This is a genomic window from Bacteroides sp. AR29 (assembly GCF_900217715.1).
GTDB lineage: Bacteria > Bacteroidota > Bacteroidia > Bacteroidales > Bacteroidaceae > Bacteroides > Bacteroides uniformis.
The window spans coordinates 1-57,671 of record NZ_OBMS01000014.1 but is presented as its reverse complement, the minus strand read 5'-3'; the positions used below and the strand labels follow the sequence as shown (position 1 = coordinate 57,671).

The window sequence follows — 57,671 nt, the reverse complement described above, 5'->3', positions numbered from 1 at the left end:
GATTTCTTCTTGACAACGAAATCAAGTCCTGGTTATAGCTTCCATCTTCATTGTAAACCGGATCTGAAGGCGTCAATTTGCTTACGCTGGAGTAGAAAGGAGCAGTATAACCGGTTCCTTCACTATATACATCCTGATTCAGATTGGTAAACATGATGTTGGCACCGAATTTCAATTTATCCGTAGCCTGAAAATCAACATTCAAACGTCCGGTAATTCTTTCCAGCCCCGATGTTTTTACAATACCTTCTTGGTTGAGATAGGACAATGAAGAATAGTATTTGAATTTGTCGGTTCCTCCGGATATGGAAGCCTCATAACTGGAATGGCTTCCTTTCTTGAACAGATAATCTCCCCAATCCGTATAGCCGCACCAGGGAACCGGAGCATATTTGTCGATATTCTTATCAGCATAAGCTATGGCATCCGCATCCGATTTGCCGCTGCGCTGTTGTCCAAGCACCATACCATTGTATATGTATTCGCGACGTTCTGCTCCGCTTAAAGTAGGACGATAATCCATAGCAAAGTCACTGAATCCCCAATCGGCTTTCAAACTGATAGAAGCCTTACCGGTTTTACCTTTCTTCGTCGTAATCAGAACCACACCATTCGCAGCGCGCGAACCGTAGAGTGATGCAGCAGCGGCATCCTTGATAATCGTAATATTCTCAATATCCGAAGTGTTGACGGTTGACATGGCATCCAGACCACCATCCGAACTGATGGAGTTTATCGAACCGGAAGTAACGGGCACTCCATCAATAACATACAGCGGAGAGTTGGAGGCATTGAAAGAGCCCATACCACGAATACTCAAAGAAGCTGAAGAACCCGGCTGGCCGGAAGCAGAAGTAAACTGTACACCCGTAGCATTTCCCTGCAACAAATCCTGGAAAGAAACGGAAGGCACATCGGCAATCTTTTCATTCTTCACACTGGCAGCCGAACCCGCATAAGCAGATTTCTTGAATGTACCGTAACCAGTTACAACCACCTCTTCCATCATATTTGCATCCGGCACCAATACAATCTTCAATATCTTACCCGAAGTAGCTTTCACTTCCTGACGAACATAGCCGACATAAGAGACAAGCAAGGTAGCCGATGCATGCTCCACCTTGATAGAGAAACCTCCATTCAAATCGGTAATCTGACCGTTTGTAGTACCTTTGACCAAAACATTGGCTCCAATGACGGGCTCACCGGTCTCATCCACCACTGTTCCGGAAATAACATTAGCTTGTTCTACTGCCTTCACAGCATTCACTTCATTGGCTGGACGGATAGCAATGGCCCCGTCTTTTACGACATAAGCCAATCCGCTATTCTTAAGACATTCATCCAGCACTGCTGCGATTTTTCCATTCGTGACCCTCAAATTACGTACCTTGACATTCTTTACGTCATTTGTACTATAAATGAAAGTAAAATCCGTCTGGCGTTGAATTTCCCATAACACGTCACTTAAAGTGGCGTCCTGCACATTTACAGTAACTGTTGTCTGGGCAAACGCCGTATTGGCAGCCTGCACAAAGCCAATCATAATAAAACTGAAAAACAGGAATGTAATCCACATACGTTTACTACCTTCCCAAAACCTGGTGTAGCTCTGTTCCTTAGTCATAATTAAATTATTAAATGGTTATTTATAGAATATAATAGTTTTACCGTTGATTTTGACATGTATGTTTTCCGTCGCTTCCAGTAGCTCAAGGAAAGGAGCTATTTCCTCATAACGGTTCACATAGCAACCGAAACGCAGGTTCTTTAACGCTTCGTCTGAATAGTCCACTTCAATATTATACCACCTTGAAAGGATTCTCATAATATCTTCCAGCCGTTGATCTTTAAAATTGATTTTTCCCTTCACCCATGATGTATAGAAGGCAGTATCTACTGTACGCACTTGTATATTCCCGCTCCCGGGAATTAATGATGCCTGCTGTGAAGGTTTTAAGACAAGACTCTGTCCCTCCCCGGTGTCCACCTTAACAGAACCACTGACAAGAGTCGCCTGATATTCTTCACCCGGATAGGCCGAAATATTGAAAGTTGTTCCCAACACCTCAATCTGCATACCTTGAGTCGATACAGTGAAGGGATGACCGGTCTTATTTACTTCAAAATAAGCTTCTCCCGCCAATTCCACTTCCCGCTTCCCAGCTTCGAAAGTAAGCGGAAAACGTAGACTGCTCATTGAATTCAGATGTACTTTTGTACCATCATTCAGAACAAGTGTATACTCACCGCCTTGAGGCACTTCAACTTTATTATATACCAAAGCTGACTGCACAACCTGCCCGTCTGCAGCGCTGTAGTTCAAGGTCGTTGAATCTATCTGTATTTGTTTACCAGCCAACTGCAACTGCCGCCCATCGGCATTCTCATCCAGATAAACCGTTTCCCCATTATCCAATGTAAGAATAGCTTTGGCTCCACCCGGCAGTATTTGCTGGGCAGCCAATAATTGATTGCCATCCATGACATGGGGTACAGAAATATCCTGAAGTGCAAAAACCAATATCAGCACTGGTGCAATAAAAAGAGCAACGTACCGTAACAGTTTCAAATGTCTCCTTCTGAGCTCCATCCTCTTGATACGTGTTTCGACACCTTTCCATCCAGCCTGCGAATCAAACTCCATTTTACGAATTTCGTGCTGTACATAATGTTCATCACTACAAATCTTTTGGAAAAGCTGCTCATGGCTTTTGCTCTCTTTGCGCCATTTATCCAAAAAACGGCTTTCTTCCGGTGTTACTTCACCGGATAGGTGCCTGGAAATAAGATGAGCTATATGAAAGTACTCTTTTATCATAATTTGGCATGTTTTAGTCTATCTTTAATGATAATACAAGCCAAAATGAAAACATGGTGAATCGATAAAGACTTTTTTTTGAAAAAATAGAAAAAAATGTGCTTTTAGATAAATAACAGAAGGCAATAATAATAATCGGTAAGGAATGCACGAAGCTTTTTATAAGCCACTTTTTTAAGAGTATGTACCGTTTCGGGAGAGACATTGAGACGCTCTGCTATTTCTGCATTCTTTTTGCCTTCCAAAGCCAACTGCATGATGGCTCTCATTTGGGTAGGAAGTTTCTCTATAGCTTCTGACAGAATCCGGAAAGTCTCTTCTTCCACAATCGCATCACGAAAAAAAGCATCTGCTTTTTTGGCTATAATCTTTTGCTCGTATTCATGAGCTACCTTCGAATGCTCAAGTTCGTTCAAGGCATGGTTACGTACGGCCGTATAAAGAAAAGCTTTCACCTGATGAAGATAAAAGAAATCGTCTCTTATCTGCCACAACTTGGCAAATACGTCTTGTACTATATCTGCTGACATATCCGCATCCTCCATGTATTGGAACGCGAAAGAACAAAGCGCCGCATAATATTCCTTAAAAATATTATGAAACTCTTGCTCATCCAGCTTAATGCTTACAACAGAGTGGGATTTATCCTTTTTTATCAGATTTAGCGCCATATTTATGCTTTTCGGGCGCTAATATAGTTAAATTTTCAGAATATAACCAATATAACTATCAATCCTCTAAATCTTTTCCCCATAAATCAATATCGGATGGAGCTTTCCATAAGCTCCATCCGACCAATAGTCCTATTGCCAATAAAAAAATCAAATATATCATTATAGTCCGGTTTGTTTCAATGTCTTATAATAACACAGTAAACTGGATTAAAGTTCACTCCACCCAAAATTGTTGTTTTTCCTATGTATACTTTTCAATGCAGAGAGTGTATTATTTGGTTTTCGTGTACGAAAACGAGCAATTTTGTGCACGATAACGACCAATTTCGTCCAAAATTGTCCCATTTACTAAATAATTATGCTTTTCGAGTTTGATTAATTGAGAAAAGGTCTTATTTTTGACCCGGTTTTTAATTCATACTATTGCAAAAACAAACTCAATTACCTAATTAAATCACAAGAGAATGGAACAAGTTTTCGGCTATATCATCGGCTTAGGAGCAGCAGTGATGATGCCTATAATCTTTACAATTTTGGGAGTATGCATCGGCATCAAATTCAGTAAGGCGCTAAAGAGTGGTCTGCTGGTAGGTGTCGGTTTCGTAGGTCTGTCAGTTGTCACTGCGCTGTTGACCAGCAGCCTCGGTCCTGCTCTGAGCCAAGTCGTTGAAATTTACGGTCTTCAGTTGAAAGTATTCGATATGGGATGGCCTGCAGCTGCGGCTGTAGCCTATAACACATCGGTGGGTGCATTCATCATTCCGGTATGTTTGGGAGTAAATCTTCTGATGTTATTAACGAAAACGACCCGTACGGTCAATATCGACCTTTGGAACTACTGGCATTTCGCATTTATCGGCGCAGTCGTTTATTTTGCCAGCGACAATATCTGGTGGGGTTTCTTCGCCGCTATTATCTGCTACATCATTACCCTGATTATGGCCGACTATACCGCCGACAAATTCCAGGGATTCTACGACAAGATGGAGGGTATCTCCATTCCCCAGCCTTTCTGCGCAGGTTTCGTTCCATTTGCCGTAGTCATCAATAAAGCATTGGACAAAATCCCCGGTTTTGACAAATTGAACATTGATGCGGAAGGCATGAAGAAGAAATTCGGTTTGCTGGGTGAGCCTCTGTTCCTGGGTATTCTGGTCGGTTGCGGTATCGGTGCTTTGTCTTGCAAGAACGGTCAGGAACTGGTAGACAAGATACCTTATATATTAGGTTTGGGTATCAAGATGGGCGCCGTAATGGAGCTGATTCCGCGTATCACCGCTTTGTTCATCGAAGGCTTGAAGCCTATTTCTGATGCTACCCGCGAGCTGATTGCCAAGAAGTTCAAAGGTGCTGTCGGCCTGAACATCGGTATGAGCCCCGCATTGGTTATCGGCCATCCTGCAACGCTGGTGGTTTCCCTGCTGCTGATTCCCGTAACCATACTGCTGGCTGTCATCCTGCCGGGTAACCAGTTCCTGCCTCTGGCGTCGCTGGCCGGAATGTTCTACCTCTTCCCGCTGGTACTGCCCATCACGAAAGGAAATGTAGTAAAGACGTTCATCATCGGACTCGTTGTACTGACCATCGGTCTTTATTTCGTAACAGACCTCGCCCCCTATTTCACACAAGCAGCCCACGATGTATACGAGAAGACACAAGATGCTGCCGTGAATATCCCCGCCGGCTTTGAAGGCGGTGCACTGGACTTTGCATCCAGCCCCTTTGCTTGGGTCATTTTCCACCTGACCTACTCGTTGAAATGGATAGGCTCCGGTATCCTTGTATTATGCACATTGTTCCTGATGATTATGAACCGTCGTGCCATTATCAAATACCAGAAATCAATCAAAAATTAAAAGTTAAAAATTAAATAGTAACAAATTATGAAAAAGTTAGTACTTGCATTTATGATGGGAGCAGTTGCCATGGCAGCCAATGCCCAAGTGAATTACAAAGTGCAGACCGCCTGCCATCCGCAGGACGTGAAGCATTATGACACGGAACTTCTACGCAGCAGATTCATGATGGACAAAGTCATGGCTCCGGATGAAATCAACGTAACCTACACCCTCTACGACCGATTGATTTACGGTGGCGCCATGCCGGTGAACAAGACATTGAAGTTGGAAGTGTTCCGTGAACTGGGTCCGGAAATCACTTACTTCCTCGAACGCCGCGAACTGGGTGTCATCAATACCGGCGGTGACGGAGTGGTTACTGTAGACGGTAAGGAATACCCCATGAAGTATAAGGAAGCCCTTTACGTAGGCTGCGGAAATAAGGAAGTAACTTTCAAGAGCAACGACGCTACCAATCCCGCCAAGTTCTACATCAACTCGGCTCCGGCCTACAAGCCCTATGTTACTCAGCTGATTACCACCGATGCCAAGCTTCAGAAAGCCAACCCCAAGAAATATGCACTGGGCATCTCCGACCATTATGGAAAAATGGAAGACAGCAACGACCGTATCGTAAACCAGCTGATTGTGAAAGATGTACTGGAAAGAGTGAAAGACGGCGGTACCAACCAGTTGCAGATGGGACTCACGGAACTGGCTCCCGGCTCTGTATGGAATACCATGCCTGCCCACACGCACACTCGCCGCATGGAAGCTTACTACTACTTCAACCTGAAACCCGGCAACGCTATCTGTCACCTGATGGGCGAACCGCAGGAAGAACGTTTGATATGGCTGCACAACGAACAAGCCATCACTTCTCCCGAATGGTCCATCCACGCTGCTGCCGGAACCAGCAACTATACTTTCATCTGGGGTATGGGCGGTGAAAACCTGAAATACAGCGACAAAGACGAAATCAAATACATCGATATGAAATAAAGTTGCCCTGCAACGTCCGATAGGCATGGACTTAAATAATCCATGCCTATTTTTGTCATTTTCTACATCCTTTTTACTCAATATTACACCTCGAACAACACACAAACCCCTACATTTGCATCAAAATATAAATCTATTATCATGAGTACATTTCAAAACACCGCAGGGCGGATGACCAATTACCGTTGGATTATCTGCGCCATGCTATTCTTCGCGACAACCGTCAACTACCTCGACCGCCAGGTTCTTTCATTGACCTGGAAAGATTTCATCTCCCCCGAATTCCACTGGACCGATACACACTACGGCTACATCACAGCTATCTTTTCCATTGTCTATGCCTTAGGCAATCTGTTTGCCGGACGTTTCATCGACTGGATGGGAACGAAAAAAGGGTATTTATGGGCCATTGCCGTATGGTCTATCGGCGCTTGTATGCACGCCCTCTGCGGACTTGCCACAGAAATGACCCTCGGCATTGAAAATGCCGCCAACATGATTAGCGCTACCGGTGCATTGGCCTCTACCATAGCCATCACCAGCGTTTACTACTTCATTGCCGCCCGTATCATACTGGGCATCGGTGAAGTAGGAAACTTTCCTGCCGCCATCAAGGTGACTGCCGAATATTTTCCAAAGAAAGACCGTGCCTTCTCCACTTCCATATTCAATGCCGGCTCTACCATCGGAGCACTGATAGCCCCATTGTGTATCCCCACCCTGGCCCGCTACTTCCAACGCATGGGCGTGGGCAACGGCTGGGAAATGGCTTTTATCGTTATCGGCGGATTGGGTTTCATCTGGATGGGACTGTGGATATTCATGTACAAGAAACCTGATGAAAATCCACACGTAAACGCAGCTGAGCTGGCATATATAGAACAAGACAAAGACAATGAGGAGGATAAAAAGGCGACTACTCCGACAACCAAGGATGAAAAGAGCATTTCTTTCCTGCAATGTTTCAAATATCCGCAAACCTGGGCTGTATTTTTCGGCAAATTCATGACTGACGGTGTATGGTGGTTCTTCCTCTTCTGGGCACCCGCATACATTTCGGACGTTTACGGATTCTCCTCAGATACTCCCACGGCACAGATGCTTATCTTTGTGCTCTATGCCATCACGATGTTGTCCGTCTATGGCGGGAAATTGCCCACCATCATTATCAACAAAACCGGTAAGAACCCCTACGCCGCACGCATGCAGGCCATGTTCATCTTTGCACTGTTCCCGCTATTGGCATTGTTTGCACAGCCATTGGGCAACAAGGAAGTATTTGGCGAACAAGCCTATTGGTTCCCGATTATCATCATAGGTATTGCAGGCGCTGCCCATCAGTCCTGGTCGGCCAACATCTATTCTGTGGTAGGTGATATGTTTCCCAAGAGCACCATTGCCACCATTGTGGGAATCGGAGGTATGGCGGGCGGTATCAGCTCATTCCTTATCAACATGAGTTCCGGTTTGCTGTTCGACTATGCCGACAAGACACAAATGGTATTTCTTGGATTCCAGGGCAAGCCTGCCGGATATTTCATCATCTTCTGTGTATGTGCAGTGTCCTACCTGATAGGCTGGTGCATCATGAAGGCACTGGTTCCGAAGTACAAACCGATTATAGTGGACTAATCAGAAGTCTCTATATAGATATTCAGAATCATGCGGAGTTTGCAAACTGCATTACATGCCTTGCAAACTCCGCACAAAAAAAGCCTTTTCTCACGAAATGGCTTTTCTTCGTTCAATTACAGTCAAAAACAAAAAACTGTAAATGGAACACAATTTAAGATGAAAAAAAGGGAAGTCTCACGACTTCCACAATTCTTCTAACCTTAAATCTAAATCTCTATGAAAAAAACGTGATGCAAAGATAATGGTTTATCTCACACAGCGTTATTAATAAACTCTATAAAGAAGCAGAAAATATTTAAGATTTACTAAATAAGACGGTTACGAATGGCAAACTACAGACAAGAGCTCGGCATAAATAGGATTAAGTTTCAATAGTTGCGGCACTCCTGTCATAAACATCTGCCTGCGGGCACGAGTAAGGGCAACATTCAATTTCCGGTCAATCCGAGTACCGTTTTCCTCCGTCATATTTGCCAGAAACTTCAACTGATAAGCCCGGTTCACACAGAAAGAGTAGATAATAACATCCCGTTCGCTACCTTGGAAGCGTTCCACGGTGTCTACCAATATATCCTCCAAAGGAGCAATACCCAAAGCAGCAATCTCTTTCTTAATCAAGGCTATCTGACTGCGATAAGGAGTGATGACACCTAAAGTGACAGCCGGGTTGAAACCGGAAACAGCTGCATACTGCCGATAGATAGCCGCTGCCAACCGTGCCACAATCCGCGCCTCCGAATGGTTCATCTTGGCCGACTGTGCCGGCGGTTCGACTGCGGCAGGCAGAAAAGCGACACGACGAGTCAGCAAGCCGGCAAACTCACAATCACACAGCTCAGGAGCAAGAATCAGCTCTCCCTGCTGGTGCGGCAGACCAACCGGTTCCAACAGACCACCGTAAAAAGCCCGGTTAGGAAACAAAGCTACCTCGATATTCATACGACCCTGACGGCAGAGCATGTCGTAGGAGGGATGAGGGATAAAAGATGAAGAATGAGAGGTTGATGCCTGGCGATTGGCACTTTCCTTGGAGAGATTCCTATAAAGGCGTTCGAAAAGGGAATCTTTCAAATTATACAATCCGATAGCCTGCAAAGCTTCGTCACACACTTCCGACTGCTCGGACGACTGCAAGACCACTGCGGGTAGCTGCTTATGGTCACCTATCAAAATAAATTTGCCGATGGCATCCGCGCCTGCGGGATTGCGGGTACAGAGTAACCCCAGCAGTTGTGGTTCCAAAATTTGGGTAGCCTCATCCACAATCGCTACATCAAAAGTCTTCAACCGGAAAAGTTCGGTCTTGGAAGAAAGCGTGGCAACCGTACCGACAAAAACACGGCAACGGGCAATGCGCTCCTGCACCTGCCGCCGAGTGGCACAAGGTTCCAACACATTCTCAATCAGATACGGGCGGAATGAGTCATCGCAAGACAACTCACTGCCTAAACGGATAAAGTCTATTTCAGGCTCAATGGAAGCCAGCGCCTTACTGATTTCATCTACAGCACGATTGGTATACGAAAGCAGTAGAATCTGTTTCCCCTCCCGGTAAAAGGCTTCTACCATGCCCCGCAGCGCGCGAGAGGTCTTGCCGGTACCCGGCGGACCGATTAAAAGGAAATAGTCGCGGGCAGCCTGCGCTTTTAGAATAATCCGCGAAAAATCATCCGGAGCGGTCGCAATACCAGTATCCAAAGAAGCATCGAACTCGGGAGGGCGCTGCCCCAACAACAAATCACGCCGTCTTTGAGTGGCAGAAAGGAAAGCGGAAAGTCCCAGATACATGCTACGAAAGGAGGTGTCCATATAGTCGTGCTCTATGGCATAAAGGCTAGCAGCAGGCAATACACCCGCATTCTGCTGAGTGGCACGAAGACGGATACAGACCTCGTTATCGGATATGCGCTCTATATTACCTTTAAACACCATCTTGTTGGTAACGTTGTCGGTATCCGTATTCCGTTCGTAAAGAACCACCGCATCACCCTGACGGAAATTGGGCAGAACCCGCTCCTGCCGGGAAGCAACCATTTGCTTCGTTCTGAGTGACAAATACGGTTTATGCGCATCTGCCGCATGATTCTCGCAAATAGCCAAATCGTACAGAATTTCACCTGCCTCACATTTCTCAGCCAGTGTGGAAAGCCAGAGGGCGGCAGCACCGGTACGTCCTTCATAATCCACATCTCCAGATTTGGAGGTATAGAGTTCCTTGGTTATAAAGTTATAGAGCGTATAAAAATAGCTTTGTTCCAACGACGAAAGCGAACGGATGCGTTGCGCTACGGCATCGATGGAGGGGCAAAGGAAGCGTTTCCACAAGGTATTGTCCAAACCGCGCTCATTCAAGGTATCAGGATGGATGTCTTTCAAGCGCTCTGCCGTATACTGTGGGCTATTCCGTAACTGGATGCCATATTCATTGGCTACAATCCGGTTACGCACATCCATCACACGGCGCACCATTGCCCACGAAGGACGCGCCGGATAAAGCAACGGATAACGGGTATAGAGCAGGTAGGCCTTTACACGTCGATGGTCCATTCCCATAGAATACTCCAACACAGCCTGATAGAGCAACATCTGTACCTTATTGTTTTCTTTAGGCTCCACCTTACCACGGATGGAATACTCGTCCGCCTTACCGGACTTCATTTCAATGAACGAGGTCATATCCCGCTGCATGTAGTCCAGACGCCCTTGCAAACCCAATGCTTCACAGATGTAAGAGGGTTCCAGCACGGCATCAGTCCTATCGAGCTCATAGCCGGATGCACGGAATGTTTCTGTCACCGTCCGGTGGATATTGTCGAAATGGCGCTTGCAATCGGAAAAGAATTCGGCTTCCTTCTCCCGGTCGCGCAGGTCGGCACATGCTGCCAGCTCGATGGGATAAGAACGGAAGGCCTTCTTCATGCATGCCAAATAATCGGGTGCCTCCTTGGCATGAATCCATTCGTCCAGAAAGAGGTTGGCAATATTACCCAACAGTAACGGACGGGTATTGTCTGGCGACTGGAGCCGTGCCAGGATATAGTTGGCAGGATGATGCCCGTAATCCTTGAAGCATTCGGCAAGCGAACTGATGTCTATCAAGTAATCGGGCTCAAGTATAATAAAGGAAGGGGTGAGTATGCCGACTTCGTCCACCGTAACATCCAGCAGATTGACCTGGGCATGCCGCCACAGAATCCGGCAAGTTTCTGCAAACTCTTCATTAATCTGAGGTACATTATAACGGACACGCAACGGCTCATCGGCTACAGTGTCTACGGGCAGTACATATAAATAAGTATCATCGGCATACTGAAAACAGACGCGCGTGCGCTTTATCCGTTCTTTGGCGGGCGGCGCCACTATATAGGTGGCATCCGCACGGGGTAGCAGGCGATAAAGTTCGGCAGGTATCTCCTCCCCCGTCAAGCGCTTGACAAAGAATGCCAGTGTCTTGGCATCACGCAACAACTGTTCACGTTGCGGTTCCGCCTGGCGGTTCAGAATAGCATTGGAGGTCAGCCGGAAGGTATGCAGACGGTTCTGTTCCACGGTGGAAAGTCCGGCCTTCGAAGCCACGAAACTGATACGTGCAGAAAGGTCCGTCATCTGCAAGCTGCCGTCGGGCATCTGTGTACGGCACAAACGCTCCAGCAACTCGCGCAATTGCCGATAGGCCACGTCCAAGGAGATTTCCTCAACGTGGCAGGCTTCCAGCAATATACTAAAATATTCCTTTACTTCACAATCCATCATTCCTCTGTCTCCACTTCTTCCGCTTCATCATCAGTCTTTTTATCCTTTATCATCAGGATACTCAACTCATAGAGCAGATAAAGCGGCACCGCCACTACTGTCAAGGTAAACGGGTCACCGGTCGGAGTAATGATGGCCGAGGCAATAACAATGATGACAACAGCATGACGGCGGTATTTCCGCAAAAAGGTCTTGTGCACCAGTCCCAGCAGGGAAAGCAGCCATGTCACCAGCGGCAGTTCGAATGCCAGTCCCATGCAAAGCACCAGCATCATGAAATTGTCGATGTACGAGTTCAGGGAAATTTGATTCTCGATGGCTGCGCTCAATTGATAAGTGGAAAGGAAACGCAATGTCAGCGGATAGACCATAAAATACCCCAGCAACACACCGATGAAGAACATCACCGTACCTATACCCAGCGCTTTCCTCACCCCTTTACGCTCGTTTGGATAGAGTGCAGGGCTTACAAAGCGCCAGATTTCATAGAAAATATAAGGAGCAGCCGTTACCACCGACATCCAGAAAGCGGTAGACATGTGGACAAAGAACGGTGCGGCAAGATTGATATTGACGAGCTTCACATGAAACTCCTGGGTAAAGAATTCATCCTGCAAGTCCAGTCTCTGCCCTATCCAGCGCAGCAAGTCATAGAAAATGAAGTCGTTATGGCAAGGAGCCAATATCACATTGTCAAACAGATAAGGCATGGCAATAAAATAACCGATAGCCAATACAAACCACACACCGAGTACACGAAACAACACCCGGCGCAACTCGTCCAAGTGGTCCCAAAAGGTTAGTTCTTTTTCTGACATAAAGGGATTTACTATTTGACAATTTACTATTTACTATTTGGGCTGCGCTGTGGGGATTTACTATTTGACAATTTACTATTTGGGCTGCGCTGTGGAAAAGGCAACAAGCCTACCCATACTCCTGAACTTCTCAGAGTATCAAATAGTAAATAGTAAATTGTCAAATAGTAAATACCCTTGTTCCTTTATTTCTTTTCAGCCGGTTTATCCAAATCTTCCTGAGCCTTGTTTATCTCTTCTTTGGCTTCATTCACGCCATCCTTGAAGCTCTTCACTCCTTTGCCCAAACCACGCATCAATTCGGGAATTTTCTTACCACCAAACAACAGTAAGATGACCAATGCAATAATTATCCATTCGGAACCGCTGGGCAGAAAGCCTAATAAAAGTAAGTTTGTCATAGTTATATCTGATTAATTATAGTGCAAAGATAGGAAAATTAAGGATTAGGGATTAAGGATTAAGGATTAATTTTATCGCAATCCCTAATCCCTAATCCCTGCCCCCTATCTTCAGTCTTGATAATAAATACGTTTTACCCGCGTAGAAACGCTTGTCAACACCTCATAAGGAATAGTTTCGAGTACATCGGAAAGAACGGTTATAGGCAGATGGTCACCAAAAATTTCCACACTGTCACCCTCCTTGCAATCGATGTCCGTTACGTCAATCATACAGACATCCATGCAGATATTCCCTACATAGGCTGCCCGTTGGCCGTTTACAAGACAATAAGCATGTCCATTTCCAAGATGGCGGTTCAAGCCGTCGGCGTAACCGATGGGAAGAGCCGCTATACGCGACGGACGGGTGAGATGCCCTTTCCGGCTATACCCCACCGTATCCTCTTCGGGAACATCACGTATCTGGAGGATGGTAGTCTTCAACGTGCTCACATTATTCATAATGGAATTGTCTATGGGATTGACACCATAGAGGCCGATACCCAGGCGCACCATATCGAATTGCGCCCCGGGGAAACGCTCGATACCTGCGGAATTGCAGATATGGCGAAGTATCTTATGCGGAAAAGCCTCCTGCAATTCCATGGACGCTTTCTCGAACATTTCTATCTGCCGGCGTGTAAAACTGTCGAATTGTTGCGAATCGCTCCCTACCAAATGCGAGAAGACGGAACGGGCAATCACGGCATTCTGTCCCTTCAGCCGCTCTATCAGCCGGGGCATGTCCTCCGGAGCAAACCCCAGGCGGTGCATACCGGTATCCAGCTTTATGTGGATGGGGAAGTTTGTGATACCTTCCTTTTCCGCTTCTTTAATCAAAGCGTCCAGCAGATGGAAGCTATATACTTCGGGTTCCAGCTTGTAATCAAACATGGTCTTGAAAGCAGTCATCTCAGGATTCATGATAATGATGTTCGCAGTGATGCCCGCTTTACGGAGTTCGGAGCCTTCGTCGGCAACCGCCACGGCAAGATAATCGACATGATGTTCCTGCAAGGTCTTGGCTATCTCGTAAGAACCTGCACCGTAAGCGGAGGCTTTCACCATGCAGACCATCTTTGTTTCCGGCTTCAGCTTGCCACGATAATAGTTCAGATTGGCAATCATCGCTCCAAGATTAACCTCCAGAATGGTTTCGTGCACCTTCTTCTCCAATACTTCCGTCAAGGAGTCAAAACCGAACTTACGTGCACCCTTAATCAGAATTATTTCGTTTTCAAGGCGAAGTTCCCCACGCTGAATGGCACGTATCAAGGCCGCTGTATCCGGATAAAAGGTCTTCTCTATATTAAAGCGTGCAGCGCAGGAAGATATTTCATTTCCTACACCTATGATGCGTTCAATGCCACGGCTGTTTACCAGCTGTGCCACTTGTCGGTAAAGTGTCGGCGTGTTCTGACCGGTCTCCAATATATCCGAAAGAACCAAAGTCCGCCTCAATCCCTTACTTTGCGAACGGCGGTAAAGAAAATCGAGTGCAATATCCAATGAGCCAAGGTCAGAATTATAACTGTCGTTAATCAACAGACAGTTGTTTTTTCCCTCCTTGACTTCCAGCCGCATGGCGATGGGTTCTAGCCTTGCCATACGTTCTGTAATCTGTTCGGCAGGAAGCATCAGATAGAGGCATGCGGCCAGGCAGTTCAGCGAATTCTCGATGGAAGCATCATCTATGAACGGTAGAGTAAACGTATTATCCATATCCAGATAGCGATAGGAAATGACAGTACAGTCATCCCGTTTCTCCACCTTACTTATATATAGAGGACGTTCCATATCTTTCCGGCTCCACGCAATCTCACGTGCAGACAGCATGGACTTCGCCACACAGTTGCTGACGAACTCATCGTCACCATTATAAATCACTACATCACAATTCTTGAAAAGCGTCAGCTTCTCCATGCATTTCTCCTGCAACGAGAAGAAATTTTCCTGGTGAGCCCCTCCTATATTGGTCAGGATACCTATGGTAGGCTTGATGATGTTCTGCAAAGCACGCATTTCCCCCGGCTCGGAAATACCGGCTTCAAAAATAGCAAGTTCGGACTGTTCGTTCATCTGCCACACAGACAAAGGCACTCCAATCTGGGAGTTATAACTGCGGGGAGAACGGATAATGGCACGTTCCGGACTGAGCAACTGGTGCAGCCATTCCTTCACAACAGTCTTACCGTTGCTTCCCGTAATACCGATGACCGGTATCTGGAACCGGTTCCGATGCTGTTCCGCCAGTTTTTGCAAGGCTTTCAGCGGGTTGGGAACAATGAGATAATTGACAATTGACTGCGCATCATCACGCTGCATAGCATTGTCAATTGTCAATTGTCCATTGTCCATTAATCTAAAGCTTTCTTCGCTAAGCACAAAATTACGTACTCCACGGGCATATAAATCTGCAATATAGCGCGCACCGTCATTTCTCTTGGTGGTCAAGGCAAAGAATAATGTTTCCTCAGGAAAATTCAGGGAACGGCTGTCAGTGAGCAGCCAGTCTATGGTAGCCGGCGCGTTTCCCATACGCCGTGCGCCAATACTTTCAGTTATGCTTTCAATCGAATACGACATATTTCTCTCTCTTTTTGGAAATCTAAGTACGGGTATTTTCTGTTAAGTTGGTCTATTTTTAACACAATTTGTCCTAAAAAACGCTTATACTCTTCTGAAGCGGGATAAAATGGCTTATGTGACAACATCTTACGGATATTTTCACTTTCTTCCATAATCCGTAACGCATCGGCAGAGATACACGACCGGGTAAACCGTTCCCAGACATAGCGAATGGCCGTTTCGGAAGGATGCACCATGTCTTCTGCATAGAAGCGATAGTCACGAAGCTCGTCGAGCAGCAACTCATAAGCCGGAAAATAGAAAACATGTTCCGGGAAAGTGGCTTGCAACTGGTTCACGGCAAGCAGCAAGGTAGCTTTACTGAGCTGGTTGGCATGCATTCCGTCACGCACGTGGCGGATGGGGCTGACGGTGAACAATACTTTCAACCGGGGAATCCGCGCCAGCAAGCCGGAAAGCAAAGAGGTGTAGTCAGATACTATTTCACTGACAGAAAGCATACGGCGGGTAAAGCAGGACTCAGGTTGCTTATGACAGTTGGCAACTACAGTTCCCGTCTTTTCATTTTCATAAACCCAGGCAGAGCCGAAAGTCAGCAACAGACAATCCAACCGGTCCAGCCTTTCATGGGCGCTTTTCAAACGCCCGTTAATACCTGCCAATGTTTCCTCTGCAGAGACTGAGGAAAAGCTACCATGATGCATGGCACTGTGCCAAAGTTCATGAAAGAGGAAAATATCGTTTTCATTGTAGCATCTGCCCGCAATGATTTCACGCAATGCCGCAGAAATGGAAAACGGATTATAAAGCACACCATAAGGATTGACGTCACAACGGAACTTGGCATCCGCCAGCCTTTGCCCCATCTCGGACGCAAAACAAGAACCCATCAGCAACAGATTATTCTCTTGCGAAAGAAGGGGCATACTGGAAACTACTTCTACAGGCGTATAAAGATTCATAAGCTCGGAATAAATAAACCATTCACTTTCTCGAAAAAAATGATGTACCAACTGCTTGCTACGCCACAAAGATAGTAAATTTCAATATATAACGGTCGAAACATAAAAAGGCAGGTGATATAACCTTTCATTATATCATCTGCCTTAAATAAAAATACTATATATTCTATTAATACCAATTAGCCGTAGGATCAGCCACCCAATCTGCAAAACCTGGATATTTATCATTAATATCCTGACGTTCAGCAGTCCATTCATATCTTGTCTCTACACGTATCTTCTGCGGCGCTTTGCCTATCTCCGCTTTCAGTGTATATACTTCAGCATTTTGACCTTCCACTTTGATATTTACGGCACCGGTACCGTCAACTCTGTACATCACCGGAGCCTTAGTTGCCCCAGCACCTGTATTTACCATTGTAGTATTAGAAACGCCAAAGAGTCCATGAACTTCACGGCTATCACCGCCCACCTCAATATACAAAGGCAAAGTACCACCCGCAGCCTGCAGGGTAATGATAGTTGCTCCTCCATTGGTCGCTACATCAAACACGACATCGTTGAAGTCAAAATCATCACTGTCTCCAAGGTCTTCTGCTATGATTCTGTACGCATTCGTATATACGGCCGGAGAGATCTTCACAATCCAATCACTATAATACCCATCTGCAGCCACTTGTTGATTTGGGTTCTGTCCGGTAGCTTCAAAGTCAAATCCCACATAATAAGCACCCTCAATATATTGTATAGTATAATTATAGTGCATTTTACCATCCAGAGAAGCCCTATAGCCAAAAGAAGACGTTCCACTATTCTGCATTAGCATTATAGCCCCCTCAGTAGCATTAAAATTATTGATATGGTCATCTGATGCCGCAACCAAAAAATCCATATTAGAGTGTGAGCCACTTACATGTTGAACAAAAAAGTCGGTCCAATCCCCCCCAATGGATTGTGGATTCCGATATGTTTTAAACCATTCCGTAACCACTTCTTTTTCTGTAGCCGTAACACTCCCCGGTACTTCCGTAAAATCTTTCCATTGATTGCTATTAGTGTTAGCAACACGCGTTGTCGGTGTTACCCCAAATCCCCAATCCTGATCAACTGCAATTTCTCCATACCTCTGCACAAAAGCCGATGCATACTGTGCCTCTTTCTTAGCTGCCGCCTTTTCCGGGTTGAACAGATCGCTATCAGAACCGCAAGCGGAAAAAACCACTACGCCCATAATAGCCAAAACTTTAAAGTCAAGCTTTTTCTTCATATCATTCATTGTTTATTCATTTAACAATTCGTGACTACACCCCATTCCGACACATATTACAACCAAGAATACCATCACATACAATTCAGAATTGTATAACATATTGATAAACAGGACATATTCCACTTCGCAATATATATAATATTATATCAACAACAACCAAAGCTTCTAAAAAGTTGCAATAAATAATTTATAAAATTGCATTTTTCAACAAACATCAAGTGTAGAGCAGCTCTTATCACAGACGGTCACGTGCGAGAATAAAAGTCAATCTTTGGAAGGATTAATATCCTTGTCTACTAACACTAAATCATTCCTATATGTAGAAAAAATCGTTCCACCATGGTGGAACGATTTTTTCTACAGGATGGAACAATATTTTCTCCATGGAGGAACGATTTAATATCAGGCATCTTTTCCCTTAACTATAGGCAGGCGGAACGAGAAATGTGGCGTATGCAAAGAGAAAGTAAAAACAGAAGTGAACAAAAGAGGCTTTTTTTCCTTCTAAAACTTCCCGCCATCCGTTTTCTTTTGCTATTTTTGCATTTTGTAATCTTCAGATTAGAAATGAGAACAGAACCAACAACATATAACTTGCTTAACACCATTACATTTCCCAAGGATTTACGCCAACTCAGCGTAGAAGAGCTTCCTGAAGTCTGTAAAGAATTGAGGCAAGACATTATAAAAGAGGTTTCGTGCAACCCCGGACATTTCGCAGCCAGTCTGGGCACGGTAGAGCTGACCGTTGCCCTGCACTACGTATTCAATACTCCGTACGACCGCATAGTCTGGGATGTAGGCCATCAGGCGTACGGGCACAAGATACTGACCGGACGCCGTGAAGCATTCTCCACCAACCGTAAATTCAAGGGAGTTCGTCCTTTTCCCTCACCAGAGGAAAGCGATTATGACACATTCACCTGCGGACATGCGTCAAATTCAATCTCCGCCGCTCTTGGCATGGCTGTTGCCGCTGCCGAAAAAGGCGAGAAAGACCGCCATGTGGTCGCCGTCATCGGTGATGGAAGCATGAGCGGCGGCCTGGCTTTCGAAGGACTGAACAACGCTTCGTCTACCCCTAACAACCTTCTTATCATTCTCAACGACAATGATATGTCGATAGACAGAAGTGTAGGCGGCATGAAGCAGTACCTTTTCAACTTGACTACCAGCAACCGCTATAACCAGCTGCGCTTCAAGACATCCAGACTGCTGTTCAAAATGGGACTTTTGAACGAGGACCGCCGCAAAGCGCTGATTCGCTTCGCCAACAGTCTGAAATCAATGGCCGCCCAGCAGCAGAATATCTTTGAAGGGATGAACATCCGCTACTTCGGCCCTATCAACGGACACGATGTGAAAAACATAGCCCGTGTCCTACGGGACATTAAAGATATGCAGGGACCGAAAATACTGCATCTGCACACTGTAAAAGGAAAAGGATTCGAACCTGCCGAGAAGAATCCCGATATCTGGCATGCACCGGGCAAGTTCGATCCGGAAACCGGAGAACGCCTCAAGGTGGACACCAGCAATTTGCCTCCGCTTTTCCAGGACGTGTTTGGGGAAACGCTGGTAGAACTGGCAAAGGAAAATCCGAAAATCGTCGGAGTAACCCCCGCCATGCCCACCGGCTGCTCCATGAACAAGCTGATGGACACCATGCCCGACCGTGCCTTCGATGTGGGTATTGCCGAAGGGCATGCAGCCACTTTCTCGGGCGGCATGGCTAAAGAAGGAATGCAACCTTTCTGCAACATCTACTCCTCCTTCATGCAGCGGGCATACGATAATGTCATCCATGACATCGCCCTGCTCCGCCTCCCCGTCGTACTTTGCCTGGACCGCGCCGGACTGGTAGGAGAAGACGGACCGACACACCACGGAGTTTTCGACCTGGCCTATTTCCGTCCGATTCCCAACCTGACCATATCTTCACCGATGGACGAACATGAATTGCGCCGCCTGATGTACACGGCACAGTTGCCGGACCAAGGTCCGTTCGTCATCCGCTATCCCCGCGGACGCGGCGTATTGCTGGATTGGAAATGTCCGCTGGAAGAAATCCCCGTAGGCAAAGGGCGCAGACTGAAAGAAGGCAAAGACCTGGCAGTCATCACCCTCGGTCCCATAGGCAACGTGGCCGCACGTGCCATAGAGCGTGCGGAGAAGGACAAAGGAATCTCCATAGCCCACTACGACCTGCGTTTTCTCAAGCCGCTCGACGAAGCCCTGCTGCACGAGGTAGGACTCAACTTCCAGCATGTCGTCACCATAGAAGACGGTGTCAAAAAAGGAGGAATGGGCAGTGCCATACTGGAGTTCATGGCGGACAATGACTATATTCCCCATTTCAGACGTATCGGTGTACCCGATGCCTTCATAGAACACGGCACCATACAAGAGTTGCACCATCTTTGCGGAATGGACGAAGAAGGAATCTATAATCAATTGATAATTGATAGTTGAAAATTGACAGTTTGAGCATTTACCCCATATGTCAACTATTAATTATCAACTATCAACGAACTAAAAGTGAAAATAATTATTGCAGGTGCCGGCGCAGTAGGCACACACTTGGCCAAGTTGCTGTCCCGCGAGAAGCAGGACATCATTCTGATGGACGACAACGAAGAGAAGTTGAGCACACTGAACTCCAACTTTGACTTGATGACGGCTACAGCTTCCCCTACCTCCATAAAAGGCTTGAAAGAAGTGGGAGTGGGAGAAGCCGACTTGTTCATAGCCGTCACCCCCGATGAAAGCCGGAACATGACCGCATGCATGCTTGCCAACAATCTGGGAGCACAGAAGACCGTAGCCCGTATTGACAACTACGAATACCTGCTGCCCAAAAACAAGGAATTTTTCCAGAAGCTGGGCGTCGATTCACTCATCTACCCGGAAATGCTTGCCGCCAAGGAAATCGTGTCCTCCATCCGCATGAGCTGGGTACGCCAATGGTGGGAGTTCTGCGGAGGAGCCTTGATACTGATAGGCACCAAGATGCGCGAAAAAGCCGAGATACTGAACATCCCCCTCCATGAGTTGGGCGGACCGGAGCTGCCCTATCACGTGGTAGCCATCAAACGGGGAAGCGAAACACTGATTCCCCGTGGTGACGATACCATCAAGCTACATGACATCGTATACTTCACCACCACACGAAAATACGTCCCCTACATCCGCAAGATAGCCGGCAAAGAAGATTATGCCGATGTGCGCAACGTAATGATTATGGGTGGAAGCCGGATTGCCGTACGCACCGCCCAATATGTCCCGGACTACATGCAGGTGAAAATCGTGGATAACGACCTGAACCGCTGCAACCGCCTGACCGAGCTGCTTGACGACCGTACCATGATTATCAATGGCGACGGACGGGATATGGACCTGCTTGTGGAAGAGGGACTGAAAAATACGGAAGCCTTCGTTGCCTTGACCGGCAACTCGGAGACTAATATCCTGGCCTGCCTTGCCGCCAAACGCATGGGAGTCAGCAAAACCGTAGCGGAAGTGGAGAACATCGACTACATAGGCATGGCCGAAAGCCTTGACATCGGCACCGTCATCAACAAAAAGATGATTGCTGCCAGCCACATCTACCAGATGATGCTGGATGCGGACGTCAGCAACGTGAAATGCCTGACCTTTGCCAATGCCGATGTAGCGGAATTTACCGTTAAGGCCGGCTCGAAGATTACCAAACATCCGGTAAAAGACCTCGGCCTCCCGAAAGGAGCCACCATCGGCGGACTTATCCGCCAGGGGGAAGGCGTTGTGGTTATGGGTAACACCCTGATACAGCCGGGTGACCATGTAGTGGTATTCTGCCTGAACATGATGATTAAGAAAATCGAAAAATACTTTAACTAATTGAGAATGAGTAGTTGGTAAATGATTAACTTCAAGACAATCATACGGATTATCGGTATTCTGCTATTGCTGGAAACAGTCATGTTTCTGGTCTGTTCGGGCGTGTCCTTCTACTACAGAGAAAGCGATATGCTCGACTTCTGGAAAGCAGGAGGCATCACAGCAGGGGTAGGCTTATTGCTGGCGGCTCTCGGCAAGGGAGGTGAACGACAACTGACGCGCCGTGACGGATATGTACTGGTCAGCTTTGCCTGGGTGGCATTCTCTCTTTTCGGAATGCTGCCTTTCTATATAGGCGGATACATACCCGACATTGCCAATGCATTCTTCGAAACCATGTCCGGTTTCAGCAGTACGGGTGCCACCATCTTGGACGACATCGAGTCACTTCCTCATGGAATACTGTTCTGGCGCAGTATGACACAGTGGATTGGCGGCTTGGGAATCATCATGTTCACCATTGCAGTGCTTCCCATCTTCGGAGTCAGTGGCCTGCAGGTGTTCGCCGCCGAGGCAAGCGGCCCTACACATGACAAGGTTCATCCCCGTATCGGTATCACCGCCAAATGGATTTGGAGTATCTATGCCGGCATAACCGCTCTGCTTGTCGGTCTGCTGATGCTTGGAGGTATGGACTGGTTCGACAGTATCTGCCATGCATTTGCCACTACCGGTACCGGTGGCTTCTCCACCAAGCAGGCCAGCGTTGCCTACTACAATTCTCCTTATATAGAATATGTCATCTCCATTTTCATGTTTATCTCCGGCATCAACTTCACCTTGCTATTATTGTTCGTCAACCGGAAATTCAAGAAGTTCATCGGCAATGCCGAGCTGAAATTCTATTTCGGTTCAGTTGTGCTCTTCACTGCCGTCATAGCCATCGTGCTTTACTATACCAGTCCCATGGGGATGGAAGAATCCTTCCGCAAATCCTTGTTCCAGGTAATCTCCCTCCAGACCTCCACCGGTTTTGCGACAGATGACTATATGCAATGGACACCCGTCTTGTGGGGGCTGCTTACCATCATCATGCTGATGGGAGCGTGTGCAGGCAGTACCACCGGAGGCTTGAAGTGTATACGTATGGTAATTCTTACCAAAGTCTCACGAAACGAGTTCAAACACATCCTACACCCCAATGCCATACTTCCGGTACGGATAAACAAGCAGGTAATCTCTCCCTCCATTGTCTCCACCGTACTGGCTTTTTGTTTTATTTATATCTCCATTATAGTCATCGGCACACTGCTCATGATGGCTATGGGTGTCGGGGCTGAAGAATCAATGGGCTGCGTCATTTCCAGTATCGGTAATATGGGACCCGGATTGGGTGAAACCGGACCTGCCTATTCGTGGAATGCCCTGCCCGATGCAGCTAAATGGCTGTTATCCTTTTTAATGCTTCTGGGTCGTCTTGAGTTATTTACCGTACTGCTGCTTTTCACACCGGATTTCTGGAAACGGAATTGATTTAGGATAAAAAGTGTAAAAATAATCATTTTTTGTTATGCGGGGATAGCAAATTGAACAATACTTATTATATCTTTGCGTCCTTGAAAGAGAGAATTGTGGTATGAAGCAATGCATTAAATACTGTTTAATCATAATCTTTGCAGCCCTATTGCACGACAGTGCAACCGGAGCTGCAGATATTTTGTGCGTTCCTGCCACCCGACAAGCAGAATGCTGTACGCTGTCACAAGCTCCTACCACCCAACAAGCAGTCCAGAAGTTCTACGACTTGTTTTCACCAAACTCCCTCTGCATAGAACATGTGGACCATACGCAAGTACCAACCAACAAAAGCGTACTCCTGCGCATGTACATCTACAAGATGCAGCAGCATGCCTATGCACCGGAATGCGACCGTTTGTTGAATCTGTCTCCTCATCCCGTACCCGACGCGAATTATTACGTGTTCGGGCTAAGAAAGATTATCATTTAGAAGGCCTGCAAGCGCAGACGCTTGCCCCTGACCTCGCCGGACAACAAATCAGAGGTTTTGTCCTCCGGTGCGATGTATCTATTATTATATATCTAAAATCTTATCAGGTTTATGAACTTTACTTTGTTAGTGGTCGTCTTATTGACGGCAATCGCTTTCGTGGGTATCGTCATCGCGCTCTCCAATGCGATAGCACCCCGTTCGTACAATGCACAGAAGATGGAGCCGTACGAGTGTGGTATCCCTACCCGCGGTAAATCGTGGATGCAATTCCGGGTAGGTTACTATCTGTTTGCCATCTTGTTCCTGATGTTCGAAGTGGAAACGGTATTTCTGTTCCCTTGGGCAGTCATCACCCGCGAACTTGGCGTGGCAGGACTTTTCAGTGTTTTATTTTTCCTGATTATATTGATTCTGGGCCTTGCTTATGCCTGGAGGAAAGGAGCTTTGGAATGGAAGTAACAAAGAAACCGAAAATTAAATCTATCCCTTATGAGGAGTTTACAGACAACGAAACGTTGGAGAAACTGGTTCGGGAACTTAATGCCGGAGGCGCCAATGTCGCCCTTGGCGTACTGGACGATTTCGTCAACTGGGGACGCAGCAACTCACTGTGGCCTCTTACGTTTGCAACCAGCTGTTGCGGTATCGAATTCATGGCCCTCGGCGCAGCCCGCTACGATATGGCGCGCTTCGGGTTCGAGGTAGCCCGTGCCAGTCCGCGCCAGGCAGACATGATTATGGTTTGCGGAACAATAACCAACAAGATGGCTCCCGTTCTGAAACGTCTTTACGACCAGATGGCCGATCCGAAATATGTAGTAGCCGTAGGCGGCTGTGCCGTCAGCGGAGGCCCGTTCAAGAAATCCTATCACGTGGTGAACGGTGTGGACAAGATTCTGCCGGTGGATGTCTACATTCCCGGTTGCCCTCCGCGTCCGGAAGCATTCTACTACGGCATGATGCAATTGCAGCGTAAAGTGAAAATAGAGAAATACTTCGGTGGAGTAAACAGAAAAGAAGAGAACCACTAATCAGTACTTAAAAATATGGAAATAAAATACATAGAGCCCTCAGTCCTGCACGACGAAATGCTGCGTCTGCGGAAAGAGAAACAAATGGACTTCCTGGAATGCCTCAGCGGTATGGATTGGGGAATACCCGACGAGAAAGACGCACCGGACACCCCCCGCGGACTCGGTGTAGTCTATCTGTTGGAATCTACTGTTACCGGCGAACGGATAGCGGTACGCACCGCCACTCTAAACCGGGAACATCCCGAACTTCCTTCCGTCAGCGATATCTGGAAAGCTGCGGATTTCAACGAGCGCGAAGTCTACGACTTTTACGGCATCGTTTTCATCGGTCATCCGGATATGCGCCGACTCTATCTGCGCAATGACTGGGTAGGCTATCCCATGCGTAAAGACAATGAGCCGGAAAAAGATAATCCGTTGCGTATGGACAACGAAGAAACGGTGGACACCACCATGGAATTGGAGCTGAATCCCGACGGTAGCATCAAGAATAAGGAGATGCAACTTTTCGGTGATGAGGAATATGTGGTGAACATCGGTCCCCAACATCCGGCCACCCACGGCGTAATGCGCTTCCGTGTATCATTGGAGGGTGAAATCATCGACAAGATTGATGCCAACTGCGGCTACATCCACCGGGGTATCGAGAAGATGTGCGAAAGCCTGACCTATCCGCAGACCTTGGCTCTGACCGACCGTCTGGACTACCTGGGCGCACACCAGAACCGCCATGCCTTGTGCATGTGTATCGAAAAGGCAATGGGCGTGGAAGTAAGCGAACGCGTGCAGTACATACGTACCATCATGGACGAGTTGCAGCGAATAGACTCTCACCTGCTGTTCTATTCTTGTCTTGCTATGGACCTGGGTGCATTAACGGCCTTCTTCTACGGTTTCCGCGACCGCGAAAAGATACTCGACATCTTTGAGGAAACTTGCGGCGGACGCCTCATCATGAACTACAACACCATCGGTGGCGTGCAGGCAGACATTGCTCCCGGCTTCGTAAAGAAAGTGAAGGAGTTTATCCCCTACCTCCGCGGTATCCTACACGAATATCACGACGTATTCACCGGGAACATCATTGCCCAGCAACGTCTGAAAGGTGTGGGTATACTCTCACGGGAAGATGCCATCGCCTTTGGAGCTACCGGAGGCACCGGACGCGCCAGCGGATGGGCCTGCGACGTGCGTAAGCGTATGCCATATGCCGTATATGACAAGGTGGACTTTAAAGAAATCATCCGCACCGAAGGCGATTCATGGGCACGTTACCTTATCCGTATGGATGAAATTCTGGAGAGCCTGAAGATTATCGAGCAACTGATAGACAACATCCCGGAAGGAGCCTACCAGGAAAAGATGAAACCTATTATCCGCGTACCGGAAGGCACTTATTATGCAGCCGTAGAAGGTAGCCGCGGTGAGTTCGGCGTCTTCCTCGAAAGCCATGGCGACAAGATGCCTTACCGCCTGCATTTCCGCAGTACGGGCTTGCCATTGGTATCGACCGTAAATACGATTTGCCGCGGAGCTAAAATCGCCGACCTTATTGCCATTGGCGGAACATTGGATTATGTAGTACCAGATATTGACAGATAAAAGGATTTACGATTTGACAATTTACAATTTACCATGCGGAATTACAGCGCAGCCAAATTGTAAATTGTACATTGTGAATTGTAAATCAAAAAGCGCCTCGTAAATTGTAAATAGTAAATTGTAAATAGTAAATGAACAACGTGTTTGACTTTAGTATAGTAACCAACTGGATACACCAGATGCTGACTTCCCTGATGCCGGAAGGTCTGGCAATATTCCTCGAATGCGTGGTGATTGGCGTATGCATCATCTTGATGTATGCCGTGCTTGCCATCATCCTGATTTACATGGAGCGTAAAATATGCGCCTTCTTCCAATGCCGCCTCGGTCCGATGCGCGTGGGGAAATGGGGATTGCTCCAAGTGCCCTGCGACGTCATCAAGATGTTGACAAAGGAAATCATTGATTTGAAATTCTCTGACCGGTTCCTCTACAATCTGGCACCGTTCATGGTAATCATCGCTTCTTTCCTGACATTTGCCTGCCTGCCCATCAACAAGGGATTGGAGGTATTGGACTTCAATGTAGGAGTGTTCTTCCTGCTGGCTGCATCGAGTATCGGCGTAGTGGGTATCCTGCTGGCAGGCTGGAGTTCCAACAATAAATTCTCGCTGATTGGAGCCATGCGAAGCGGTGCGCAGATTATCAGCTACGAGTTGTCCTGCGGATTGAGCATACTGACAATGGTAGTGTTGATGGGAACCATGCAGTTCTCCGAAATAGTAGAAGGACAAGCTGACGGCTGGTTCATCTTCAAGGGACATATCCCTGCATTGATAGCCTTCATCATCTACCTCATTGCCGGAAATGCGGAAACCAACCGCGGTCCCTTCGACTTGCCCGAAGCCGAAAGCGAGTTGACTGCCGGATACCATACGGAATACAGCGGTATGGGCTTCGGATTCTTCTATCTGGCAGAATATTTGAATCTGTTTATCGTAGCCTCCGTGGCAGCCACCATCTTCCTGGGAGGCTGGATGCCGCTACACATCGTAGGCCTGGACGGCTTCAACGCAGTGATGGATTACATTCCGGGATTTGTATGGTTCTTCGGAAAGGCCTTCTTCGTAGTCTTCCTGCTGATGTGGATAAAGTGGACCTTCCCCCGCCTGCGTATTGACCAGATTCTGAATCTGGAGTGGAAGTACCTGGTACCCATCTCTATGGTGAACTTGATTTTGATGGTATTAATTGTAGTATTTAAATTGCATTTCTAACCGGCGTAGCGCCGGAGCAAGATTTCCTTGCGGATAATTTTAATAAAGGCAAAAGTAATGAAAGAAAAGAACTCTTATATCGGCGGACTCATACACGGCGTCACTTCTCTGCTGACAGGTATGAAGACAACCATGACCGTATTCTGCCGACGAAAGACTACCGAACAATATCCGGAAAACCGCTCGACATTGAAACTCTCCGACCGTTTCCGTGGCACGCTGACCATGCCCCATAATGATAAAAATGAACATCGGTGTGTAGCTTGCGGTTTATGCCAGATGGCTTGTCCCAACGACACTATCAAGGTGACCGGCGAGATGGTTGAAACGGAAGACGGCAAGAAAAAGAAGATATTGGTTAAGTACGAATACGACCTCGGTTCGTGCATGTTCTGCCAACTCTGTGTGAATGCCTGCCCTCACGATGCCATCACGTTCGACCAGGATTTTGAGCATGCAGTGTTCGACCGCACGAAACTGGTCATGACGCTGAACCGTCCGGGCAGCCATGTAGAAGAAAAAAAGAAACCCGCTGCTCCCAAAGAAGAGACAACAAAGTAATTCGTTAATAGTAACTTGTAATTAAACAACATGGAAATAACTCTTGAAACAGTAGTATTCTACTTCCTTGCGGCCTTTATCACCGTATTTTCCATCTTGACGGTAACGACCCACCGCATGGTGCGCTCGGCCACCTACCTGCTGTTCGTGCTTTTCGGTACGGCAGGCATCTACTTTCTGCTGGGTTACACCTTCCTCGGTTCCGTGCAGATTATGGTCTATGCCGGCGGTATCGTAGTGCTCTACGTCTTCTCCATACTGCTTACCAGTGGCGAAGGCGATGTCATCGAGAAGTTAAAGCGTAGCAGGTTCCTTGCCGGACTGGGTGCCACCGTGGGCGGTGCCATCATCGTAGTATTCATCACTTTGAAGCATAAGTTCATTGCCACCACCGACGTGGAACCTTTGGAGGTCAACATCAAGACCATCGGTCACCACATGCTGAGCGGTGACAAGTATGGTTATCTGCTTCCCTTCGAAGCTGTCAGCATCTTGTTATTGGCATGTATCGTAGGTGGATTATTAATAGCACGTAAAAGATAAGAATTATGATACACATGGAATATTATCTGATAGTTTCGGCTATCATGTTTTTCGCAGGCATCTATGGGTTCTTTACCCGCCGCAACACGCTGGCGATACTTATCAGCATCGAGCTGATTCTGAATGCCACGGACATCAACTTTGCTGTATTCAACCGTTTCCTATTCCCCGGAGGACTGGAAGGATATTTCTTCTCTTTATTCTCCATCGCCATCTCGGCGGCCGAAACGGCTGTAGCCATTGCCATCATGATTAACATCTACCGCAACATCCGCAGCATCCAGGTGAACAAACTGGATGAGATGAAGTGGTAAGAGCAAGAATCGCCAAGCGATGTTTCTTGAATAGTAATAATTGATAAACATAGTATATATGGAATATACAATATTAATCCTTCTACTCCCTTTCCTCTCTTTCCTCGCTCTGGGACTTGGAGGTAAATGGATGTCACACCGCACTGCCGGCCTTATCGGAACTGCGGCACTGAGTGTGGTCGCAGTGCTTTCCTATCTCACCGCAGGAATGTACTTCAGCGCTCCCCGCCTTGCCGATGGTACGTACGAGGCGCTGATGCTCTATAACTTCAAATGGCTGCCTTTCACAGAAAGCCTCAGTATCGACATGGGTATCCTACTCGACCCGATTTCGGTTATGATGCTCGTGGTCATCAGTACCGTTTCGCTGCTGGTACACATATACTCTTTCGGCTACATGAAGGGCGAACGCGGTTTCCAGCGTTACTACGCCTTCCTGTCGCTCTTCACCATGTCCATGCTCGGACTGGTAGTAGCAACGAATATCTTCCAGATGTATCTGTTCTGGGAGTTGGTGGGCGTGTCCTCCTATCTGCTGATTGGTTTCTATTATACGAAGCCGGCGGCTATTGCCGCTTCGAAGAAGGCTTTTATCGTGACCCGTTTTGCTGACCTGGGATTCCTTATAGGTATCCTCGTCTATGGGTATTATGCCGGTACATACACCTTCAGCCCTAATGAGATGGCGCTGGCAAAGGGCGGTGCGGCAATGATTCCGCTTGCCTTGGGACTGATGTTCATCGGTGGTGCCGGAAAGAGTGCCATGTTCCCGTTGCACATCTGGCTGCCCGATGCCATGGAAGGTCCTACGCCGGTCAGTGCACTGATTCATGCCGCCACGATGGTGGTTGCTGGTGTCTATCTGGTGGCACGCATGTTCCCGTTGTTCATAGAATATGCTCCCAGCGTGCTGCACATCGTGGCATACGTAGGAGCCTTCACGGCATTCTATGCCGCCAGTGTGGCATGTGTGCAGAGTGACATCAAGCGTGTACTGGCATTCTCCACCATCTCCCAAATCGGTTTCATGATGGTGGCGCTGGGTGTATGTACATCAGCCAACCCACACGAAGGGGGACTGGGCTACATGGCAGGCATGTTCCACTTGTTCACACACGCCATGTTCAAGGCATTGCTGTTCCTCGGAGCGGGTAGCATCATCCATGCCGTACACAGCAACGAGATGTCTGCCATGGGCGGACTGCGGAAGTATATGCCCATTACACATATCACGTTCCTCATCGCCTGCCTTGCCATTGCAGGTATTCCTCCGTTCTCCGGATTCTTCTCCAAAGATGAAATCCTGACGGCATGCTTCCAGTTCAGCCCCATCATGGGATGGATTATGACAGTGATTGCAGGTATGACAGCATTCTATATGTTCCGTCTTTATTATGGTATCTTTTGGGCCGGCTCTGAGCCGGGACAAAAGTCGGCAAGCGATGGGGGCGACAGCCACATGCCTCACCCCCACGAGAGTCCTCTGGCGATGACCCTGCCCCTGATGCTCCTTGCTGTGGTTACGATAGTTGCCGGTTTCATTCCTTTCGGACACTTCATCAGTTCCAACGGTGAAGCATATAACATCCATCTGGATTGGAGTGTGGCAGGTACAAGTATCGCCGTAGCGGTGGTTTCCATAGCCATTGCCACCTACATCTATGCAGGTAGCCGGCAACCCGTTGCCGATACATTGGCACACCGTTTCAAAGGCTTGTGGACAGCAGCTTACCACCGCTTCTATCTGGACGAGGTCTACCAGTTCATCACCCACCGCATCATCTTCGGCTGCATCTGCCACCCCATTGCATGGTGGGACCGCCACGTGGTCGACGGTTTCTTCAACTTCCTTGCCTGGGGGGCTGAAGCTACCAGTGAAGAGATACGCGGCCTGCAAAGCGGACGCATCCAGCAATATACATTTGTATTCCTGCTGGGCACGCTGGCACTGATACTGCTACTATTGCTATAACCCGAGATTTTTCAATCGTAAATCGTAAATCGTTAAATCGTAAATATAAAGATGAACTTTTTATCATTATTCGTACTCATCCCCTTGCTGATGTTGCTGGGTCTTTGGCTCAGCCGCAACATCGCACAAATACGCGCGGTGATGGTGACCGGTGCATCGGCTCTGCTGGTTCTTTCTGCAGCATTGACCGTGATGTACCTCAATGCACGCCACGCTGGTGCCACGGATGAAATGCTGTTCCGTGCCGACATGGTCTGGTATCCTGCACTCAACATCCACTATTCGGTAGGAGTAGACGGTATTTCGGTAGCCATGCTGCTGCTTTCGGCCATCATTGTCTTTACCGGAACATTCGCCTCCTGGAGGCTGCAACCGCTGACTAAAGAATATTTCCTTTGGTTCACCTTCCTCTCCATCGGTGTGTTCGGGTTCTTCATCTCGATAGACCTGTTCACCATGTTCATGTTCTACGAGGTTGCCCTCATTCCCATGTATCTGCTTATCGGTGTATGGGGGTCGGGACGCAAGGAGTACTCCGCCATGAAGCTGACACTGATGCTGATGGGCGGCTCCGCCTTCCTGCTTATCGGTATCCTGGGTATCTACTACGGTGCCGGAGCCACCTCTATGAACCTATTAGAAATAGCACAGATGCACAATATTCCCATCGAACAGCAACGTATCTGGTTCCCGCTCACCTTCCTCGGTTTCGGTGTGCTGGGCGCTCTGTTCCCGTTCCACACATGGAGCCCCGACGGTCACGCCTCCGCACCGACTGCCGTATCCATGCTCCATGCCGGTGTATTGATGAAACTGGGAGGTTACGGATGTTTCCGCATAGCCATGTACCTGATGCCCGAAGCTGCACAAGAACTGGGATGGATATTCCTGATTCTTACCGGAATCTCCGTGGTATACGGTGCATTCTCCGCTTGTGTACAAACCGACTTGAAGTATATCAATGCCTACTCTTCCGTCAGCCATTGCGGCCTGGTGTTGTTCGCCATCCTGATGATGAACCAGACAGCTTGCACGGGTGCTGTTCTGCAGATGCTCTCTCACGGACTGATGACAGCCTTGTTCTTCGCCCTTATCGGTATGATATACGGACGTACCCATACGCGTGACGTCCGCGAACTCTCCGGTCTGATGAAGATTATGCCTTTTCTGGCTGTCTGCTATGTAATCGCCGGTCTTGCCAATCTGGGACTGCCCGGACTCAGCGGTTTCATTGCCGAAATGACCATCTTCACCGGTTCGTTCCAGCATCCCGATACGTTCCACCGCGTGTGGACGGTCATTGCATGCAGCTCCATCGTGATTACGGCAGTCTATATCCTGCGACTGGTAGGAAAGATTCTCTATGGCACCTGCACTAACAAGCATCACCTCACCTTGAGAGATGCAACCTGGGACGAACGTACAGCGGTCATCATCCTCATCGCATGCGTTGCCGCCCTCGGTATGGCACCATGGTGGATTAGCGGCATGATTGGAGACAGCGTGCTGCCAATAACTGATTTATTTACGATTTGACGATTTACGATTGATAAATGACTTGTAAATCCCAAGAGTAACCTCAATCGTAAATCGTAAAATCGTAAATCCCAAGAGTAATTTCAATCGTAAATCGTAAATCGTAAAATCGTAAATAGATATGGATTATTCCCAATTCCTCCTGCTCAAAGAAGAGCTTTCGCTGATATTGGTCATCGTCATCCTTTTTGTCGCCGACCTCTTCATGAGTCCGGATGCACACAAGAATGACGGCAAACCGGTGCTGAACACAATGCTGCCCGTTGCTCTGCTGACCATACACACACTTATCACCATCGTTCCCGGTCCTGTGGCAGATGCTTTCGGCGGCATGTATCACAATCAGCCGATACAGAGCATCGTGAAATCCATCCTCAGTATAGGTACACTGATTGTATTCCTGATGGCGCACGAATGGATGCGCCGTCCAGACACTGCCATCAAACAAGGTGAGTTCTACATTCTGACACTTTCCACCCTGCTGGGTATGTACTTCATGATTTCTGCCGGACACTTCCTGATGTTCTTCATCGGACTGGAGACGGCAAGCATCCCGATGGCAGCCCTGGTTGCCTTCGACAAATACCGCCACCACTCTGCCGAGGCAGGTGCCAAATATATTCTCACGGCACTGTTCTCCAGCGGATTGCTGCTATACGGATTATCTTTGATTTACGGTACGGTAGGCACTCTCTACTTTGCCGACATACCGGCACGCCTCACCGGCGACCCGTTGCAGATTATGGCATTCGTATTCTTCTTCTCCGGCATGGGATTCAAAATATCACTGGTGCCTTTCCATCTTTGGACAGCAGACGTTTACGAAGGTGCTCCAAGCACGGTGACAGCCTATCTGAGTGTCATCTCTAAAGGCTCTGCCGCTTTCGTGCTGATGGCTATTCTCATCAAGGTATTCGCTCCAATGGTGGAACAATGGCAGGAAGTGCTGTACTGGGTTATCATCGCCTCCATCACAATTGCCAACCTCTTCGCCCTACGCCAGCAGAACCTGAAGCGGTTGATGGCTTTCTCCAGTATCTCGCAAGCAGGTTACATCATGCTGGGTGTCATCAGCGGAAGCGCACAAGGTATGACGTCGCTGGTATACTACGTGCTGATATATATGTTTGCCAATCTTGCCGTATTTACCGTTATCACGATTGTGGCACTGCGGGCAGGCAAGTTCACACTTGAAGACTATAACGGGCTGTATACCACTAATCCGAAGTTGGCGTTCCTGATGACACTGGCACTGTTCTCTCTGGCAGGCATCCCGCCGTTTGCGGGCTTCTTCTCGAAGTTCTTCATCTTCGCGGCAGCTTTCGAAGGCGGCTTCCATCTGCTGGTATTCATTGCCCTTATCAATACAATCATCTCGCTTTATTACTATCTGAAGATTGTAAAGGCAATGTACATCAACAAGAGCGACGAGCCGATTGCAGCATTCCGCAGTGACAACTATACACGTGCCAGCCTGGCCATTTGCACGCTGGGTATTGTGGTACTGAGTATTGCAAGTGTGGTATATCAATCCATCGATAAGTTCTCATTCGGATTATAACCGGAGGGTATCATCACTTACCACAAATTACGCAGATTGGCACAAATTATCTTTAGAAGTTCTGATAATCAAGAGCTTTGAGTTGTGTTAATCTGCATAATTTGTGGTGAGTGTGTATTTTAGCACATTTCCATACTATACAATCGGCAGCACAAACCAAAAGCATGAGCCTTTCCCCGGTTCACTGTCCACACCGATTGTGCCACCCAACTGCTCTATAATGCTCTTGCTGATAGAAAGCCCCAGGCCGGTGCCATGCACAAACGTATTCAGCTTTATAAAACGGTCGAATATCTGAGCCTGCATTTCCGGCTCAATGCCAAGGCCCGTATCGGCCACATAAAAACGCAAATGAGTTTCATCCACCTTATCATATCCTACACGTATACTTCCCGCAGTGGTGAACTTGATGGCATTGTTGACAAAGTTGGCTATGACCTGATTCAAACGGTTACGGTCACTGACAATCCGGCATTCCGGCAGATGATGGTCGAAGAGAACTTCCACACCCGGTTTAGCCTTCATCTTCATGAAGCGCACAATGTCCTCACATAGTACGTTCACGTCCAGCTCTTTTTCCACAAAGTCAAATGTCCCGGCCTCTATCTTGGACAAATCCAGTATGTCGGAAATCAGCTGCAACAGCAGGTCATTGTTTTCTTCGATAATCGCCATATACTGCCTTTTTTCCTCCATGTCCCCGGTCTCTCCCATCAGACTGGAGAAACCGACAATCGCATTCAGGGGCGTACGTATCTCATGACTCATATTGGCAAGGAAGGCACTCTTCAGACGGTCGGCGGTTTCTGCCTTCTCCTTGGCTTCAATCAGCATAGCCTCCGTCTCCTTCAATTCCGTAATGTCATAGTTGACGCCTATCAGCTCTATTTGTCCGTTCTCCGGTTCGAACAGATTGACAACCACATTGGTACGTACCCAGTTCCATTTTCCCTTTTCGCCCGGACGCTCAATGCGCATCTCTCCCTGGAAATGTTTGGCTTCGCCCACACGGGCCTTACTGAAGAAATCAAGCATCCTCCTGCGGTCACTGGGGTACATCTTGCTGTATATTCCCACGACATCTGCCAATTGGGTATTCTCGTCCTCTCCCATATTCTTATACCATTGCTTGATGGCATAGCCTTTCCGGTCGAGCAGGTTCAGCTTGGCATAACCTACCTTCGCATAATCCGATATAAGCAGGAAGAAATTCTCGAAATCACAGATACGGCTCATGGCATCAATCCGTTCCGTATTGTCGATGTTAATCATGGCATAGCCGGTAAAGTTACCTTTACTGTCATACACCTTGCTCACTTTCGTATAAAGATGTATCACATCCTTCGGCTGTTTGGAAGTGGAGTAATACCCTTCAGTCCGGTCGAAAGCATAATTCAGGCGGAAGTCGACCATATCCTCGGTCTGTATACGTTCTGCCAATTGGGCGGACACATTCGGGTTCTCGAATAAGTTCACTCCAATGACATCCTGTTTGTCACGGACCCCGAATATCTCCATATCCTTATTGTTGATGTCTACCAGGAATCCGTCTTTGTCATAGATTTCCACCCCGGCCGGTATATTGGCAAAGATATTCTTGAACAGTTTTTCGCTATGGTCCAAAGCCAGATGAGTCTGTACCGAGTCTGTCGTATCGAGGAATAACGCCACCACTTCATTCTTTTCCGGAGAGTATATCACCACGTGGCAGTGCTTGTTGGTGAGCTCAAAACACATGTCCATTTCCTTATGTGTCCCGGTGTTCACTATATCAAGCAGATATTCCAGTCTGGGGGCCGCCTCCCTTGAAAAAGACGAGGCAGTCTTGCCGATAAACGTCGACGCGGGTTTTCCCAGAAAATCGGCAAAGATAGAATTCGCATCTGTCACATAATACCCGTAGGGATTGTCCTTTTCATCACAGACAATGGACATCCGCACATACCCCAAAGGCATATAGCGGAACAAATTGCTGAGGAAAGTACGTTCACGCACAGCCTCATCCTTCGTTTTGCGCAACTCTATGCAAATGCTGATGACATTTGCCAACGAACTAAACCATTGGTAATCCTCGTTAGTCCACATTCGGGTACGGTCCACCAAATCAATGCCCATATATCCCCACACCTGGTCATTGGCAACCAGCGGAGTTACCATCAAGGACTTTATATTCTGTCTCGCCAGAATTTCATATTCGGCGTAAGCGTGCTCCGGCAGTTGCCCCAGCGTTTCCAGCAGAACGGGCTTTTGTGCCATAATCTGTGACGTCCACCACGGCAAGCTGTCAGCCTGGACTCCCTGAAGCATTTCTTTCTCAGGAGCCACTCCCGGAGCCACCACCTCGTATGTGCAGCTCTGGTACCGGCACTTCTCATCGTATTGGAATATATAGACACGCCCGCCGCGAAAGAAATCGAGAATATCTTTCAGTATGTCGTAAATGCCCGCACTGATATCCTCGTCTTTCAGGAAACGGAATAAGGAATGGGATATTGAGGTCTGCCGATAAAGCAAATTGTTCACTCTTTGCAAAGCCTGCTTCGCAGCTTCCTCCTTCGGCATCTCTACGCGCTGCAACACTCCGAAAGCCTTCAATGTACCATCCGGCAAATGCTCCTTATACCCCACGCGCGAGTAGACCCAGACCACTCCTTCAGTAGAATAGATAGGAAACGTCTGTTCATAGACCTCCATATTCTGAATGGCAAGGAACTCCCGGCTGATACGCGTCCGATAGTCTTCGCGTATCATTTTACCGAAATCCTCAAAGCTCAGGTATTCCCCTTCCAAGCCTAACAACTTACAGACATATTCGGAGCAGAGATACTGCCTTGAAGAAAAATCAGCCTCCCACCAACCTATCCGGCCAAGAATGGAAAGGCGCCGGAAACGTTCACTATCGTCACGATGAACAGCCATATATTTATCAATATTGGTTTGAGATACAAAAATAGCCATAAAACTCTAATAAGCAACCATTAGAAACCTTTTTCGTCCCAAGCAGCCTATATATAAGGATAACAAACAATCCGGAAGAATGTGCGGTAACCGAATCGTAATAAATTTGAAAATGAAACGTATGTGCCATGTATCACCGGTGTAATGTCATTGCCTCATCTTTGCAGCGGATTAAAAAACGTACAAAGAAAAGAGATGAGCATGAAATTAGACTTGGGAAAGATTTTCTTCCTTATTTTATTCCTCACACTTTCCGTCATGGCTGCCACGGCGGGAACCATCAAAGGGACAATCACCGACCGACAAACCAAAGAACCGCTGACGGGAGCCACCGTGCAAGTGAGCGGAACGGCACAAGGCGCCGTCGCCGATTTGGATGGTAACTATACACTGGAGCTGAAAAACGGAACCTATACCCTCACCGTCCGTTACATCGGCTACAAAGACATGACGATAAATGCCGTAGAGATAAAGGGCGAAACCGTGCTGAACTTCGACATGGAGCCGGACACGCAAACCCTGGGCGAAGTGCAGGTCACCGCCAAGAAGAACCTTGAGGGCGAACGCGCCTTGCAGATGGAACGGCAAAAAGCGACCCTCGCCATCGAGAACCTCGGTTCCAAAGAGATGTCCCTCAAAGGCATCGGCAATGTGGAAGAAGGAGTAAAGAAAATAACGGGCATCTCCATCGCCAGCGCCGGACAACTTATCGTCCGCGGACTGGGCGACCGCTACAGCACCACCACGCTGAACGGACTGCCCATCGCCTCGCCCAACCCGGACAACAAGCTGGTGCCGCTCGACCTGTTCCCCTCGTCCACCGTACAGAACATCACCGTCAGCAAGGTGTATGACGCAGCCGCCTTTGCTGACTACAGCGGTGCGCACATCAACATCAGCACCAAAGAAAACATACCGCAAGATTTCTTCCAACTGAGCCTCAACACGGGCGGGAAGTTCAACACCTTAGGCAAAGACCGCTATCAGATGGACCGCAGCGGCTCGCTCCTGAAGACACCCAGAGTGGACGCAGCCGCCCTCGGCATGCCCCTGATGGAGTTTGACAAATACGTGAAGACCCGCAATATCTTCGATACCTCCTTCAGCGCCGGCAAGAAGAGTTCGTTACCCGAACTGGGCGGGAACCTCGGCTTCGGCAAGAACTTCGGTATAGGCAACCAGACACTCAGCCTGCTCGCCTCCTTCAGCGCCAGCAACGGCTACCAAAACATGGAAGATGCCTTCTACAAGACACTCGAGGCCACCGGCACCGTGCAGGACGACTTCTCCTACGACAGCTTTGCGCAGGAACTGAAGCTCGCCGCCCTCGGCTACCTGGGCTACACCCTGCGCCGGAGCGACCGCATAGGCTACACTTTCTTCTACGCCCGCAACGCCATCGACACCTACCAGCGCCGCGAAGGTACTGATGCCGAAGGACACGAGCTGACCGGCAGCAACAACATCATGCACATATACACCCTGCAAAACCATCAACTGAACGGAATCCATAACTTCGGCGAGAGCGACAGGTGGCAACTGACCTGGGGAGGCTCGTACAGCAAGACCGGTAGCGAAGAACCCGACCGCCGCCAAGTGATGTACGTCAAGGACAACGACGGCAGCCTCAGGCTCTTCAAGCTGAACCGCCAAGAGACCATGCGCTACTTCGGCAGCCTGGACGAAGAAGAGTGGAACGCCAACCTCGCCATGCGCTGGAAGTGGAACGACACCAGCCACCTCAAGCTCGGCTTCAACTACAAGGACAAGAACCGCGACTACAGCGCTACCCGCTTCTACTACAACCTGAACAAGCTGGACCCCGTCATCACCGACATCTACAACACCGACGGCTTCCTCAACCAGCAGAACATTGCCGACGGACAAATCATGGTACAGCGTGTGATGCAGCCCAAAGACAGCTACCGCGCCGGAAACGAAATCTACTCCGCCTACCTGCTGACCGACTTCTATCCCACCGAAGCCCTCCTGGTGAACCTCGGCCTGCGCTACGAAATGAGCAAGCAATGGGTGCGCTACGCCAGCGACGGCGGCGACTGGTACTCCCGTCGGCGCAATTTAGACAAGAACGACCTCTTCCCCGCCCTGAACCTGAAATATGCGGTGAACCCCGCCAACAGCATCCGCTTCTCTGCCTCGCGCACCGTCACCCGTCCCTCGTTCATCGAGATGGCACCCTTCCTCTACCAAGAGTCCTACGGTTCGGCACAAATCCGCGGTAACGAAGAGTTGCAGAACGGTTACAACTACAACTTCGACCTACGTTACGAACGCTTCGGCAAGGACGGCGACATGCTCTCCGTGACCGGCTACTTCAAATACCTCGACAGCCCTATCGAACGCATCCAAGACCTGCAAGGCGGCGCCACGCTGCACAGCTTCAAGAATGCCGACAACGGCATGGCTGCCGGCGTGGAGCTGGAGATGCGCAAACGGCTCGTCAAAGACCTGCGCCTAGGTGCCAACATCAGTTACATGTACACCAACGTGAAGCTGCCCCAAAGCGGTGCCTACACCAACAAGGAACGTTCGCTGCAAGGCGCATCGCCCATACTTGCCAATGCCGACCTCACCTACTCGCCGCGCTTCGGTGAAGACAGGCAACTCAACCTCGCCCTGCTCTACAACCTGCAAGGCAGCCGCATCCATGCGGTAGGCGTGTCGGGTCTGGGCGATGTCAGGCAACAGACGCTGCACACGTTGAACTTCAGCGCCGGATATAGCCTGAACAAGCACTTCAGCCTGAAGCTGCAAGTGAACGACCTGCTGAACCGCGATGTCATCTTCAAGCAAGATGTGCCCACCACGGGGCAGGAGATGGAAGTGGAACGCTACCGCAAGGGAACGAACTTCGAGGTGGGAATAAGCTACAACCTATAAAGTCTCCCACCCTCCCCCTGAAGGGAACGGAGAACACTCTTTGACAAACAAGCAGATTTAAGAGAATCAATCTGAATGACAGACAGATAAATTGGATATAACAACTAAAACAATTGAATTATGAAAACAATGAAATGGAAATTCTACTCTCTGGCCTTTGTAGCCGGAATGTCTATCCTCACCGCTTGCAGCAGCGACGACAACAACGACAATGACGGCAACGGCGGCAACGGAAACGGCAATGAAATCGAAAACGGTACGATACTGAAAGGTACCATCACCTCCGACGTGACCCTGGCTGCCGGAAACACCTACAAGCTGAGCGGCGAATACATCGTAGAAGAAGGTGCCACGCTCCACATAGAAGAAGGCGTGAAGATTATCGCCGTTTACGATGACATCGCAGACTACATCCTCGTGAAGCAGGGCGGTAAAATCAACGCCGTAGGCACGCCGGACAAACCCATCGTAATGACCAGCGAAAAAGAAGAGCCGGGCGCATGGGGAGGCATCCACATCTGCGGACGCGCCCACACCAATGCCGAAGGCGGCAAGGGAAGTTCTGAAATAGGCGGTGCCGTTTACGGCGGCAACGATGATGCCGACAACTCGGGCACGCTGCAATACATTCGTCTGGAATACACCGGCTTTGCCTTCGATGAAGAGCACGAAGCCAACGGTATCTCTTTCTACAGCGTAGGCAACGGTACCATCGTGGACCACTGCCAAGCCTACAAAGGTTCCGACGACGGCTTTGAGTTCTTCGGCGGCTCGGTAAACGTGAGCAACCTCGTAGCCGTAAGCTGTAGCGACGACTCCTTCGACTGGACCGAAGGCTGGAACGGCAAAGGCACCAACCTCGTGGCTTACCAAGAAGCCGAATCCACACTGGGCTACGACTGCGACTGCCTGATGGAGTGCGACAACAACGGCAGCAACAACGCCGCCACTCCCGTTGCCCACCCCGTATTGAAGAACCTCATCCTCGTCGGCAACGGCGGCAGCAAGCAAGGCATCCGTCTGCGTGCCGGCACGGAAGTGGAAATAGACAACGCCAAGGTCTGCGGCAAAGGCCAACCCCTGACCGTGGAAACCGCCCTTACCGAAAACGCCCTGAAGAACGGCACCTCCAAGCTGACCAACATCACCCTCACCTCCGAGCTGAGCAGCAAAGAAGGCATCTACACCCATGCCGACTTCATCGCCGTGACAAGCAACAAGGTGGACGCCAACCTGAGCTACAGCTCTTTCGAGGACATCAGGAAAGAATGCAGCTGGATGAACGGAAGCTGGGTGAAGTAAAAAAAAGAAGCACTCGCAAGGCTATAAAAAAACACACAACTTCTTCAACAGCGTGCCCCTCGAATGCCTTCCGGCTTCAAGGGGTACGCGCTGTTTCAAAAAAGAAACTAAAAGTACCGTTTACTTCTTCTTCAGCTCCTTCTTCAATTCCTGAACCTGAAAGCTGAACAAGTCCAGATGACGGCAAACGCGCTGCATGAAACTGCCTGCCGCCCTGAAGCAGATACGCGAAATGCGCACTTTATCTGCCGTACAGTCCTCTATCCGTTCCACCGGTTCGCTGGTGATGGAGGGAAAAAAGTTTCCAAGTCCCTTGATGTTCACCGTGCGTCCACTGGCCAGATAGTCCGCTATAATATCCGGCAGTTGCACCAGCACGGACTGGGCATCGCCCACCTGCAGGGAGCTGACAAAAGCCAGCCTCTTGGCCAGTTCGTCATTGCTCACCGGTTCCGGCTGAAGCACTTTTGACGCCGCGTAGTAGCGCACCACTTCCTTGTCTCCACTCTTGTCCACCTTCTTGCGGACCACATAATTCATTGACATACCAATCTTTCTTTATAATTAGGTTCGTAAAAAACGAAAGATATTCCCGCCCGACGCGAGGCACACCTACAACTTGCATACACAAAGCCTATACCTTACGGTAAAGACTCCGTGACCGAATACCTTTCACTATATGACTGAATACCTAAAACACCCGGATGTATTGCCCCAAAACATGGGGATGTTTTCACCCAAAACACCCGGATGTAATACCCCAAAACATGGGGATGTTTTGGGAGAAAAGATGGGGATGTTCTGACCTTTCAGTATAGGGTTCAAAGGTAATGACTCCCTATGAGAAATACAATAGATATAGGCCTTTTTGATGGTCGGAATCAAGCTCCTTTTTCTTCGGAAGCAGCAGGCAGTACCCGCTGGAAATCTCTGCCGGACGGAGACTGGAATACCTGCAAATCGAATTCGGGGATGATTGCCAGCACATGGTCGAACACATCCGCCTGCACCCCTTCATAGGGCACCCAATCCTTCAGCGCACAGAAGAAATAAAGTTCTATCGGGATACCGCGGTCGGTAGGCTGGAGTTGGCGCACCATGCAGGTCAGTTCCTGATTTACGTCGGGAAGACTTTTCAAATAAGCCGTCAGATACGCCCGGAACACCCCCAGATTGGTCTGGCGGCGTCCGTTGACGAGGATGGAGTTATCGATGCCGTTTTCCACATTGTACTTTTCAATCACTTCCTCCGTCTGCTCCACATAATCTTTCAGTAGCTGTATCTTGCGATATTTTGCCAGCATCTCCGGGGTGCAGAAACGGACGCTGGTCATGTCGATATTGATACTGCGCTTCACTCGCCGCCCACCGCTCTCGCGCATGCCGCGCCAGTTCTGGAAGGAGTCGCTGACAAGCAGGTAAGGAGGGATGGTGGTAATGGTATTGTTCCAGTTGCGCACTTTTACGGTGTTCAACGTTACCTCTATCACCGTACCGTTGGCACCGTACTTGGGCATCTCAATCCAGTCGCCCACCTTCAGCATGTCGTTGGCCGAAAGCTGCACACCGGAGACAAAGCCCATAATGGAATCCTTGAATACCAGCATCAGGATGGCTGCCGAAGCACCCAATCCGGCAAGCAGCGAAAGCGGGTCGCGGCCTATCAGTTCGCCCACGACCACAATGCCGCCCACCAGCCATAGGATGACTTGCATGGTTTGCAACATCCCCTTTAAAGGGCGGTCACGAAATTGCTCCTTCTCACTGTATACACTGTAAACAGCCTTCAGGAACGAGTTAACGAAACTCAGGAAAGTAATGATGATGTAAATAAGGCAGATACGCCGGATGAAATCCATTGCCGATGAACCGACTTCGACAAATGCCAATGGAACAAACAGATAGATGATAACGGGAGCCACCATGCGGCTGAGGTGCACCATCACTTTACGGTCGAATACGATGTCGTCCCACGTAGCCTTGGTCTTCTTCACCAGTTGTGCCACTACCTTCAGCAGGATTTTCCGGCATAGGGCATCCGCCAGGAAAGCAACGGCAAGTATCAGTGCGAAGGCAATGAATTGGTCGAGCATATCAGCCCGGGAAGGGGATATGCCCCACCCGATTAAAAGGTCGTCTATCTTCTTCAATATCTCCATAATCGTATGTTTATCATAACGGCAATCTTATCTACGCGACTGTTCCTCCCGCTCGAGGAACTCCATAATGTCTTCTTTCAACCACTGATAAAGATAAAGGTTCTTGTAGCCGCTGTTTTTTTTCAGCATCACGGATACATTGACCTGACTGTTCTCATACCCCGTCAGTTCGTTGCGGAACTGTTCGTTATGCTCTGCCAGGCGCTTTATCTCCTGCTCGCGTTCACGACGCAGCACCGTACATACCGGGATAAGGATTTTCAGCACTACACAATCCATGATATGGTGTCCTTGGATATAAAGATAGGTATTGTCCGGAGTCAGTCCCAAACGTTCCAACTCCGTGCCCAGCTGCTCCACCCGGTCGATGTAGCGGGGGAAACGGGCTTGCAGTTCGGACAGCTTTGCCGACACCGTCTTTTGCATCTCGTCCAGACTACGGTAAGGATGACGCAGGTTTATCTCTTGCAAACGCACGCAGGCGTTGAAGTCGTACATCGGGAAAGTGTGTGTGTCGTGCTGGCGGTAGAACCAGACATTCCACAGAAACAGCGGATAGGCAATCTGAGAATAACGCTTCAGAAAAGCGGGGAAGTCCAGGATATGCCGGTCGTTCAGCGTGGCCTGCACACAGACTTCATGCAGACTGTCGGCAAAGCAGTGGAAGTTCTCGATGGCATAACCGTAAGTCTGGAAGATATAGGGACTCTTGTTTATCCTATGCGACACCTTGGTGGCACCTTGCAGCAGGAAGTCGTAGTCGCTGTCTACACAAGCTATCAGGCTGCGGCCCAGCTCCGATGTGTTCAACGTATTCATCAGCACCATCTTCTTGCCCTTTGCTAGAGAGGTGGCCGAGGGAAGCATCACTTGAAAATAACGTTCCTCATTCTCGAACTCGGACAGCAGCGTCCGCCAGAAAGCGATGTCGTCATAGCTCTCCACATACGCCACTATGCGCCTGCGTGCTCTCTTGGGAGACAACTTGCGGGCGGCATCCAGATAGGCGGAAGTAAGGTTATGTTTTAAAGAAGTGGACACTTGGGCAGGGATTAAGGATTAGGGATTAGGGAGGAGATTTCGCTGACTTCGGTGACGGCATCCAGCCAGCCTTCCATGATGACGGCGGGCGAATGGGTGGTGAGGATAAGCTGCACATTGGGATTCAGGTTGCGTATCATGCCGATGAGCTTCTGCTGCCATTCGATGTGCAGGGAGGCTTCCGGCTCGTCCATGAAGAGTACGCAGTGGTCATCGTCACGCACCAGCACGGTCAGCAGGATGACCAGCATCTGCTTCTCGCCCGAAGACAGCTTGTAGGGCAGCAGGCGCTCACCGTTCTGATAGAAAACGATGTCGTTGCTTTTGCGGTCTATCGTCTTATGGGTATAGCTGAAAAGCTCGTCAATCATATCCTGAAACTTCCGCTTGGGGAGGGAAAGGGAGGGAGCCAGGCTACGCTGCTCTTCATCACCGCTGAGCAGTTCTATCATCTTGTTGCCGATGTTCACCTGGTAGTCCAGATAACGGCGCTGGAGCAGATAGAGCTGCCAGTCCAGTTCCGACTTCACGTTGGCATCGGCCATGCGTGCCGTAAAGTCGCCCATGATAAGGGGGCGGTCGTAGCTGCGGATTACATCATAGGGGATAAAGGTGGCTGCGGGGTTGTCGAAGTAGACGTGTACGCCGTTCTTCTCGTCACTCTTCACTTCACCCGATGTCTGTTCCAGATAGTTGACCGAACGGTTCAGGATAGTGGTCTTCCCCACTCCGTTGATGCCGGAAAGTATATTGACGTCAGGACGCAGGTCCCAGGCAATATCGTACCGATGCCACAATCCGTGTATTTCGATACGCTTGATGTAATTGGCTTGTACTTCCATGGTTTCTTGCTTTTAATTAGAAGCAAATATACACGATAATCTCTTATTTCTACGCCCATGAACCAGAAAAATCATATAATGAAAGATTTTCTCTTTTCAGAAAATAGTTGTTCTTTTGCACCCGCAAAGAACAAAAGAGTATGGACAAGAACATTCAAGGGCATCTGTTCGCCCTTACCGCAAATATCTTATGGGGGCTGATGGCACCTATCGGCAAGTCGGCCTTAGCGGAGTTTTCCGCGTTGTCAGTAACCACATTCCGCATGGTAGGCGCAGCCGCCTGCTTCTGGCTCCTCTCCTTGTTCTGCAAACGCGAGCAGGTGGACCACCGGGACATGCTGAAGATATTCTTCGCCGCACTCTTCGCGCTGGTATTCAATCAGGGTGTCTATATCTTCGGACTCTCCATGACTTCGCCCATAGACGCCTCCATCGTTACAACCACACTGCCCATCGTCACCATGATAGTGGCTGCAATCTATCTGAAAGAGCCGGTCACCAACAAGAAAGTGCTGGGCATCTTTGTAGGGGCTATGGGCGCATTCATACTCATCATGAGCAGCCAGACCACCGGTGCCGGCAATGGCAGCCTCATCGGAGACCTTCTCTGCCTGCTCGCCCAAATCAGCTTCTCCATTTATCTGACCGTATTCAAGGGGTTGTCGCAAAAATACTCTCCCATCACCCTGAACAAATGGATGTTTGTCTATGCCTCCATGTGCTACATCCCGTTCTCTTACCACGACGTGGCTGCCATACAGTGGAGCGAAATATCTACAGCCGCCCTGCTGCAAGCGGGATATGTGGTTGTGGGAGGAAGCTTCCTTGCCTATATCTTCATAATGAGTGCGCAGAGGCTGTTGCGCCCCACTGTGGTGAGCATGTACAACTACATGCAGCCCATCGTGGCCTCAACCGTTGCCATCATCTTAGGATTGGGAGTGTTCAATTTGGAAAAGGGAATAGCCATAGCCTTGGTATTCCTGGGAGTGTACATCGTGACACAAAGCAAGTCACGCAAGGATTTCGAGAAAGAAGGGAAAGCCGTATAAAACAGCCGTTCCACCGTCACAGTACTCCGGCACGTACCCGGCTCAGAGACTCGGGAGTCATTAACAGATAAGATGCTATGTGGTTGACTGAGGCACGCCGGGCTATCTCCGGATAATCCCTGACGAAGCGCGCATACCGCTCGCGTGAGGTTTCGAAACGCCAAGAGTCTGCTTTATATTGGGAAAGCATTAAAGACCCCTCCAATAAATGGCGAAGCAGACGGGCTATATGCAGATAACGCTCAGAGAGTTCGACCAGTCCTGCATACGAAATGCTCCAGATGACGCCTTCCTCCAGGGATTCCAGCTGAAGGCAATTACGGCGTCCGGTGAAAAGGCTGACGATACACATAGCGCCGTCACCGTCGCAGGCAAAGTTCTCTGTAATGTCCCGGCCTTCTTTGAAATAGAACTGGCGAAGCAGTCCTTTCTCTACGAAAACAATATCCCTGGCTATATCTTTCTCACTAATCAACAGTTCTCCTTTGTGCACCTCACGGCGTACAAACAAACCGGCAATGAGCTCCAGCTCCTCAGAAGGGAGTTCATGAAGGCGGCGGGTAAACCGCCGCGCCACTTCCATGTTGTTTTCCTTAGTCATCGATATAGGGAAAGGGATATGCCCTTATTTCTTCAGTTCTGCAAAATAGGTGTCCAGCAAGTTCTTGGCAGCCACAAAAGAAGTCAAGTTGCCCTGTAGCACTTGTTTTTCCTTGCCAGTCAGCATCGCTTCAATCTGCGGATTGTGGTAGAAGCTGTCGCGCAGCTGTTCGTTAATGGTCTCGTACATCCAGTATTTGCTTTGCTCATTGCGGCGGTATTCAAAATAGCCGTTATCTTTCACAAAGTCAATGTATTTGTAGACCATATCCCACACTTCTTTTACACCAAGATTATAGAAACCGGAATAAGTCAGCACTTGGGGTGTCCAACCGCTCTCCGGAGCCGGGAAGAGGTGCAGCGCATTACGGAACTGCGTTGCTGCCAGTCTGGCCCGCTCCAGATTGTCGCCATCAGCCTTATTAATAATAATGCCATCGGCCATTTCCATGATGCCGCGTTTGATGCCTTGCAACTCATCGCCCGTACCCGCCAGCTGTATCAGCAGGAAGAAGTCTACCATAGAATGTACGGCAGTCTCACTCTGCCCCACCCCTACCGTCTCTACAAATATCTTGTCGAAACCGGCAGCCTCACAAAGCACAATCGTTTCACGCGTCTTGCGTGCCACGCCACCCAGCGAACCGGCAGAGGGACTGGGACGTATAAAGGACTTGGGATGAACGGAGAGCTTCTCCATACGCGTCTTATCACCGAGAATACTGCCTTTGCTGCGTTCGCTGCTCGGGTCAATGGCAAGAACGGCCAACTTGCCGCCGTGTTCCTCCAGTACATGCAAGCCAAATACATCAATAGAGGTACTTTTACCGGCACCGGGCACACCACTGATACCCACACGGACGGAGTTGCCCGAATAGGGCAAACACTTCTCTATCACCTCCTGCGCCACAGCCTGGTGCTCCGGTTTCACACTTTCCACCAGTGTTACAGCCTGGCTGAGTACCGTAACATCACCTTTCACTATACCCTCCACATAGTCTGATACGGAAAGCTCGCGTTTCTTCCGCCTGGGACGGTTCTTCAAGTAAGGATTGACCGATGAAGGTTGCTCAATGCCTGCATTGACAACCAAGCCTTTATATGCTTCATTATTTTCGGGATGTTCCATGGCTATTTGTGAGTTATAAGTTATGAGTTATGAGTTATGAAGGACTTTACGACTTCTTATTGTTTTGCTTTAATGTTGATTTCAACTTTCGGCTGCATCGGGTCATTGGTAATCATCAGCAGACGCAGATGACGGCGCTTCTTGCCTATATTCTTCTTCACTACCGTTACCCGCAGGCGAGTGCTTTCACCGGGTTGCAATACACTCTTCTTGAGGTTAACTCCCACTGCCGGGTGGAATACCTGGAGCTTGTTTATCTGTAAAGGAGAACGCCCGGTATTGGTAATGGTAATATCTTGACGTGCTTTTGACTTCTTGGCCAATATCGCACTCATATCAACTTCTTTGGTAGAAAGGCTGATGACAGGAGCATTTGCCTTCTCCACTTCCGTCATTCCGGAGAAATCCGGTAAAAGAATGGCAGAAACGGGAATTTCGTTTTCATCGCCCACCTTGTCACCGGAGAAGCGAGAAAGATAGACCGACGCTTGAGTCAGTCCGAGGTCAGTCAGTCTTTCCGAATTCAATGTAAGTGTAATCACTCCTTTTTCTCCCTTTTGCAGCACGTTAGGTTCTACTTTTGTCTGCAAATAAGGGGGCAGATGCATCAGTACCGGTTCATAAGGACGGTCGGAAAGATTGACCACGCCGATATGAATCACCGGCTGCTCACCATGCTGAATATCGGGGAAGTCGAGGCTGTTCTTGTCAATACGTATCTGACCGATAAGATAGGGATGCGTCTTGGTAAAGTCCTTGATTTCCTGTACTACTTCACCATTGAACTTCAAATAGACCAGATTGGGTTGCGCATTGCTGTAAATAGCCACGGATTTCTGGAAATGTCCCAATGCCTTGGCGTCAAAAGTCACATTTACTGTTCCTTTTGCCCCCGGAGCAATAGGCGTTTTTGTCCACTGGGCCACAGAGCAGGCGCAATCCGGCTCTACTTCTGTAAGCACTAAAGGCTGGTCACCCGTATTGGTGATGGTATATTGCACAGTCACGGGATGCTTCCATTCTATCTGGCCGAAACTGTACATCTCTGTATTCGAGGTAAAACGAGCTTGCGCTACAGCAGTCAATACCACACTTGCAAGCACATATAAAGTTATCAATATCCGCTTCATCTATTTTTCTTAATATCAAGATTTCCTAATTCTGCCACTCTCATTCAATATTAGTCGGACAAAAATAGGTGTTTTTAGCGAGAGTACCTAAAATAGCGGAGCGCAATTTGTACAAATTGCGCTCCGCTCCATACTCTATTGTTACTTTATTACAATTATCCCTCCCGCCGAATGCGAAGCATACTCCGGAGCATACGCACACTGTATCGTGGCCAGCCCCGTTTCGTATGTTCCGCCACGGGCTATGCGATAACTGTGCTCTAAGACATAAACGCCTTTGCCCAAATGGTCGAAGAAGAAATTGGTTGCGGCATCTTCCACTTCTGCATAATAACCGAGGCCATTACTCCAACGATAACCGGAAAGCGAGCCTATAGGTTCAAAGCAGGCACCCCGCTGGTCTTTCAACTGAACAAAATCCATAGTACGGTCCAAGCGGATAGTCAAACGGGCCACTATTTTATCACCGACGGATAATACGGTCCCTTCCGTAACCGGTTGCAAGGACTTGCTACCACCGGCCGATATACGCTCTACATAAAGTTTCTTCTCTACATTCAATTCACCCCCCTGCTGCTTTACATCAGATATGGGTGACAGATACTGGGCATAAACAGCTCCCCAGGCAATGCCTGCATCCCGTTTCTCTACGGTGACGGTTTTAGCTTTCAGCTCCGGACTTCCTTGAGCGAAGGTTTCCTTGACATAACCCAAACCCGGGATTATGGTCTTTGTAGGCGACAATGTTTCCAAAACTTTGTTACCTAACGTGATACGTACGTCTCCCCGACTTTCCAGCAGATTAGTACCTTGACAAAGCAATGCATAAACAGCATCAGCCGTTGCAACCGGAGAATTCCAACTGGTAGTCTGCTTCTGTTTCAGCAGCCAGAGTTTCATTTCCTCCACCAAAGCATCGTTGCCACCTGCCATATGCAGGGCTTCCATTACTTCCACATGGGCAGGGATGGGCAGCATACCCCAGTTATACGGATTTGCTTGGAAAGCAAAGTATGCACCCAGTTCATCCGTCTGTACCAGATGTTCCTTGAGGGAAGCGATGAATTCATTCGCCTCGGCTGTACGCCCTACTGCTTTCAGGATGATGGCAGACTGCGCCTTGCTGCTCATGGTTCCATCTTTAAGATTGGCACCTACTTTTGATAGGAAATAGCGGTAAGCCGCTTGATTGTCTGCCGGCACTTGTTCGCCGCTAAGGGCTATCAGATACAGATATGTCATTGCCGATTCGGAGTTGGCAGTAATTCTGGCGCCATTTTTTTCGGCTTTACGGATATTGCGATACTCTTCCAAGGCCTGCCGATTCAAATAGCCGAAAGCTTTCTGCCGCATGGCGGCAACTTCTTCAGACAGTTCATTTTTCGTCAGCAGAGGAAGACGAACAAGTAATTCTGTAATATAGCCAGTTATATAGCGGCTACCGGACATTCCCTTATACCAGCTCCATCCACCGTCTTCACCCTGCAATTCTTTCAATTTGGTAAAAGCGGAAAGATTGCGGTTATTCAGTTGGTTGATATCAAACAGCGTGGCAATACGTGCCTGCTGTTCGGCTTCAGTAGTAGCTTCCAGTACCCACGGAGACTCGCTGAGCAGGATATTCTTCACATCCTGATTCTTCTCCAACTGGCTGAGGAAGGTTTCTTTCGTGCCACCGGCAGCCTTCCAACTGTCAAATACAGTCTTAATGCGGGGCTGGCTGTTGGCAATGAAGCCTGCCAGACTATTGGCATACCAAGCTGTAACCCAAGAAATGGCATTATCATTGGCAGGCAGGCTCAATGCCGGCAACGCTTGTACAGCATACCAAGCCGGATTCCCGGTAAATTCTACAGTCAGACGACGGTCTGTCGCTGTACGGCTATTACGGTTGAAAAGGCTGTCTAATGAGAACGTACGGGTCTCCTCGCCACGGATAGGCATAGCAAGCGTTTCCGTAATATACTCCTTATTACTTAATACGGGCAACAGATGCTGCTCGCCATCGCTAAACGTACCTCCATCGGCAACCATACGAATACCAAGCAAATCATAGCGGTCGGACACTTCGAAATGGAAGTTGACAGCAGTATTTCTTCCTGCTTCTACCAAGAATTTCTGACGTTGAGTAGCAATAACTTTCTCCGTCATAGGGTCGAACAGTGTGAATACTGCTGTTCCTTTCACCGCTTTACCCGTCAGATTGGCTATTGTTCCGGCTATCTGTGTTTTATCTCCAACGCGGACAAACCGAGGCATATTCGGAGTCAGCATAAACTCCTTGGCAGTTACAACGGAAGCATCCAATATCCCAGTCAGCATATCCTTAGTATGTGAGTAACCACGGAAATTCCAACAAGTCAAGCTCTGCGGCATCGTAAAAGAAAACGCAAGCTCCCCTTGTTCGTTTGTACGAAGTTGAGGATAAAAAAAGGCTGTTTCGGCAAAGTTGGTGCGAAGCCCCTCAATAGGTTGCAAGGCCTCGCCAACCGGTATCGTTTCCGATTCAAAAACAACATCTTCCACCGCGTCTTCCGCTACTTGTGCAGGAACATATTTCACTTCAACGGCATTCCCGGATTCTGCTTTGGAAGCAAGCATCGGCTGGTTGGCACCACGTATTCTAAGATTACCGGTCAAAGAGCTATTCCGGGTAGTCCCATACCCCACAACACTTACTTCTTCCAAAAGCGCATTGTCTTCTACCATCACTATCCGCATCCTTCCATCCATATAAGGAGAACAGAAGTAGTCAAACGACCACACCGGAACCCTCCAAGCCTTCAACGGGAAATAAACGGAGAAGTAATTGCTATTATAACGGCTCGCACCACGGAATGCCCCATACAGATTATCCGGATAGAAAACCCGTAGTATCTGGTTACTCTTATAAATCTTATCCAGTGAAGCGTCGTACATCGTAGCCAACATCTCAGCCGCAGCAGGCATACCTTGAGGCGTCTTTATGACGAGCTTCCACTCTTCTTCCTGTCCGGGACGCAAACGGTCACGGAACACTTCCCATTTCATGTCGAGAGCACGTTCCGGCTCCCGCTTCTTCAGTTCAACCTGATGACTGTACATCTCGCCAGCTTTCACAAAACTGAAAAGAATGGTGATTCCCTTGCCATATGCTTCCTTATAAGGGACTTCCATACGAATAATAGTATCATTCAACTGCAACACACGGCTTTCAATGCGTTTTCTGTCACAAAAGACATCCATCAGCACATATGCATCCCGATAAGAAGTCCCCAAAAGAAAAGCGGCAGGGTACTGTACATCAAATTCCTCATTTTCTTTATAATAAAAGAAATCTGTAAACGCAGCCGGACGCTTGTCACTCTTTGAAAAGAGCATGAAACTGTCACTGCCATATGCCCCGTTATTCTCTTCACGTCCCAAACTATCACGTACAGAAAGTTTCAAGCGATAGTTACCTGAAGGAAGCTTGTTCCAAGCCGAAAAATCCTGGAGCCGATTGGCTGTGAAGGTACCCTCCAATACAACATCATCCAAGGGTTCAGAACCTGCAATATTCCTTGCCCCATTTTGTTCTGCAAATGGATAAAGGCAATAGGAACCTTCAATGTGCTGAGGAATATTCATTACATTATTCACTCCAAAAGTGAAAAGCATACTGTCTTCCTTACAAACATATTGAGGCAAGCGAATATCAAAGGAATAAGCCTTAGGACCTGCCAACAAGTTATACGAAGCGGATTGCGTTTCACCGGCCTCATCCGTCACCACCGCCTCCACATGATAAGTATACACACTCCCATACCCGTCTGTATCTACAGCCAGAGCTTCCAAAGTCAAGGGTATGGAAAAATCCCCGTTGGTATCCAATTGTATGGTGTCAGACAATAATGGTTTATCAGCATTGCTCCAATAACCAGGTCTCGGATTCCGGCGAGTCACCGTATATGCCAATGGCACATCCTGCACCATCATGCCATTGAAGGCCTTGACATTTCCTTTCAACACAACCTTGTCACCCAGCCGATAAGCTTCCGAAACCGGAGTGAAGGCAATCTCGAACGTAGGTCGCTTGTACTCCTCTACCCTAAAAGTGACGGTAGATTGAGGCTCTTTGGTTCGTATGCTGAACATGCCATTCAGGCAAGCTGCCGGAAGTACAAACTCCGTAGCAAAAGAGCCGAAATCATTGGTCCGCCCCTTCCTGGTGGCAAGTTCCTTGCGGTTGGCATCCAACAAGACAAGCTCATAATCAACTCCTTGTAGTACCTGGGCACTATCACTATTCTGCTTGTAAGCTATCCCTTTTACATGAACGGTCTGCCCGGGACGATAAAGCGAACGGTCTGTCAGCAATGCCATCTGCCTCCAATCTGTATCCTTAATACCGTAATAAGGATGATTCATATAAACGTTCTGCGGCATCATGGCTGTGTCTCTGCCTTTACGCGCCACATAACTTCGGATTTCACTCTGCCAGGGTAATACAGCTTTCCCCCCGGCATCAGTCAGTACCTCTGCCATCGCTTTTCTATTCTTCTCATCATAAGAAGAGTAGAAACTCACCTTGGCACCAGCAATCGGCTGTCCACTACGGGCATCCAATGTAGCCACTTCCATACGGTTGTCACCCAAATCCAATGTCAGCACCTTGAAGCGGGTAGATACCAGAAATTTATCATCTGTACGGGCCGTTTCAGTATCAGGTACTATTTGAAGAATATAGACTCCCGTTTCCCGAGGAATCATGAACTTAAATACAGTGTCCGAGGCAAGATAAGGGACATCTTCAGGCAATTTATCCTTGCCTGGCAACGGCTTTAAGCCAAAATGCGTGGAAGAAAACTTCCGGGCATACTTTCTATAAGTATCTTTATTTATACCATGGTCCATCCAAGGTACTTCACTTAAAGTAGTGGTATATAAGTTGAGAGTGAAGCCCTCGACATTACGATAATGCAGCCTCATATTCACCGAATCGCCGGGATAACCGCTTTCATTCATAGTCAGAATGAGTTCAGGCTGTAAAATCTGTTCACGGATATTTTTCAACTCATTGATACGCTTATACGCAGGATAGCGCTTCAAGCCTTCTTCACAGACTTTTAGAGCCTCATCAGCGCGTTTCGGTTCCAAACGGCGCAGGTGGTTGGCTTTATGAATGTAAACCTCGGCACAAACCTCTCGTGAACCGTATTCCTTTATCAATTTATTCAAAACCTCAAGATATTCCCGATTAGCCTTTTCCTGACGCATTCGGAAAGTAGGATAAGGCTGCTGGCTGATACCACCGGTCAACTTCCAGTTCCAATAATCAAGAGAACAGAGCAACATAGCATCTTCCGAACCGGCACGATGGCGATAAGCATTCATCATATCCAGATAAATCCTTTCGATACGGATCTGTACCAAAGAATCCACGCTGAAACCATCCAGCTGCCGATAAGCATCAACAGCACGGCTTACCAATAGATGGTACATATCGTGCCCATAGAACCAGCTACCGTCTTCCAACACCACAAAAGGCACATATTGTTCTGCAGATGTATTGAGCAAGCGGATGGAATCCTGCAAGGATGCACGGTTACACCTATCTATTTTATCCACAAACTGGCTGATACTCCACTCACGGATATCTTCTGGAACCTCGTCAACAGTCAGTAAAGTACGTGACAGCAAGACACGGCGATTCTTCCGCATCAAGTCAGCATATTCATATGCCAACAAAGAATGTAGAATAGCCTTGTTCACCAGATTCCTCTCCGATTGTGCCCAAGATTCCATATATTTCAGACTGGAGTAAAGGCTGTCCGGAGTCAGCCCCTCTTGATAAGTCTCCCTACAAATGTAGGCTTTCAACATTTGCGGAGCATTCTGCTCTTGCCGACCTTTCCGATAGATTTCATCAGCCAGTTTTATCACTGTTTGAGGCAGGCTTTTCTTTTGAGCCTGCTCCACCTGCTTCCACAACTTATCGTACGTCTGCGCATACAATGCCGAAGCCCCAAATGTAACCAGCAGCAACAATATGCTACAAATTCTTTGAATTACTCTCATAATTATTCGTTTGTTAGTCTTTGTATTAATAACAAAGGAAGTGAATAAAGTTCAAACAAATGTACTTTTGGACATAAAAAATCTTATTCTACTCCTACAAAAAAACAAGGGATATGTTTGCAAACATATCCCTTGTGCTATACTTAAATGTTAGTGTACTCACATTTGGAGGCTATAATATCTCATTGCCTCCATCCAATTCTTACCAGCTGCGGTAAAAATGTGCTTAAATGAATTTGCAATCTTCTTTTTCATAATCTTAAAAAATTAAACTAATACCTGAAAACTAAAATTCAATACTTCACGAAAGGGGGGGGGAATGCTTAAAGCATTACGTAACCCCAAATGTTCTTATCGGCTTCGCCGACATGCTTAAAAAAACTCTTTAACATTTTCATTTTGTTATCCTCCTAAAATCAATCTTGTTATCCTTAAAAAATCTACTAGTTTTCTATTGTTTTCATGTTTTACAACACAAAAATAGAGCCTTTGTTCAAGATAACAAGCAAAAAACGGATAGAAAACATGTTTTATAACACATTTCTTGACTTAGGTCAATTTTTAGGGAGAAAGTGCAAGGATATTGACATACCATTGTAATAAGTCTGGGACATTCTGGCAGAAAGAGGACAAACTGTCACAGACAAAAAAGGCAGGATACTTAATAAAGCACCCTACCCCTATTCATTACATAAAGTATTCTCTACTTTTCAGGAGTCTGCTCCAATGTAGCCACCAAGAAATCATAGAACTTGGAAACAGTAGGAATTAACGCACGCTCGTCCGGTGAATGCGGAGAACGCAAAGTGGGACCGAAAGAAATCATATCGAGTCCTGGACAATTGGCACCAATAATACCGCATTCCAGACCTGCGTGAATAACCTTCACGGCAGGTTCCACACCAAACTGCTGCTTATAGGACAGCTTCATGGCATGCAGTATAGGAGAATCCACATTAGGCTGCCATCCAGAATAGCCACCACTCAATTCCACCTTCATACCTGCCATAGCGAAACAAGCTGTCAGGCTGTCTGCCAGGAAATCCTTCATCGTATCGCAAGAACTACGCGCCAAAATACGAACTTCGGCCTTACCGTCTGCAATGATTACGATAGCCAAATTGGAGGAAGTTTCTACAGTATCGGGAACAGTAGGAATCATACGCATCACACCATTCTGGCAAGTCATCAACACGTTAATCATATTATCCTGGATTTCTGAAGGAACAACGGCAGTGGGTAGAGTTACCTCTTCTATACTCAGGGTAATACCACTTTCAATCGGAGCATATTCGTCATTCAGTTGTGCCTCGTATTCCTTCATATAATCTTCCAAACCGTCCATATCCTCAGGATTGAACACCAATACCGCATGTGCTTCGCGAGGGATAGCATTACGCATATTACCACCTTCAAAACTTGCCAGCTGGGAGTCAAACTCAATCAGCAAATCATGTACGATACGTGCCAGCAATTTATTGGCATTACCGCGCCCTTCATTGATTTCCAAACCAGAGTGACCACCACGCAAACCTTTCAACGTAATCTTACGAGCTACGAAATCGGCCATAGGCGTCTCCTCCTTATATTCCAAAGTGGCAGTAATATCAAGACCACCGGCACAACCAATATAGAGTTCGCCTTCGTCCTCAGAGTCAAGGTTCAGCAGAATTTCCCCTTGCATAGTCCCGGGTTTCAAGCCGAATGCACCATACATTCCCGTTTCTTCATCCTTGGTAATCAGGGCTTCCAATGGACCATGCTTCAAGTTATTATCTTCGAGCACCGCCATAATGGCAGCCACTCCCAAACCATTATCTGCTCCCAGCGTAGTTCCTTTGGCTTTCACCCAATCACCGTCAACATAGGTTTCAATGGAATCTGTTGTAAAATCGTGGATAGTATCGTTGTTCTTCTGGGGCACCATGTCCATATGCGCCTGAAGGATGATGCCTTTGCGGTTTTCCATACCCGGAGTGGCAGGCTTACGAATAATAACATTGCCGACCTCGTCGACAAATGATTCCAACCCCAAGCCTTTTCCAAAATCAATAAGGAATTTGGTAATCTTCTCCATATGTCCTGACGGACGGGGAATCTGGGTCAGTGAATAAAAGTGCTTCCATACATTCTGTGGAGCTAACTGTAAGATTGTACTCATAATTCTAAAAAGTTAGTTTTCGCAAATATAACGGTTTATTCTCGGAAAGTACAATAAACCGGGATTTTTCTAAAGTACTAAGAAGCTGTTTTGAAATGATTAAATTATTTATATTTATCTGTTAATCAGTTGGTTAATTGAAATAATTTTCGTAACTTTATGGTTGCAAAACAAATAGTTATGAGCAATTATTCAACTAACCTAACTGAAAAACAGTGGCAAGTTATCAAAAATATTGTAGAACCACAAGAAAGAACTAGAAAAAAGTGTCTCAGAGAAATTCTGAACGCCATATTCTATATCAGCAAAAGTGGCTGTCAATGGCGAATGTTGCCTTCCGACTTCGCCCCTTGGCAAACTGTTTACTACTATTTCCGCAAGT

The 57,671-nt window shown here is 48.0% G+C and carries 40 protein-coding genes (1 of these 40 running past the window's edge); 21 read left to right on the top strand and 19 right to left on the bottom strand.

What is annotated here, in order from left to right; translation table 11 throughout:
- The 3 genes from CSD97_RS10615 to CSD97_RS10605 form a co-directional block, all read right to left on the bottom strand.
- Positions 1–1,627, bottom strand: partial view of a TonB-dependent receptor gene (locus CSD97_RS10615; protein ID WP_057088548.1) — the 5' end (the start) only. The gene continues 1,730 nt to the left of window position 1, outside the view; the window shows 1,627 of its 3,357 coding nt (coding positions 1–1,627); it begins with the start codon at positions 1,625–1,627; the stop codon falls past the left edge of the window.
- 18 nt (positions 1,628–1,645) lie between these two features.
- A complete protein-coding gene (locus CSD97_RS10610; RefSeq protein ID WP_022402340.1) occupies positions 1,646–2,821 on the bottom strand; it encodes a FecR family protein in 1,176 nt (391 codons plus the stop codon).
- Positions 2,822–2,925: 104 nt separating this feature from the next.
- Positions 2,926–3,492, bottom strand: a complete 567-nt coding sequence (locus tag CSD97_RS10605) for an RNA polymerase sigma-70 factor (protein ID WP_005823929.1) — start codon at positions 3,490–3,492, stop codon at positions 2,926–2,928.
- A gap of 467 nt (positions 3,493–3,959) precedes the next feature.
- On the opposite strand from CSD97_RS10605, the gene CSD97_RS10600 reads away from it, so the two are divergent.
- From CSD97_RS10600 to CSD97_RS10590, 3 genes are all read left to right on the top strand, one after another.
- Positions 3,960–5,351 carry a PTS sugar transporter subunit IIC gene (locus CSD97_RS10600; protein ID WP_005823931.1) on the top strand — a complete coding sequence of 464 codons (1,392 nt, stop codon included), beginning with the start codon at positions 3,960–3,962 and terminating at the stop codon, positions 5,349–5,351.
- 27 nt (positions 5,352–5,378) lie between these two features.
- Positions 5,379–6,335, top strand: coding sequence for a 5-dehydro-4-deoxy-D-glucuronate isomerase (gene kduI / locus CSD97_RS10595; protein ID WP_005835232.1), 957 nt, complete (start codon positions 5,379–5,381; stop codon positions 6,333–6,335).
- 141 nt (positions 6,336–6,476) lie between these two features.
- Positions 6,477–7,967, top strand: a complete 1,491-nt coding sequence (locus tag CSD97_RS10590; protein ID WP_098032371.1) for an MFS transporter — start codon at positions 6,477–6,479, stop codon at positions 7,965–7,967.
- A 321-nt stretch (positions 7,968–8,288) separates the two neighbouring features.
- Here the strand turns inward: CSD97_RS10590 and CSD97_RS10585 are convergent, their stop codons facing one another.
- From CSD97_RS10585 to CSD97_RS10555, 6 genes are all read right to left on the bottom strand, one after another.
- Positions 8,289–11,720: an AAA domain-containing protein gene (locus tag CSD97_RS10585; RefSeq protein ID WP_173675110.1), complete on the bottom strand. Its 3,432-nt coding sequence runs from the start codon at positions 11,718–11,720 to the stop codon at positions 8,289–8,291.
- A complete protein-coding gene (tatC, locus tag CSD97_RS10580) occupies positions 11,720–12,541 on the bottom strand; it encodes a twin-arginine translocase subunit TatC (protein ID WP_005835227.1) in 822 nt (273 codons plus the stop codon). The genes CSD97_RS10585 and tatC overlap by 1 nt, the downstream gene beginning before the upstream one ends.
- A gap of 185 nt (positions 12,542–12,726) precedes the next feature.
- Positions 12,727–12,942, bottom strand: a complete 216-nt coding sequence (gene tatA / locus CSD97_RS10575) for a twin-arginine translocase TatA/TatE family subunit (protein WP_005823939.1) — start codon at positions 12,940–12,942, stop codon at positions 12,727–12,729.
- A gap of 111 nt (positions 12,943–13,053) precedes the next feature.
- A complete protein-coding gene (locus CSD97_RS10570) occupies positions 13,054–15,570 on the bottom strand; it encodes a bifunctional UDP-N-acetylmuramoyl-tripeptide:D-alanyl-D-alanine ligase/alanine racemase (protein WP_005835226.1) in 2,517 nt (838 codons plus the stop codon).
- Positions 15,546–16,535: a GSCFA domain-containing protein gene (locus CSD97_RS10565; RefSeq protein ID WP_005835225.1), complete on the bottom strand. Its 990-nt coding sequence runs from the start codon at positions 16,533–16,535 to the stop codon at positions 15,546–15,548. Before CSD97_RS10565 ends, CSD97_RS10570 begins: the two co-directional genes overlap by 25 nt.
- A gap of 169 nt (positions 16,536–16,704) precedes the next feature.
- On the bottom strand, positions 16,705–17,802 hold the full coding sequence (locus tag CSD97_RS10555) for a hypothetical protein (protein WP_005835223.1): 1,098 nt from the start codon (positions 17,800–17,802) through the stop codon (positions 16,705–16,707).
- A 570-nt stretch (positions 17,803–18,372) separates the two neighbouring features.
- Here CSD97_RS10555 and dxs point away from each other — a divergent pair.
- The 14 genes from dxs to CSD97_RS10485 all read left to right on the top strand — a co-directional run bounded on the left by dxs (position 18,373) and on the right by CSD97_RS10485 (position 33,975).
- Positions 18,373–20,277: a 1-deoxy-D-xylulose-5-phosphate synthase gene (gene dxs / locus CSD97_RS10550; protein WP_061411470.1), complete on the top strand. Its 1,905-nt coding sequence runs from the start codon at positions 18,373–18,375 to the stop codon at positions 20,275–20,277.
- Positions 20,278–20,343: 66 nt separating this feature from the next.
- The gene (gene trkA / locus CSD97_RS10545) at positions 20,344–21,684 is read left to right on the top strand and encodes a Trk system potassium transporter TrkA (RefSeq protein WP_005835221.1); all 1,341 of its coding nucleotides are present in this window, start codon (positions 20,344–20,346) and stop codon (positions 21,682–21,684) included.
- A gap of 21 nt (positions 21,685–21,705) precedes the next feature.
- Positions 21,706–23,157 (top strand): TrkH family potassium uptake protein, encoded by a 1,452-nt coding sequence (locus CSD97_RS10540; protein ID WP_005835219.1) that lies wholly within the window; start codon positions 21,706–21,708, stop codon positions 23,155–23,157.
- 103 nt (positions 23,158–23,260) lie between these two features.
- On the top strand, positions 23,261–23,632 hold the full coding sequence (locus tag CSD97_RS10535; RefSeq protein ID WP_005823953.1) for a hypothetical protein: 372 nt from the start codon (positions 23,261–23,263) through the stop codon (positions 23,630–23,632).
- 111 nt (positions 23,633–23,743) lie between these two features.
- Positions 23,744–24,094 carry an NADH-quinone oxidoreductase subunit A gene (locus CSD97_RS10530; protein WP_005823956.1) on the top strand — a complete coding sequence of 117 codons (351 nt, stop codon included), beginning with the start codon at positions 23,744–23,746 and terminating at the stop codon, positions 24,092–24,094.
- Positions 24,085–24,666, top strand: a complete 582-nt coding sequence (locus CSD97_RS10525) for an NADH-quinone oxidoreductase subunit B (RefSeq protein ID WP_005823959.1) — start codon at positions 24,085–24,087, stop codon at positions 24,664–24,666. The genes CSD97_RS10530 and CSD97_RS10525 overlap by 10 nt, the downstream gene beginning before the upstream one ends.
- 15 nt (positions 24,667–24,681) lie before the next feature.
- On the top strand, positions 24,682–26,271 hold the full coding sequence (locus tag CSD97_RS10520; RefSeq protein WP_008665629.1) for an NADH-quinone oxidoreductase subunit D: 1,590 nt from the start codon (positions 24,682–24,684) through the stop codon (positions 26,269–26,271).
- A 140-nt stretch (positions 26,272–26,411) separates the two neighbouring features.
- Entirely contained in the window at positions 26,412–27,488 is a 1,077-nt protein-coding gene (gene nuoH, locus CSD97_RS10515) for an NADH-quinone oxidoreductase subunit NuoH (protein WP_009037156.1), read from the top strand.
- 57 nt (positions 27,489–27,545) lie between these two features.
- A complete protein-coding gene (locus tag CSD97_RS10510; protein WP_005835213.1) occupies positions 27,546–28,049 on the top strand; it encodes a 4Fe-4S binding protein in 504 nt (167 codons plus the stop codon).
- Between the two features lie 30 nt (positions 28,050–28,079).
- On the top strand, positions 28,080–28,592 hold the full coding sequence (locus tag CSD97_RS10505; RefSeq protein WP_005823970.1) for an NADH-quinone oxidoreductase subunit J: 513 nt from the start codon (positions 28,080–28,082) through the stop codon (positions 28,590–28,592).
- 5 nt (positions 28,593–28,597) lie between these two features.
- Entirely contained in the window at positions 28,598–28,906 is a 309-nt protein-coding gene (gene nuoK, locus CSD97_RS10500) for an NADH-quinone oxidoreductase subunit NuoK (protein ID WP_005823972.1), read from the top strand.
- Between the two features lie 58 nt (positions 28,907–28,964).
- On the top strand, positions 28,965–30,878 hold the full coding sequence (gene nuoL, locus CSD97_RS10495; protein WP_098032369.1) for an NADH-quinone oxidoreductase subunit L: 1,914 nt from the start codon (positions 28,965–28,967) through the stop codon (positions 30,876–30,878).
- A gap of 51 nt (positions 30,879–30,929) precedes the next feature.
- Positions 30,930–32,414 (top strand): NADH-quinone oxidoreductase subunit M, encoded by a 1,485-nt coding sequence (locus tag CSD97_RS10490; RefSeq protein ID WP_005835211.1) that lies wholly within the window; start codon positions 30,930–30,932, stop codon positions 32,412–32,414.
- Positions 32,415–32,535: 121 nt separating this feature from the next.
- Positions 32,536–33,975, top strand: coding sequence for an NADH-quinone oxidoreductase subunit N (locus tag CSD97_RS10485; RefSeq protein WP_057088566.1), 1,440 nt, complete (start codon positions 32,536–32,538; stop codon positions 33,973–33,975).
- A 135-nt stretch (positions 33,976–34,110) separates the two neighbouring features.
- On the opposite strand, the gene CSD97_RS10480 is transcribed toward CSD97_RS10485, so the two are convergent.
- Positions 34,111–36,894 (bottom strand): ATP-binding protein, encoded by a 2,784-nt coding sequence (locus tag CSD97_RS10480; protein ID WP_022402329.1) that lies wholly within the window; start codon positions 36,892–36,894, stop codon positions 34,111–34,113.
- A 234-nt stretch (positions 36,895–37,128) separates the two neighbouring features.
- Between CSD97_RS10480 and CSD97_RS10475 the strand changes: the two genes are divergently transcribed.
- Entirely contained in the window at positions 37,129–39,834 is a 2,706-nt protein-coding gene (locus CSD97_RS10475) for a TonB-dependent receptor (protein WP_009037160.1), read from the top strand.
- Positions 39,835–39,954: 120 nt separating this feature from the next.
- The gene (locus tag CSD97_RS10470) at positions 39,955–41,136 is read left to right on the top strand and encodes a hypothetical protein (RefSeq protein WP_098032368.1); all 1,182 of its coding nucleotides are present in this window, start codon (positions 39,955–39,957) and stop codon (positions 41,134–41,136) included.
- A 120-nt stretch (positions 41,137–41,256) separates the two neighbouring features.
- Here the strand turns inward: CSD97_RS10470 and CSD97_RS10465 are convergent, their stop codons facing one another.
- From CSD97_RS10465 to CSD97_RS10445, 4 genes are all read right to left on the bottom strand, one after another.
- Entirely contained in the window at positions 41,257–41,682 is a 426-nt protein-coding gene (locus tag CSD97_RS10465) for a hypothetical protein (RefSeq protein WP_005835201.1), read from the bottom strand.
- A 335-nt stretch (positions 41,683–42,017) separates the two neighbouring features.
- Positions 42,018–43,295 carry a mechanosensitive ion channel domain-containing protein gene (locus CSD97_RS10455; protein WP_173675109.1) on the bottom strand — a complete coding sequence of 426 codons (1,278 nt, stop codon included), beginning with the start codon at positions 43,293–43,295 and terminating at the stop codon, positions 42,018–42,020.
- A gap of 27 nt (positions 43,296–43,322) precedes the next feature.
- On the bottom strand, positions 43,323–44,336 hold the full coding sequence (locus CSD97_RS10450; protein WP_022402322.1) for a DUF4435 domain-containing protein: 1,014 nt from the start codon (positions 44,334–44,336) through the stop codon (positions 43,323–43,325).
- Positions 44,337–44,347: 11 nt separating this feature from the next.
- Positions 44,348–45,178, bottom strand: coding sequence for an AAA family ATPase (locus CSD97_RS10445; RefSeq protein WP_022402321.1), 831 nt, complete (start codon positions 45,176–45,178; stop codon positions 44,348–44,350).
- A gap of 140 nt (positions 45,179–45,318) precedes the next feature.
- On the opposite strand from CSD97_RS10445, the gene CSD97_RS10440 reads away from it, so the two are divergent.
- A complete protein-coding gene (locus tag CSD97_RS10440; protein WP_005835197.1) occupies positions 45,319–46,230 on the top strand; it encodes a DMT family transporter in 912 nt (303 codons plus the stop codon).
- Between the two features lie 16 nt (positions 46,231–46,246).
- On the opposite strand, the gene CSD97_RS10435 is transcribed toward CSD97_RS10440, so the two are convergent.
- From CSD97_RS10435 to CSD97_RS10415, 5 genes are all read right to left on the bottom strand, one after another.
- Complete coding sequence (locus CSD97_RS10435; RefSeq protein WP_005824006.1) at positions 46,247–46,831, bottom strand: Crp/Fnr family transcriptional regulator; 585 nt, start codon at positions 46,829–46,831, stop codon at positions 46,247–46,249.
- Between the two features lie 24 nt (positions 46,832–46,855).
- The gene (gene meaB, locus CSD97_RS10430) at positions 46,856–47,959 is read right to left on the bottom strand and encodes a methylmalonyl Co-A mutase-associated GTPase MeaB (protein ID WP_005835195.1); all 1,104 of its coding nucleotides are present in this window, start codon (positions 47,957–47,959) and stop codon (positions 46,856–46,858) included.
- A gap of 56 nt (positions 47,960–48,015) precedes the next feature.
- Positions 48,016–49,089, bottom strand: coding sequence for a DUF1573 domain-containing protein (locus tag CSD97_RS10425; protein WP_005835194.1), 1,074 nt, complete (start codon positions 49,087–49,089; stop codon positions 48,016–48,018).
- Positions 49,090–49,230: 141 nt separating this feature from the next.
- The gene (locus tag CSD97_RS10420; protein WP_098032366.1) at positions 49,231–55,128 is read right to left on the bottom strand and encodes an alpha-2-macroglobulin family protein; all 5,898 of its coding nucleotides are present in this window, start codon (positions 55,126–55,128) and stop codon (positions 49,231–49,233) included.
- 703 nt (positions 55,129–55,831) lie between these two features.
- Positions 55,832–57,289 carry an aminoacyl-histidine dipeptidase gene (locus CSD97_RS10415; protein ID WP_098032365.1) on the bottom strand — a complete coding sequence of 486 codons (1,458 nt, stop codon included), beginning with the start codon at positions 57,287–57,289 and terminating at the stop codon, positions 55,832–55,834.
- Positions 57,290–57,448: 159 nt separating this feature from the next.
- Here CSD97_RS10415 and CSD97_RS10410 point away from each other — a divergent pair.
- On the top strand, positions 57,449–57,671 hold a 223-nt coding region (locus tag CSD97_RS10410), incomplete at its 3' end, for a transposase (protein ID WP_244284027.1).

Coding starts and splice junctions, on each gene's coding strand:
- CSD97_RS10570 (WP_005835226.1), bottom strand. CDS start 15,570: ATGTCGTATTCGATTGAAAGCATAACTGAAAGTATTGGCGCACGGCGT.
- CSD97_RS10520 (WP_008665629.1), top strand. CDS start 24,682: ATGGAAATAAAATACATAGAGCCCTCAGTCCTGCACGACGAAATGCTG.
- CSD97_RS10600 (WP_005823931.1), top strand. CDS start 3,960: ATGGAACAAGTTTTCGGCTATATCATCGGCTTAGGAGCAGCAGTGATG.
- CSD97_RS10505 (WP_005823970.1), top strand. CDS start 28,080: ATGGAAATAACTCTTGAAACAGTAGTATTCTACTTCCTTGCGGCCTTT.
- nuoK (WP_005823972.1), top strand. CDS start 28,598: ATGATACACATGGAATATTATCTGATAGTTTCGGCTATCATGTTTTTC.
- kduI (WP_005835232.1), top strand. CDS start 5,379: ATGAAAAAGTTAGTACTTGCATTTATGATGGGAGCAGTTGCCATGGCA.
- CSD97_RS10425 (WP_005835194.1), bottom strand. CDS start 49,089: ATGAAGCGGATATTGATAACTTTATATGTGCTTGCAAGTGTGGTATTG.
- CSD97_RS10535 (WP_005823953.1), top strand. CDS start 23,261: ATGAAGCAATGCATTAAATACTGTTTAATCATAATCTTTGCAGCCCTA.
- CSD97_RS10455 (WP_173675109.1), bottom strand. CDS start 43,295: ATGGAGATATTGAAGAAGATAGACGACCTTTTAATCGGGTGGGGCATA.
- CSD97_RS10590 (WP_098032371.1), top strand. CDS start 6,477: ATGAGTACATTTCAAAACACCGCAGGGCGGATGACCAATTACCGTTGG.
- CSD97_RS10485 (WP_057088566.1), top strand. CDS start 32,536: ATGGATTATTCCCAATTCCTCCTGCTCAAAGAAGAGCTTTCGCTGATA.
- CSD97_RS10470 (WP_098032368.1), top strand. CDS start 39,955: ATGAAAACAATGAAATGGAAATTCTACTCTCTGGCCTTTGTAGCCGGA.
- CSD97_RS10525 (WP_005823959.1), top strand. CDS start 24,085: ATGGAAGTAACAAAGAAACCGAAAATTAAATCTATCCCTTATGAGGAG.
- CSD97_RS10530 (WP_005823956.1), top strand. CDS start 23,744: ATGAACTTTACTTTGTTAGTGGTCGTCTTATTGACGGCAATCGCTTTC.
- CSD97_RS10480 (WP_022402329.1), bottom strand. CDS start 36,894: ATGGCTGTTCATCGTGACGATAGTGAACGTTTCCGGCGCCTTTCCATT.
- CSD97_RS10510 (WP_005835213.1), top strand. CDS start 27,546: ATGAAAGAAAAGAACTCTTATATCGGCGGACTCATACACGGCGTCACT.
- tatC (WP_005835227.1), bottom strand. CDS start 12,541: ATGTCAGAAAAAGAACTAACCTTTTGGGACCACTTGGACGAGTTGCGC.
- meaB (WP_005835195.1), bottom strand. CDS start 47,959: ATGGAACATCCCGAAAATAATGAAGCATATAAAGGCTTGGTTGTCAAT.
- CSD97_RS10420 (WP_098032366.1), bottom strand. CDS start 55,128: ATGAGAGTAATTCAAAGAATTTGTAGCATATTGTTGCTGCTGGTTACA.
- CSD97_RS10605 (WP_005823929.1), bottom strand. CDS start 3,492: ATGGCGCTAAATCTGATAAAAAAGGATAAATCCCACTCTGTTGTAAGC.
- CSD97_RS10540 (WP_005835219.1), top strand. CDS start 21,706: ATGATTAACTTCAAGACAATCATACGGATTATCGGTATTCTGCTATTG.
- CSD97_RS10415 (WP_098032365.1), bottom strand. CDS start 57,289: ATGAGTACAATCTTACAGTTAGCTCCACAGAATGTATGGAAGCACTTT.
- CSD97_RS10555 (WP_005835223.1), bottom strand. CDS start 17,802: ATGAAGAAAAAGCTTGACTTTAAAGTTTTGGCTATTATGGGCGTAGTG.
- CSD97_RS10585 (WP_173675110.1), bottom strand. CDS start 11,720: ATGGATTGTGAAGTAAAGGAATATTTTAGTATATTGCTGGAAGCCTGC.
- CSD97_RS10610 (WP_022402340.1), bottom strand. CDS start 2,821: ATGATAAAAGAGTACTTTCATATAGCTCATCTTATTTCCAGGCACCTA.
- CSD97_RS10435 (WP_005824006.1), bottom strand. CDS start 46,831: ATGACTAAGGAAAACAACATGGAAGTGGCGCGGCGGTTTACCCGCCGC.
- CSD97_RS10440 (WP_005835197.1), top strand. CDS start 45,319: ATGGACAAGAACATTCAAGGGCATCTGTTCGCCCTTACCGCAAATATC.
- CSD97_RS10475 (WP_009037160.1), top strand. CDS start 37,129: ATGAGCATGAAATTAGACTTGGGAAAGATTTTCTTCCTTATTTTATTC.
- CSD97_RS10445 (WP_022402321.1), bottom strand. CDS start 45,178: ATGGAAGTACAAGCCAATTACATCAAGCGTATCGAAATACACGGATTG.
- nuoL (WP_098032369.1), top strand. CDS start 28,965: ATGGAATATACAATATTAATCCTTCTACTCCCTTTCCTCTCTTTCCTC.
- CSD97_RS10490 (WP_005835211.1), top strand. CDS start 30,930: ATGAACTTTTTATCATTATTCGTACTCATCCCCTTGCTGATGTTGCTG.
- tatA (WP_005823939.1), bottom strand. CDS start 12,942: ATGACAAACTTACTTTTATTAGGCTTTCTGCCCAGCGGTTCCGAATGG.
- dxs (WP_061411470.1), top strand. CDS start 18,373: ATGAGAACAGAACCAACAACATATAACTTGCTTAACACCATTACATTT.
- CSD97_RS10565 (WP_005835225.1), bottom strand. CDS start 16,535: ATGAATCTTTATACGCCTGTAGAAGTAGTTTCCAGTATGCCCCTTCTT.
- CSD97_RS10465 (WP_005835201.1), bottom strand. CDS start 41,682: ATGTCAATGAATTATGTGGTCCGCAAGAAGGTGGACAAGAGTGGAGAC.